The organism is Trichocoleus sp. DQ-A1, assembly GCF_039961955.1.
In the GTDB taxonomy this organism is placed as follows: domain Bacteria; phylum Cyanobacteriota; class Cyanobacteriia; order Cyanobacteriales; family FACHB-T130; genus FACHB-T130.
Map to the genome: position 1 here is coordinate 173,015 of NZ_JAMPKE010000008.1, position 44,293 is coordinate 217,307.

At 45.9% G+C, this 44,293-nt stretch carries 36 protein-coding genes and 7 pseudogenes (1 of these 43 only partly in view); 23 read left to right on the plus strand and 20 right to left on the minus strand.

Going from position 1 to position 44,293, the window contains the following annotated elements; translation table 11 throughout:
- The 7 genes and pseudogenes from NDI33_RS10745 to NDI33_RS10775 form a co-directional block, all read left to right on the plus strand.
- On the plus strand, nucleotides 1–294 hold the final stretch of the coding sequence (locus tag NDI33_RS10745) for a L,D-transpeptidase (RefSeq protein ID WP_190672333.1). It extends 411 nt beyond the left edge of the window; only the last 294 of its 705 coding nucleotides appear in the window; the start codon falls outside the window, past its left edge; the stop codon is at nucleotides 292–294.
- Between the two features lie 514 nt (nucleotides 295–808).
- Nucleotides 809–1,492 (plus strand): response regulator transcription factor, encoded by a 684-nt coding sequence (locus NDI33_RS10750; RefSeq protein WP_190672336.1) that lies wholly within the window; start codon nucleotides 809–811, stop codon nucleotides 1,490–1,492.
- A gap of 591 nt (nucleotides 1,493–2,083) precedes the next feature.
- Nucleotides 2,084–2,766 (plus strand): IS1 family transposase gene (locus tag NDI33_RS10755; RefSeq protein WP_190672428.1). Its coding sequence is split into 2 segments (ribosomal slippage): nucleotides 2,084–2,410 and nucleotides 2,413–2,766, totalling 681 coding nucleotides; the frame shifts between segments, so codons are not numbered across the junction.
- Nucleotides 2,767–2,821: 55 nt separating this feature from the next.
- Entirely contained in the window at nucleotides 2,822–3,406 is a 585-nt protein-coding gene (locus tag NDI33_RS10760) for a low molecular weight protein arginine phosphatase (protein ID WP_190672338.1), read from the plus strand.
- A 130-nt stretch (nucleotides 3,407–3,536) separates the two neighbouring features.
- Complete coding sequence (locus NDI33_RS10765; RefSeq protein WP_190672341.1) at nucleotides 3,537–4,520, plus strand: alpha/beta fold hydrolase; 984 nt, start codon at nucleotides 3,537–3,539, stop codon at nucleotides 4,518–4,520.
- Between the two features lie 147 nt (nucleotides 4,521–4,667).
- Entirely contained in the window at nucleotides 4,668–5,126 is a 459-nt protein-coding gene (locus NDI33_RS10770) for a transposase family protein (protein WP_190672343.1), read from the plus strand.
- A 358-nt stretch (nucleotides 5,127–5,484) separates the two neighbouring features.
- Nucleotides 5,485–5,601: pseudogene (locus tag NDI33_RS10775) on the plus strand (ISAs1 family transposase); the annotation flags it as partial.
- A gap of 320 nt (nucleotides 5,602–5,921) precedes the next feature.
- On the opposite strand, the pseudogene NDI33_RS10780 reads toward NDI33_RS10775, so the two are convergent.
- The 4 genes and pseudogenes from NDI33_RS10780 to NDI33_RS10795 form a co-directional block, all read right to left on the minus strand.
- Nucleotides 5,922–6,293, minus strand: a pseudogene (locus tag NDI33_RS10780) (hypothetical protein); the annotation flags it as partial.
- A 75-nt stretch (nucleotides 6,294–6,368) separates the two neighbouring features.
- A pseudogene (locus NDI33_RS10785) lies at nucleotides 6,369–6,770 on the minus strand (transposase); the annotation flags it as partial.
- 35 nt (nucleotides 6,771–6,805) lie between these two features.
- Nucleotides 6,806–8,140: an IS701 family transposase gene (locus NDI33_RS10790; protein ID WP_242032989.1), complete on the minus strand. Its 1,335-nt coding sequence runs from the start codon at nucleotides 8,138–8,140 to the stop codon at nucleotides 6,806–6,808.
- A gap of 229 nt (nucleotides 8,141–8,369) precedes the next feature.
- Nucleotides 8,370–8,699, minus strand: coding sequence for a hypothetical protein (locus NDI33_RS10795; RefSeq protein WP_199292374.1), 330 nt, complete (start codon nucleotides 8,697–8,699; stop codon nucleotides 8,370–8,372).
- Nucleotides 8,700–8,829: 130 nt separating this feature from the next.
- Here NDI33_RS10795 and NDI33_RS10800 point away from each other — a divergent pair, with 130 nt between their 5' ends.
- Together NDI33_RS10800 and NDI33_RS10805 are read left to right on the plus strand one after the other, a co-directional pair.
- Entirely contained in the window at nucleotides 8,830–9,006 is a 177-nt protein-coding gene (locus tag NDI33_RS10800; protein WP_348245640.1) for a hypothetical protein, read from the plus strand.
- A gap of 39 nt (nucleotides 9,007–9,045) precedes the next feature.
- Nucleotides 9,046–9,477, plus strand: coding sequence for a hypothetical protein (locus NDI33_RS10805; protein ID WP_190672354.1), 432 nt, complete (start codon nucleotides 9,046–9,048; stop codon nucleotides 9,475–9,477).
- A 429-nt stretch (nucleotides 9,478–9,906) separates the two neighbouring features.
- Here NDI33_RS10805 and ilvD read toward each other — a convergent pair whose 3' ends face one another.
- The 5 genes and pseudogenes from ilvD to NDI33_RS10830 form a co-directional block, all read right to left on the minus strand.
- Nucleotides 9,907–11,751, minus strand: a complete 1,845-nt coding sequence (gene ilvD, locus NDI33_RS10810; RefSeq protein ID WP_190672356.1) for a dihydroxy-acid dehydratase — start codon at nucleotides 11,749–11,751, stop codon at nucleotides 9,907–9,909.
- Nucleotides 11,752–12,268: 517 nt separating this feature from the next.
- A pseudogene (locus NDI33_RS10815) lies at nucleotides 12,269–12,712 on the minus strand (IS630 family transposase); the annotation flags it as partial.
- Nucleotides 12,713–12,881: 169 nt separating this feature from the next.
- Entirely contained in the window at nucleotides 12,882–13,061 is a 180-nt protein-coding gene (locus NDI33_RS10820; protein ID WP_190672361.1) for a hypothetical protein, read from the minus strand.
- Nucleotides 13,062–13,115: 54 nt separating this feature from the next.
- The gene (locus NDI33_RS10825) at nucleotides 13,116–13,454 is read right to left on the minus strand and encodes a helix-turn-helix domain-containing protein (protein WP_277878745.1); all 339 of its coding nucleotides are present in this window, start codon (nucleotides 13,452–13,454) and stop codon (nucleotides 13,116–13,118) included.
- Between the two features lie 58 nt (nucleotides 13,455–13,512).
- Entirely contained in the window at nucleotides 13,513–14,064 is a 552-nt protein-coding gene (locus tag NDI33_RS10830) for a transposase (RefSeq protein WP_190672367.1), read from the minus strand.
- Between the two features lie 117 nt (nucleotides 14,065–14,181).
- On the opposite strand from NDI33_RS10830, the pseudogene NDI33_RS10835 reads away from it, so the two are divergent.
- A pseudogene (locus tag NDI33_RS10835) lies at nucleotides 14,182–15,178 on the plus strand (transposase).
- Between the two features lie 466 nt (nucleotides 15,179–15,644).
- On the opposite strand, the pseudogene NDI33_RS10840 reads toward NDI33_RS10835, so the two are convergent.
- Both NDI33_RS10840 and NDI33_RS10845 read right to left on the minus strand, forming a co-directional pair.
- Nucleotides 15,645–16,217 (minus strand): annotated as a pseudogene (locus tag NDI33_RS10840) (transposase family protein); the annotation flags it as partial.
- Between the two features lie 274 nt (nucleotides 16,218–16,491).
- The gene (locus NDI33_RS10845) at nucleotides 16,492–17,199 is read right to left on the minus strand and encodes a PHP domain-containing protein (RefSeq protein ID WP_190672373.1); all 708 of its coding nucleotides are present in this window, start codon (nucleotides 17,197–17,199) and stop codon (nucleotides 16,492–16,494) included.
- A gap of 96 nt (nucleotides 17,200–17,295) precedes the next feature.
- Here NDI33_RS10845 and NDI33_RS10850 point away from each other — a divergent pair, with 96 nt between their 5' ends.
- Nucleotides 17,296–18,024, plus strand: a complete 729-nt coding sequence (locus tag NDI33_RS10850) for an ATP-binding cassette domain-containing protein (RefSeq protein ID WP_190672376.1) — start codon at nucleotides 17,296–17,298, stop codon at nucleotides 18,022–18,024.
- A gap of 68 nt (nucleotides 18,025–18,092) precedes the next feature.
- Here NDI33_RS10850 and NDI33_RS10855 read toward each other — a convergent pair whose 3' ends face one another.
- Nucleotides 18,093–19,289 carry a HetZ-related protein gene (locus NDI33_RS10855; RefSeq protein ID WP_190525060.1) on the minus strand — a complete coding sequence of 399 codons (1,197 nt, stop codon included), beginning with the start codon at nucleotides 19,287–19,289 and terminating at the stop codon, nucleotides 18,093–18,095.
- Nucleotides 19,290–19,769: 480 nt separating this feature from the next.
- Nucleotides 19,770–20,423: an L-threonylcarbamoyladenylate synthase gene (locus tag NDI33_RS10860; RefSeq protein WP_190414847.1), complete on the minus strand. Its 654-nt coding sequence runs from the start codon at nucleotides 20,421–20,423 to the stop codon at nucleotides 19,770–19,772.
- A gap of 70 nt (nucleotides 20,424–20,493) precedes the next feature.
- Between NDI33_RS10860 and larC the strand changes: the two genes are divergently transcribed.
- The 4 genes from larC (at nucleotide 20,494) to recJ (ending at nucleotide 26,886) form a co-directional block, all read left to right on the plus strand.
- Nucleotides 20,494–21,843: a nickel pincer cofactor biosynthesis protein LarC gene (gene larC, locus NDI33_RS10865; RefSeq protein ID WP_190672380.1), complete on the plus strand. Its 1,350-nt coding sequence runs from the start codon at nucleotides 20,494–20,496 to the stop codon at nucleotides 21,841–21,843.
- Nucleotides 21,844–21,944: 101 nt separating this feature from the next.
- Entirely contained in the window at nucleotides 21,945–22,805 is an 861-nt protein-coding gene (blaOXA, locus tag NDI33_RS10870; RefSeq protein WP_190672383.1) for a class D beta-lactamase, read from the plus strand.
- 238 nt (nucleotides 22,806–23,043) lie between these two features.
- Nucleotides 23,044–24,192 carry an alanine--glyoxylate aminotransferase family protein gene (locus NDI33_RS10875; RefSeq protein WP_190672386.1) on the plus strand — a complete coding sequence of 383 codons (1,149 nt, stop codon included), beginning with the start codon at nucleotides 23,044–23,046 and terminating at the stop codon, nucleotides 24,190–24,192.
- A gap of 321 nt (nucleotides 24,193–24,513) precedes the next feature.
- A complete protein-coding gene (gene recJ, locus NDI33_RS10880; protein WP_190672389.1) occupies nucleotides 24,514–26,886 on the plus strand; it encodes a single-stranded-DNA-specific exonuclease RecJ in 2,373 nt (790 codons plus the stop codon).
- A 58-nt stretch (nucleotides 26,887–26,944) separates the two neighbouring features.
- Here the strand turns inward: recJ and NDI33_RS10885 are convergent, their stop codons facing one another.
- The gene (locus tag NDI33_RS10885; protein ID WP_190672392.1) at nucleotides 26,945–27,658 is read right to left on the minus strand and encodes a YdcF family protein; all 714 of its coding nucleotides are present in this window, start codon (nucleotides 27,656–27,658) and stop codon (nucleotides 26,945–26,947) included.
- Between the two features lie 292 nt (nucleotides 27,659–27,950).
- Between NDI33_RS10885 and ctpB the strand changes: the two genes are divergently transcribed.
- Nucleotides 27,951–29,258 (plus strand): carboxyl-terminal processing protease CtpB, encoded by a 1,308-nt coding sequence (gene ctpB / locus NDI33_RS10890; RefSeq protein WP_190414839.1) that lies wholly within the window; start codon nucleotides 27,951–27,953, stop codon nucleotides 29,256–29,258.
- Nucleotides 29,259–29,305: 47 nt separating this feature from the next.
- Here ctpB and NDI33_RS10895 read toward each other — a convergent pair whose 3' ends face one another.
- Complete coding sequence (locus NDI33_RS10895) at nucleotides 29,306–29,818, minus strand: MogA/MoaB family molybdenum cofactor biosynthesis protein (protein ID WP_190536746.1); 513 nt, start codon at nucleotides 29,816–29,818, stop codon at nucleotides 29,306–29,308.
- A gap of 487 nt (nucleotides 29,819–30,305) precedes the next feature.
- On the minus strand, nucleotides 30,306–30,641 hold the full coding sequence (gene psb28, locus NDI33_RS10900; RefSeq protein WP_190414836.1) for a photosystem II reaction center protein Psb28: 336 nt from the start codon (nucleotides 30,639–30,641) through the stop codon (nucleotides 30,306–30,308).
- A gap of 299 nt (nucleotides 30,642–30,940) precedes the next feature.
- Here psb28 and NDI33_RS10905 point away from each other — a divergent pair, with 299 nt between their 5' ends.
- Complete coding sequence (locus NDI33_RS10905; RefSeq protein WP_190672395.1) at nucleotides 30,941–31,525, plus strand: DUF99 family protein; 585 nt, start codon at nucleotides 30,941–30,943, stop codon at nucleotides 31,523–31,525.
- 92 nt (nucleotides 31,526–31,617) lie between these two features.
- On the opposite strand, the gene cax is transcribed toward NDI33_RS10905, so the two are convergent.
- On the minus strand, nucleotides 31,618–32,715 hold the full coding sequence (gene cax, locus NDI33_RS10910; protein ID WP_190672431.1) for a calcium/proton exchanger: 1,098 nt from the start codon (nucleotides 32,713–32,715) through the stop codon (nucleotides 31,618–31,620).
- 221 nt (nucleotides 32,716–32,936) lie between these two features.
- On the opposite strand from cax, the gene NDI33_RS10915 reads away from it, so the two are divergent.
- From NDI33_RS10915 to NDI33_RS10930, 4 genes are all read left to right on the plus strand, one after another.
- Complete coding sequence (locus NDI33_RS10915) at nucleotides 32,937–33,839, plus strand: EamA family transporter (protein WP_190672397.1); 903 nt, start codon at nucleotides 32,937–32,939, stop codon at nucleotides 33,837–33,839.
- 529 nt (nucleotides 33,840–34,368) lie between these two features.
- The gene (aroF, locus tag NDI33_RS10920; RefSeq protein WP_190414833.1) at nucleotides 34,369–35,268 is read left to right on the plus strand and encodes a 3-deoxy-7-phosphoheptulonate synthase; all 900 of its coding nucleotides are present in this window, start codon (nucleotides 34,369–34,371) and stop codon (nucleotides 35,266–35,268) included.
- A 284-nt stretch (nucleotides 35,269–35,552) separates the two neighbouring features.
- Nucleotides 35,553–36,560 (plus strand): nucleotidyltransferase domain-containing protein, encoded by a 1,008-nt coding sequence (locus NDI33_RS10925; protein WP_190672400.1) that lies wholly within the window; start codon nucleotides 35,553–35,555, stop codon nucleotides 36,558–36,560.
- Nucleotides 36,561–36,625: 65 nt separating this feature from the next.
- The gene (locus NDI33_RS10930) at nucleotides 36,626–37,222 is read left to right on the plus strand and encodes a GNAT family N-acetyltransferase (RefSeq protein WP_190672403.1); all 597 of its coding nucleotides are present in this window, start codon (nucleotides 36,626–36,628) and stop codon (nucleotides 37,220–37,222) included.
- Between the two features lie 138 nt (nucleotides 37,223–37,360).
- On the opposite strand, the gene NDI33_RS10935 is transcribed toward NDI33_RS10930, so the two are convergent.
- Both NDI33_RS10935 and NDI33_RS10940 read right to left on the minus strand, forming a co-directional pair.
- Complete coding sequence (locus tag NDI33_RS10935) at nucleotides 37,361–38,200, minus strand: SWIM zinc finger family protein (protein ID WP_190672406.1); 840 nt, start codon at nucleotides 38,198–38,200, stop codon at nucleotides 37,361–37,363.
- A 2-nt stretch (nucleotides 38,201–38,202) separates the two neighbouring features.
- Nucleotides 38,203–41,385, minus strand: a complete 3,183-nt coding sequence (locus tag NDI33_RS10940) for a DEAD/DEAH box helicase (protein ID WP_190672409.1) — start codon at nucleotides 41,383–41,385, stop codon at nucleotides 38,203–38,205.
- Between the two features lie 393 nt (nucleotides 41,386–41,778).
- On the opposite strand from NDI33_RS10940, the gene NDI33_RS10945 reads away from it, so the two are divergent.
- On the plus strand, nucleotides 41,779–41,943 hold the full coding sequence (locus tag NDI33_RS10945; protein WP_190430771.1) for a hypothetical protein: 165 nt from the start codon (nucleotides 41,779–41,781) through the stop codon (nucleotides 41,941–41,943).
- A gap of 477 nt (nucleotides 41,944–42,420) precedes the next feature.
- Here NDI33_RS10945 and NDI33_RS10950 read toward each other — a convergent pair whose 3' ends face one another.
- Nucleotides 42,421–43,710: a cation:proton antiporter gene (locus NDI33_RS10950; RefSeq protein ID WP_190672412.1), complete on the minus strand. Its 1,290-nt coding sequence runs from the start codon at nucleotides 43,708–43,710 to the stop codon at nucleotides 42,421–42,423.
- Nucleotides 43,711–44,063: 353 nt separating this feature from the next.
- Between NDI33_RS10950 and NDI33_RS10955 the strand changes: the two are divergent.
- Nucleotides 44,064–44,293 (plus strand): annotated as a pseudogene (locus NDI33_RS10955) (Crp/Fnr family transcriptional regulator); the annotation flags it as partial.

Genomic DNA, 44,293 nt, shown 5'->3' on the forward strand with positions numbered 1-44,293 from the left:
ATATTCAAGATAAAAGACCTCTATACTCATCCTACGTGGTCAAAGTTTCTCTGGCTGGATTACCCAACTAAAGATTCTTGGAGAAAACATATCAAAGCCAGGGGAAACGGAAAAATAAATTGGCTTGATTCAATCGGGGGACAGGTAGGAATTCACGGCGTCCCTGATGAGCAAGACTTTTTGATAGAAAAGCGCTCAAATTGGACATTAGGCTGTATTTCTTTAAAAAATCGAGATATTGAAGAGTTATATCAAGTTGTGAAAAAAGGAACGGAAGTCGAAATTATTCAATAAAATGCCAAGTTTTAATTTTTAATCAAGGTCTGCGATCGCTTGTTTTACTAAACAGACGGAGTCGGTAGCGATCACACCCCCTCCATCCGTCCACCTGGAGGAAAATCAAACCCCCATCGCTAACGCATCTGGAAATTCTAGGCTTCGCAAATCCAGCGACGATCCTTTTCTCTCCTGCTAACCGAGTAGGTAAGGGAAAGCACATCTGTCAAACAAAAATAGACAATTTTAGTGCGTTCAATTATATTATTGATGGTTGCATTTGGATAGTCCAGAAGTCCGAACAAATAGAGGTTCAAAAAGTTCGTTACATTTAAAAAAACAGCAGCAAAGGAACACAGCTGTTAAGAAAATACTGTTACAGGACTTACGCACTGAAAGCTTGAAACCTAGAACCGACATAACCCCCCGATAAATTAGGGGAACCGGAAAAGTCCCCCAATTTATCGGGAGATACAAGGGGGATCTCTGCGTAAGTCCTATATTAAAAAAACGTAGCGGCAAGGAAAGATAAATGACAGGAAAATTGTTACTGGTAGACGACGAACCCGGACTGCGCGAAGCAGTCAAAGAATATCTGCAAGACAGTGGTTTTACCGTTCAGGTTGCCAGTAATGCTAGTGACGCATGGCAGATGTTGCAGAAGAACCAGCCGGATTTAGTGATTTCAGATGTGATGATGCCCAAGGTGGATGGGTATCAATTCCTCAAGCAGCTGCGGGAAGATCCTCGCTTCAAAAATTTACCTGTAGTATTTTTAACGGCTAGAGGCATGACAAGCGATCGCATCCAAGGCTATCAAGCGGGGTGCGATGCGTATCTTCCGAAACCCTTCGATCCGGAGGAATTGGAGGCAATTGTCAAAAACTTACTGGAACGTCGTACCGCCCCAACTAGCACCACCGGCGGTAACGATATTGAGGACATCAAGCAACAGATTGCTGCCATCCGGGGGATGTTAGAAGATACAAATCGAATCCCCCAGTCGCCTTCCCATATCCGCATAGACTTAACGCCACGAGAGCAGAGTGTTTTAGACTTGGTTGCGGAAGGATTGATGAATAAAGAAATTGCCCGACGCTTGGAAACCAGTGTCCGCAACGTTGAGAAGTATGTCAGCCGCTTGTTTAGCAAGACAGGGACAAATAGCCGCACTGAGTTAGTGCGCTATGCCCTTGAACACGGTTTGACTCGATAACTGTCCTCGCTTTCAAAACGTTTAGGGGAACGGGCTTAGCCCGTTCTCTTACGTGTTTTTTTATCTATATCTGTGCTTGTCTTTAAGAGCGATCGCACTGGGGATTCTTAAGAAATGTTGCGTTTATTAAAGAAACTTGTGCTTTTCTCATTGATCCCTTAAGGTTGCTGGTATTCTTCATTTAATACAATTCAGAAATTAAAAGAAAACCACATGAAAGTTTCACAAGCGCCACATCTGGGTCAATCAGTTTCTCTAGCAATTCTTTTAGTATTGATGAGCGTCAGTGTTACCGTCCTGATGGTTATTCAAAGTGGAATCTAACTTTAAAAATAGCTTAATTTTTGCTAATTTTACCTAAACAAAAGCCGCTCCGCAATGAGCGGCTTTTGTTTGGCTAAAAGTGACATTATATTCCTTTAGATAGAAGCGGAAAGTGATTCAATACGTAGCTATTTGTTAAATCAAAAGTTGTAGCTGCGGGTGCCACCCATTCGTTTGTAAAAATCAGCCGAATGGATTTTAAAAGGTGAAAGGGTTCACCATCGGTCGTAGCGTAGCAAAATAAAGGCGTTGCATAATAGGAGAATGATGCAATGTTCATACTGTCAATCGAATCAAATCGTCAAAAACGGACGTCGCAAGGGAACTCAAAGTTATCTGTGTCGCGATTGCGCTCGTCAATTTAGGGAAACTCATCAGCACCAAGGGTATTCTTTGGAAGTCAAAGAACACTGCTTGAAACTTTACCTCAATGGCATGGGGTTCCGAGCAATTGAACGTGTTACAGGTGTCAACCATAATACCGTTATCAACTGGGTAAAACAGGCAAATCAGGCGTTGCCGAATGAGGATTATGAGATTCCTGAAACCGCTCAAGTCGATGAACTACAAACGTTCGTTGGCTCAAAAAAGTCAAAGTCTGGGTTTGGATTGCCGTAAACTCCAAAGCCCCAGGAATTCTCAAGTGGGTGGTCGGCGATCCTTCTCTGGCGTCCTTTCAACGGTTGTGGTTGATGATTCGTGGGTGGTGCTGCTTTTTGTACGTTACCGATGGCTACCCCGTCTACCCGTGTTTAATTGAAGATGGCGACCATTTGATGAGCAAGACCGCCATGACTCGTGTAGAAGGAGAAAACAGTCGTTTACGGCATTATTTGGCACGCTTACATCGCAAGACGTTTTGCTATTCCAAGTCGATTGAGATGCTCAAAGCATCGATTCGATTATTGATCTATTACTTAAAGCATCGACAAGTGCCTGCGTTTCGCTAAATCATTCATTCTCTGTGCAACGCCAAAATAAATCATTGCTTCACTCACTTCTGGTATGCGAGTTCTATTTGTTTGTACTGGCAACACCTGTCGCAGCCCGATGGCACAAGCGCTATTTCAGAAAAAGATTCGGGAACTGAGGCAAAGGCAGGAAATCTTAGCCCAAACTGAGGTGCGTTCAGCTGGACTTTATAAATTTAAGGGGATACCTGTTTTGCCCCATGCTCTAACGGTATTGGCAGAGTACGGAATTCAATATGACTGCGAACCGCAAGGGTTAAAGCCAGAACTCGTCAAATGGGCAGATTTAGTGCTGACGATGACAAAGTTTCATAAATATATTGCGATCGCGATCTATCCGGAGGCGCTCGACAAGACTTTCACGCTCAAAGAATTTGTCGGGGAACAAAATTCCTTAGATATTCGCGATCCCGTTGGCAAATCTTTATCCAGATATCGCCACTGCGCCCAGGAAATCGACTTGGCACTCAATCTTTTACAGCAGAAGCTAGTCCACATCTTATCGGAAAGCAGCTTTGGTTCTTTTTCATTCCCCACGCCTCAACCCTTACCCCGCACCCTACCCCTGTTCAGGTGGCTGATTGGACTGACTCGGTTAACTCAGAAAACGCGCACTTGAGACATGACTTCATTTTTGAATATCCTTATGAAGGATTCACTGCGTTCTGGTGGCTGTTAATCTAAATAGATATAGATGTGCTGCGCCGCATTGAATTCGGGCTTCCCATGCAAAAACGATTTAGATAACAATGTTTAACTATTCCACCTTTACCGCAGCATTGGTGCGAGAGACAAAAGCCCGTGAAGATGCGCTACCGCTGATGGATGAAACTTGCGGCTCTCGGTTTTTTCTCTACTCTAATCCTACGGACAAGGTGTGTCTGTTCTTTCATGGGTTTACTGCTACTCCAGAACAGTTTGTGCCGATAGGAGAAGCTTTTTATAAGGCAGGCTACAACGTCTTGATTCCTTTGCTACCCGGGCATGGGATTGCAGGCAATTGGGATGCCAATAACCCTCCTCCGCTTCCCGAAGAACAAGAAGTTTATCAACAGTTTGGGATTTACTGGCTACAACAAGCTCAAGCTTTGGGAAGAAAAGTGGTGGTGGGAGGGCTTTCTGGTGGCAGCACTTTAGCAGCTTGGCTATCCCTAGAACGCGCCGTACAAATTTATCGGGCTTTGTTGTTTGCCCCTTATTTGAGTGGCAGCAATAAAGTAGTCGATTTGTTGGTGCGGGTATTTAATATCTACTTTGAGTGGAAGACTGACCCGGTAGTCGCACATTTTGGCTATGACGGCTTTCTGATGCCATCCTTGCGTCTGTTTTTAGACATGGGAAAAGATATCTTCGAGCGGGCGGAAACGAGTTACGCCGCACCCATGTTGATTGTGTCGAGTGAAAGCGATCGCGCAGTCGGCGACGAAGAACATAAAGCTCTATTTAAAACCTTACTCCCCCAACAACCCAAGTGCTGGTATCACCGTTTTGACCAAACTCTGAATATTCAGCACAATATGATGACCAAAGCAGAGGGCAATGAATACTCAGACTTAGTAATCGCAGTGGCTAAAGCCTATGTTGAGAGCGATTTAACCTGGGGTGAAGTAGAAGAGATGCGCGATCGCTTGCAGCAGGGTGACTCCTTCCATAGGGTAGTGAATCAACTCCATCTGAGTCAACGGGTTTCTCCCGATCTGTCTACCGTCATGCCATTGCTAGCCTTGGATTAAAAAAAGTCAGATAAAATCTGCCGGAGTGCGCTTTGCAAGCGGCTCCAGCTCCCTCTGGAGCTTGCCTAGAGCAGGGTGGTTTCATACAGCGGTAGAAAAATCAGAATACTTATTAAGAGTATCTAAACATCTACGGTTGAAAACAAGATGAATCTGATCGAGGAGTTGCAAAAAATCCCAGACTATCGACACATTCGCGGACGCAGACATGAATTGTGGTTGGTACTGCTACTGATGTTACTGGGAGCTATGAGTGGGTATTGGGGCTACCGACCACTTGAAGATTTTACCGTTGTACACAGACAAAGGTTGATACAACTGTTCAGCCTTGAAGACACAATCAAGTTTCCTTCCTACTCAACATTCCGACGTGTTCTCAAAACACTCGATTTTCATCCATTAACGAACCTATTTAACACCTGGACCGTAATTTTTGTACCGCCAAATTCTGGGGAAAGACTAGCAATTGATGGAAAAAGCATCCGTTGCACGCTTACAGATTATGCTGAGTTATACCAAAACTTTATCAGTGTTATGTCAGTTTACAGCCATCAACGTGGAATTGTACTGCGGACACAACCAATGTCCAACCAGCTAGAGACATAGATAGCTGTCGTTGAGCAATTGGTGTCGGAATTTATTGGTCAACAGGTGGTTTTCACTCTCGACGCTCTACACTGCCAAAAAAAACCGCCCAGCAAATCATTTCTGGTGGGAATGATTACTTAATTGGATTAAAAGCAAATCAGCCGACACTTTACAAAATGGCTCACGCCTCAATTACAGCAGGATATCCCCTTATCGTGCGCTACGAGTGTAGAAGAGATTCATTCTCAAGTCGTGCAGCGCGAGTGTAAGGTTTTCCCGGTTTCTGAAAAAATCTAAACAACCTGGTCTGGACTTAAAGCCTTTGTTGTTGTTGAACGTTCTGGTGTCCGCGAGCGCCAGCATGGCAGATCAGTGTCAGTTTTATATTTCTAGCCAGTGTCTGGAAGCCAAACAGTTGCTTGCCGATAGCCGAGGACATTGGGGAATAGAAAATCGGTTGCAATGGGTCAAAGATGTTACATTTGTCGAAGATTGCCCGTCCCGTCGTGGTGGGAATGCTCCAGTAAATTGGGTGATTTTGCACACCTTTTTCATTACTATCGCCAGATTTCTTGGTTTCCGAACTATCCCTCAAGCACAACGTGCTTTATCCAATCAACTCGATTGAGTTTTTTCTGTGTTTGTATGAAACCACCCTGCAGTCCTAATCCCCGCAAGGGGACTGAAACAGATTCCTTATTGCAATGTCTACGTGCCCCTCGTTTTGGGTTTCCTCGGTCATAATCCCTGCAAGGGGACTGAAACTTGGGATCGGAATAATCATGCTTCACTGCTTACTATCCCCCCGAAATCCTAATTTAGAGTTTTCTCACACACTTGAATTCGCTTGAGAAAGCACTTCACCATATCTGGACCAAAAAATGAACCAATCGTCCATTCATACCAGATATAACTATCGCGTCCAAGACCCATGTCAGATTGTGAATCTTCCCAGTGATGGCTCTTCCGAGTTCCCCCTCCTAAAGTAAATAGGGTTCGTAGATGCCCTGCCGGTGCGCTTAGAGTATAGGGAATATTATTCTGCCGCTTGATGGAAAAGCCCTGTTCTATCTCATTTTTTTCCATCTGCCACCCTACAGTATTGATGAATGCTCCCACACCAAATGCCTCTCCTACTTTCTGGACAATGTCTTTCCAGATTTGGTACTGAATGCCAAACCCAAATTGACCACTACTCTAATATGTCCACAATCGATCAATAGTTAGAAGGTCTTCAAGGAGCAACCTTTGGATATAGCACTACGCAAATAGATTAGGACAATTCCTGAATGCAGAATCAACACATTTTCTGACCGTATCAAATTCTGACAAGCTCTGTTTCATCCATGTCTTAAACACAGCCCACCAATTTTCAATTTTATTTAAGTCAGGTGAATAAGCGGGCAAATCCCAGATTTCGCATTCTGCTGCTTCCACTAGTTTTTTCAGGGTCTCACCTTTATGAAAAGTGGCATTATCAATTATAATGATGTCTCCTGGAATCAATTGAGGAATTAAACAGTTGGTTAGCCAAGCTTCAAATAAGTGACGATTAAATAACCCTTCAAAAGTCAGAGGAGCAAACAACTGTTTCTCTCTTATTGCACTAATCCAACTCACTCTTTCTGTTCTTTTTCCAGACTTAAGGGCATAATCCCTCTTTTGTTACTAGGGGGAGAGGATAATCAGGAAGAGATTCAACTAGCAATAGAGAAACTGACAGGAGAAGCGCGAAAATCATTCATGAAGTGAATTAATTTCAAAAAGCAATGTTTCATCCCAGGAATGTTAAATACTTGTAGCCAAGATTGAATCAAACAGTAGAAAATATAAGGTTGAATAATTAATCTCAGGTTATTCAATGCACTCTTCCAGGTCGTACCGGACTCCCAATCAGGATGTTGACTATGTTGAGAAATATTGGAGTCGCTTGAGTCTGGCACTAATGATGTAGATGTTGGGCTTGATTGGGGTGAAAATTGAAATGAAGCAGCTTGAATGCTGACTAAAAGATAGGCGCAAAAAATGATTTCCCACCACCGTTCAATACTTTTATAGTCAGTTAGACGAAAATCCGCCCAGCCCAGTTCATTTTTAACTTGCTTAAAACCATATTCAATCCAGTTTAGTAAACTATATAGCTCAGCTACATTCGGTGACAAATCAACTGATAAATTGGTCATAATGTACCAACTTTCCTCTCCGGTTGGGTCGGGATTATTCGTCTTACTAATTTGGTAATATCTCCGGCGGTGACGTTTGCCAAAAATAATTTCTCTCAGGTAACGAGTTTCGGTTGGGCGGTGCGAAAGCTTTTGCTGATAAGCTTTCCATCGGTTATCACGTTTTCGGCTTCCGGGCGGTATCAACACTCCATGATTAGAGCGAATTGCGACGATAAACATCATTTGTAACTTCTCTATGCAGCTAATTACATCTCCACTTTCTCCGTAAAGGCTATCTGCTAAAACTAACTTGATTTTAAATCCCCATTCTTTTAACTCTTGAATCATGTCTATTGCTATTTGGGGTTTGCTTTTATATTTATCTCCTGGTTTCAGGCGGTTTTTTGGTTTAAATATTTGAAAGAGCAATGGATAAGTAATTCCCTCTACTACCCCATAGGCGTTTACTGACACTATTCCATTTTCGGTTTTACCTAAATTCCCAATATATTGACGAGTTACATATTCTGTGGCTTTTCCCTTTTTCTTATCCCCGGTTTCGTCCACACATAAAATTATTTCTCTTTCCCCAATCAATATCTTTGTTAACCACAGCCTCATTTGTCTTAATTTTTTTGTATCCCACTGTGCATCTCTCAAAAAATGATGTAATGATTTACTAGATTTTATCCCTACTGTTTTCGCTATTTTTGGCAAGGATTTTTGGGGGATTTCTGATAGCATCCCTAAGTGTAAATACTTGAATGCTTCAAAATGCCTGACATCCTCAAATATTGAATAATAGTGTTGACAATAGTTATCGATGAAGCCAACTGTATTTACTGCTTCTCTACGTGGCGTAACCATTGCTGTTACTTACTGTTTCTGGTTTTCTTCCTGATTATCCTCTCCCCCTAGTAACAAAAGAGGGATTACTAGCTTGGCTTTTTCCCATCCCTCCATCTATTGCCTCTATTACTTTTATTCTCAAGTCATAACTGTAGGGAGCTGGCATTTATTTCTCCTGTTCACTCCTTTCTATTGTGTCCTAACCCTTGCTTCGCTTGCTATAATCAATTACCCAGAATTTCCCAATTCAATGGTTAAAATATAGACAACTTATTAATCCTATGCCTCGGATTACGCCATGTTCATTCCCCCTATATTGCCAACGAGTTAATTCAATTTCCTCTGAATATCTTTTATCAATAACCGTGTCATCAAAAATTAAATAAGCATCTTCGTCTATTTCAATTACATCTTTAACGTTATTCCAAAGTAACCGGGGTGTTAACTTTTCATACAGAAGATAGCGATTAATTTTATCATGGGTTATTGCTTCTAAATGCTCAGGTAAATTGGTAATTGTATAATTAATTTGACTGCTCAGTAAATACTGACAATATTTGAGTTTTGTAAACTTCATTCTGCCTCTCAACTGGCACTCAAACTTATTTCCTCATCAAGGTGCTTTCCCGCCTTGAAAAACATTCTATTAATTCTTCTTCTACTCTCTATGATTTGGTACAAATGTTATATTAGTAGTCGCATTTTCTGTGACTATGTGCCAGTTGCGTAAGTCCTGGGAAAGAGGAGACATCGCCGTTTACTACTTCATAAAGCAACCAGTTGCGATCGCCCGAACAGTACCGAAGGCGAAGGCGATCGCTGTCTCGACTTTCGATCCACTGCCGAACCGGAAGTTAAGCCTTATCATTAAGCCTTATCATTAGCTAAACTTGACATCAATTGATAGTTAACTTTGTATTAACATGGTTAATAGCTCCGAATTCCCTACTACTCGTAGTGGTTTGCTTGGACTTTGGGATCGGCTCATTGGACCGGGTGCTACTCCCGCCGAAAATATCTTGATTCTTACCAGTGCCTTGGTAGGTGCAGCTTTGGCAGCCTTTCGGCTTTGGCTGCTGGGGTTTGGGTTCTTACCAATTGCTGTTGGAGCCATCATCGGCTTCGATATTATTGGCGGTGCTGTTTGTAATGCAACCGATACAACAAAGCGTTGGTACCACCGACCCGAAGTGAATTCAGTTGAGCACATTACATTTATACTGCCGCACCTGCTCCACATTGCACTCGCGGCATGGCTTTTTCGCGTGGGTGTAGGATTTGACTGGAACTCCTTCACGTCAGTGAGTGCTTGTCTACTCTTGGCGACGGCGGTTGTGTTAGCTGTACCCGTTTAACCTCAAGCGACCCTTAGCTGTAGGGTTATATCTGATTGCTGTTGCAATAGGACTTTACAAAGTTGGTTTTACGCATGGGTTAGAGTGGTTCATCCCAGCATTATTCTTGAAGTTATTGATTGGTCATCTTGTGCCTGAGTGACTGTATCCTCTCTCCTCTGGTTAGCCTCTCATTGTAATCTGGAATTGGCAATGAGAGGTATCGTTCCACGCTCCTCGACTCATTAGACCTCTTGGAAAAGTCCCAGATACGTGGGACTAGCAGGTTAGAGTTGAGTAGCATGTATGACCTACGAGCAAGTAAAGAGCCTGAATTCAGAAGACTTTAAACGCTTGTATGGTGTAGGGGGGAGGTAAGATAAACTTTACCTCCCTTACCAGTGACCTATTGCAAGAGACACAACCCCGTTTTTGTGTCTGCGTATTTCTTTACTCCAGCATTTCCAGGTTTCGTACCGCGCCTTGATCCGCGCTAGTCGCCAGCAGTGCATAAGCCTTGAGCGCTGCACTTACCCGACGCTGCCTCTGCTGTGCAGGCTTCCAGGCATCTTTGCCCTTCGCTTCCATTGCCACACGACGGTTGGCTAATTCCTCCGCCGATAGCTCCACATTAATGCGGCGATTGGGGATGTCGATTTGGATCGGATCGCCGTCCTTGACCAGAGCAATGTTGCCGCCTGCTGCTGCCTCTGGAGAGGCATGACCAATTGAGAGGCCCGAAGTCCCGCCTGAGAATCGACCATCGGTCAGTAATGCACAAACCTTGCCCAGCCCCTTGGATTTAAGGTAACTGGTCGGATAGAGCATTTCCTGCATCCCAGGCCCACCGCGCGGTCCTTCATAGCGAATGATCAACACGTCGCCTGGTTCCACTTCATCACCTAGAATTCCTTTGACAGCAGCATCCTGGCTTTCATAAATGCGCGCCTTGCCTTCAAACACAAGAATGCTTTCGTCTACGCCTGCCGTCTTCACGATACAGCCGCGCTCGGCCAGGTTGCCATATAGCACAGCCAGTCCACCCTGAGTGCTGTAGGCATTGTTGAGGCTGCGGATACAGCCGTTTTCTCGGTCTAGGTCGAGTGAGGGCCAGCGGGTCGATTGACTGAACGCTTGCTGAGTGGGAATTCCCGCAGGGCCAGCTTTGAAGAAGGTATGAACCGTTTCGTCATCGGTACGCATGACATCCCAGCAATCGAGCGCTTCTTTGAGCGTCTTACTATGGACTGTCGGCAAGTCTGTGTGGAGAAGTCCGGCACGATCTAGTTCGCCAAGAATGCCAGGGATACCGCCAGCGCGGTGAACATCCTCAATATGATACTGGGGCGTGTTGGGTGCCACTTTGCACAGTTGGGGAACCTTACGCGAGAGGCGATCGATGTCAGCCAAGGTAAAATCGACATCAGCTTCATGGGCAGCAGCCAGCAAGTGCAGAATGGTGTTGGTGGAGCCGCCCATCGCGATATCCAGCATCATGGCATTCTCGAACGCTTTGAAACTAGCGATAGAGCGTGGTAGTACTGATTCATCGTCCTGCTCGTAGTAGCGGCGGGTAATGCTGACAATAGTGCGCGCGGCGTTGAGGAACAAATCCTTCCGGTCAAAATGGGTTGCAAGCACAGTGCCGTTACCCGGTAAGGAAAGCCCGATGGCTTCGGTGAGACAGTTCATGGAGTTGGCGGTGAACATGCCGGAGCAAGAGCCACAGGTCGGGCAGGCGGAACGCTCATATTCCTCGACCACCTCGTCCCTGACACTGTCGTTTGCAGCGACCACCATGGCGTCCACTAGGTCTAGTTTGTGCTCCGAGAGCTTGGTCTTGCCGGCTTCCATGGGGCCACCAGAGACAAATACGGCAGGAATGTTGAGACGCAGGGCTGCCATCAACATACCGGGGGTGATTTTGTCACAGTTGGAAATGCAGACCAGGGCATCGGCACAATGGGCGTTGACCATGTACTCGACTGAATCGGCAATGATCTCGCGCGAGGGCAGGCTGTAGAGCATCCCGTCATGACCCATGGCGATGCCATCGTCCACGGCGATGGTGTTGAATTCCTTGGCGACACCACCAGCAGCTTCAATCTCACGGCATACCAGTTGTCCCAGATCCTTCAAGTGAACGTGACCGGGTACGAATTGAGTAAAAGAGTTGGCAACTGCAATGATTGGCTTCTCAAAATCCTCAGTGTGCATTCCGGTGGCGCGCCAGAGCGCGCGGGCACCGGCCATATTGCGTCCCTGGGTGGAGGTTTTGGAGCGATAGGTCGGCATGGCGCATCCTATTGGTCTAAGGGTTCTTAATAGTTTAGACTTTATGGTTGTGTTGCAAAAACTTCTCAGTGACAAAGGCTCTGTGCAAATCTTGTTGCCTTAAGCGATAAGTCCAAAGTGCTGTTGTCCCAAGAGAACCTTTATCGCTACGACATAGGAGAGAAGAGAAGTATATCGATTTAAAAGTTTAACGACATTAATTTGATTCCACGCCAAATAATTTTTTATTCGACAGCAGTTTGAGAGCTTGTGAGACTGATAATGGTAATAAGACGGCTTAAAAGACACCAGCGTTAAAGATTCCGCTCGCTTGGGAAAGGTGCTTCAATCTGTCTCGCAAACAGTCAATATTGTGATATTGCAGCGCAGTTGTTATCTCTCTTTTGTTACTAGGGGGAGAGGATAATCAGGAAGAGATTCAACTAGCAATAGAGAAACTGACAGGAGAAGCGCAAAAATCATTCATGGGGTGAATTAATTTCAAAAAGCAACGTTCCATCCCAGGAATGTTAAGTGATTAAGCAAAATTAATTACATATTCGGTTCCGACTTTTTCTAGCACATTTTTGACATACTTTACTAAACTTTTCCAGTCCCGATAAGCCTCTATCTCTATCCATTCATATTTCATAAACTTCCATAAGATTTCAATTAAGTTGAGTTCGGGTGAATAAGGGGGGAGCCAAAATATCTCTAAGTTCTTTGAGGCCCATTCTTCCAGTTTCTTCATCACCGCATCACTTGTGTGAACCGGGGATTGGTCCATAACGACTACAGTTTTCTTTTCCAACCGCTCGCTGAATTTATCTAAATACCTAATCAAGCGCTCGCTCGTCATTTTTCCTAAATAAACTTCCCAGTATAATTCATTTTTTCGGTTGAGTATTCCCAAGACATTAATTCTTCGACTTTTCCCACTTTTTACCAAAATTGTTTCTCCTTTTTCCTGCCATCCATACGGGAGATAAGGCGTTAGTGGGACTTAGACAAAAACTAAGGCAAAAATGGCTTCAAACCTACACAGAGAAATATTTTCAGCTCGAATATGCATAAATCTAGTATTCACAAGGGTTTCAGGCGTTTTTAGGTCATCGACCTCTTTTCCTTGCTCAGAAAGCTTTTCAGCCCCTTTAGAGCCTTGAAATTTGTTTAAGTCCCGTTAGGCAAAATCCAGATTCATCTAAGTATCTCAAATCTATTTCTTGGCGCTTCTCTTGTTCTTTTAGGGACTCCAGTTTTTCCAACTTGATTTCATACTCCCAATCCCACGGGCTTCCACTTCCTCCCCGCTTCAGTCTTTTCCACGTCATTTGAAACTCTTTCAATACTCTTTTTAGAGTATCTTTGCTGATCCTAATATTCCATTATCGTTCTACCTGCCCTAAAATTTTCTTTAAGTTTTTAGGTTCGGCTTTGACCCACTCTCTTATTTGCTCTTTCTGTTCTTCTTTCAGTTTAGGCTTTCTACCTCTTCCTGCTCGCTCATATAATCCTACTAACTTTTCATCTTCCCAGGCTGTTAACCAGTTATACAGGGTTTTACGGCTGACTTTAAATATTGCTATTAATTCGTTCATCGTCAAGCCTTGAAAGCTTAAAAGTATACAGTGCGCCCTCTGTCTCACTTGATGATGTCTACTTTCTTTATAAATTATTTTGAGAATCCTTTGAGTTTCTCGGCTTAAATCTCTAACAAATCTCATAAGTCTCTTGTTTTCTTGACTTTTGTTTTAGCTTATTCTACTTTTTATTGTGTGTAATTTATTTTACATAAGCACTTAACTCTTGAATCATGTCTATTGCTATTTGGGGTTTGCTTTTATATTTATCTCCTGGTTTCAGGCGGTTTTTTGGTTTAAATATTTGAAAGAGCAATGGATAAGTAATTCCCTCTACTACCCCATAGGCGTTTACTGACACTATTCCATTTTCGGTTTTACCTAAATTCCCAATATATTGACGAGTTACATATTCTGTGGCTTTTCCCTTTTTCTTATCCCCGGTTTCGTCCACACATAAAATTATTTCTCTTTCCCCAATCAATATCTTTGTTAACCACAGCCTCATTTGTCTTAATTTTTTTGTATCCCACTGTGCATCTCTCAAAAAATGATGTAATGATTTACTAGATTTTATCCCTACTGTTTTCGCTATTTTTGGCAAGGATTTTTGGGGGATTTCTGATAGCATCCCTAAGTGTAAATACTTGAATGCTTCAAAATGCCTGACATCCTCAAATATTGAATAATAGTGTTGACAATAGTTATCGATGAAGCCAACTGTATTTACTGCTTCTCTACGTGGCGTAACCATTGCTGTTACTTACTGTTTCTGGTTTTCTTCCTGATTATCCTCTCCCCCTAGTAACGAAAGAGGGATTACAGGAGTTACGCAGTTGAGAAAAAAAGGTGGGTGAGGTAGAACAAAAGGATGAACCGACCCAAGTTCAACGAGTATGACTACATCAACTTCCTGATCGCGACGCAGAAAGCGTACAGTTGCCTGGAAGCCGAACGGGTACAACCGGAATCAACCGATGCTGCTGCCCATGACGCAATTACTCGGTTATTGCACCGAATAGAACCATCAACCGATGCCCTATGGCAAGAAGCCCACCTGCCCCTGGGCTTAGAGACGGGGATTCTAGTGATCGATGATTCAACCTTGGATAAGTTTTATGCCCAGAAGATAGAACTTGTGACACGGCACTGGTCAGGCAAGCATGGGCGAGTGGTGCAGGGCATCAACTTGATTACGCTGTTGTGGAGTGAGGGGGATCGTCACATCCCGTTAGACTATCGGTTTTACGAAAAGAGTGTTGATGGTGCGACCAAAAATGACCATTTTCGAGCGATGCTAGCAACAGCCAGGGAACGAGGCTTTGCTCCAAAATGTGTGGTATTTGATAGCTGGTACAGCAGTCTCGACAACAGCTTCAGTTGATTCGGGGATACGGTTGGCTTTGGTTAACTCGGCTCAAGCGAAATCGACATGTTAATGCTGATAACACAGGCAATCGCCCACTCTCTAACGTTGAGATTGCCTCAAGCGGAACCCGAGTACATCTCAAAGGATATGGTTTCGTCAAAGTCTTCAAGATTGTCACCCCAGACGGTGACATTGATTACTGGGCGACCAATCACCAAGGCTTGAGCGAACTTCAACGCTTGCAATGGGCTGAGTTTGGTTGGGCGATTGAGGAGTATCATCGGGACTCAAACAGTGCTGTGGAGCCGAACGAGCGCAAGTGCGTTCTTCTCTTGCTCAACGCAATCATGTCGGTTTAGCCATTCGTGCTTTCTTGCGATTGGAGTTGCATTGATTTGCTACAGGTATCAGTTGGTATGAGGCAAAATTGACGATTGTCCGTGATGCCATTCGTGCATATTTAGCTGACCCCCGTTTCGTTCTCATTCCAACTGCGTAACTCCTGAACTGATTCAGGAAGCTGGCTGTGAGTTGCTGTACTTACCTGCTTATTCACCAGACTTCAATAAGACAGGACTTACGCAAGTCCTGAAAAATTCATTACGAAAAAGGTGCAAAATTGATTTATTTGCCACCTTATTTCCCTACATTTTCACCGATTATAAACTGTTGAGCAAAGATTAAAAGCGTGTTGTGCTCAATTGGTGCTAGGAATTACTATAAAGTAGTTCAATCCATAGAAGAAGCAGTCAAATGGGTTTCTCTTAAGAAGATACAGAGTTAGTTTATCTTTAGCAACTAATAATTTGCGATCTGGCAACGTTTTTCACTCCCACCAGTCATCTACGAAGCTTTCTGTCAACTCATACTCTGATGTAATTTGAGCAGCATACTCATCACCCATTTGCCTTGAGTGTCCAACCAAAGTTCCGAATGCATTGGCAATATGTAATTTACCTGTTGGCATGCAACTTCTGGATGCCCGGATAGCCTTTGTTCGGCAAGCTCTCAACACTGGGATGAAAGTGAACCCCAGTTGCCGCAAACAATTTGAAATCATCCTGTCTTCCCAAAGCAAAGAACATGCAAATGATGCGTCCGCTCGTGCAGCTCAATCATCAGTTGACACTTGAGGGGATGCCGTTTCTTCTTATCTGACTAGAACTGTCCTTGCCGTTGTTGAGGTCGCTCCATCGGAGTTTCGTCACATTGAGCGCGACGACCTCAAGTTTGCCAAACCCACGTGCCAAGTGTTTCTTCCCCGGTAAACGAAACCGTCCCGATTGCATGAGTGCGTCTTCGATGGCGTGAACAATCCGGCAGACGGTTGACTTGCTAATACCGCAACTGTTGCCGATGTGGAAGTAGGTTCGATCCTCTCGCCAGTACTCCAGGGTGAGCACAATCCGGTCTTCAATTTCCAACTTTGGTTTGGCTCCAGACTGCGGGGTTGCTCTCTAGTTGGGCTTGAGCAAGTTCACCATTGCTTTGAAAGGATTGTGCTCCACTCCAAAGCGACGTTTGAAGTGGAGCGCAATCCTTGGATGGGCGCTATCTTATCGTTCATCATCAGGACACTTCACAATTCACACGTCCTGATTTTTCTGATTTTCAGGGAACTTAGCAATAGCGCTAGCGCCTAATTTGCAAGAGGTCTAATCAAAGAAAGTATCGAAAATTACGACATTTTGTAGGGGCATGGCAATCAAAAAGCCCTTATCGCCAACCAAAATCAACGTGACAGAATTTTCTTTGAATAAATGAAACCACCCTGCTCTGGAGCTTGCCTAGAGGGATTGGAGGTGAGGTGGTCTACAGGCGTTGAAGCAAATTTAAGCCGTGGGTATCGGTGCCGCAGGTGCTAAACAAACTATAGGTGGCAGCGAGCTGTTCCACCTCTTTCGTTTCCCTCGGACTGGATTGCCAAGGGCTAGGGTTGTTGTAGGCGTAGTAGGTTTCAACGCCGTCAATGCCTGCCTCAGCGGCAGCAGGGATAAGTTTTGCAGCAGGAAGGCGGTAGCGGGCTGGATGAGCCAAGACGGCAAAACCACCCGACTGATGGACGGCGGCAATCACATTGGCAGCGTCAGCATCGCTTCCCTTGGGTGCAGAGCCTTTCAGATATTGCTTCATCGCAGAGTGTTCTGGATCGAAAGCATAGCAAAGGATGTGGACTTCTGTGTTCAGCAGGCTAGAGGTGATTTCGGTGCCGATCCACAAGTGGGGTAAGTGGGCGGAATCAGGATTCGTGTAGGTGTTTTGCAGCCAGTATTGAGCCTCTTTGAAACCGCCAATCGTATGGTGATCGGTGATCGCCAGCCCTTTAAGACCTATCGCGATCGCCTGTTCCATCAACGCACTCGGTGACAAACGACCATCCGAGTAGACGGTGTGCATATGAAAGTTATAGGAGTGCGGACAACTATCAGCCTGAATCGTCTCAAAGACTTGCCTGAGTGCTGTTGTATTCTGGGCTGGTGGCTGGGGTGAAGCAGAAGATTGAGCAAGATTGATCGCCATAACCGCCGAGTAGCTGTGCGCGTTCGTTGACAATTGTTAACATATACCCTAACAAAACTAAAGAGGAATTGCGTTGGGACATTCGATGTGTATTCCATGCTGAAAGTCGCCTTTGGCAAAAATTTTCTGCCTAAGTCGGCGACCATTGGCGGGCAGTTTCATTTAAATATTCAGTTTGAAGTTTCTAGCGGCTTAACCGTTCTATTTGGGCCATCTGGCTGTGGCAAGAGTTCGACATTACAAGCGATCGCAGGGTTGTTGCGTCCGGACTGGGGCCGGATTGAAGTGACGGGAACAATCTTCCTGGATACTAAAGAGCGTTTGAACTTGCCAGCGCACCGGCGAAATGTCGGTTATGTCTTCCAAAACTGCGCCTTATTTGGGCATTTGAACGTAGCGGAAAATATTGGCTTTGCTCTCAACCGCTGGCAACGGCACCGGCGGCAGCAGCGCATTAATGAATTGGTAAATTTGTTAGAACTTGAGGATCTGGTACATCAACCCGTGCAGCGAATTTCTGGCGGACAAGCCCAACGGGTAGCGATCGCGCGGGCTTTAGCTCCCTACCCTAAAATTCTGCTTCTTGATGAACCTTTCAGCGCCCTCGATGATGATTTGAGAGCAACCCTCCGAACCGAGTTGAAAGCCATTCAACGTCAATTCAACTTGCCGGTTGTCCTGGTGACTCATTCACGAGCCGATGCCCTGGAACTCGCCGATCGTTTAGTAATCTTGGCAGCAGGACAAGTTGTTGCAGTGGGTCAGGCGGAGCATTTGCTCGATTCCCGTTCCTATTCCATTCCGGGGAAATTTCAGTGGGGGTAGAGAAAAGTGATGAGTGATGAGTGTTGAATTAAGAGAATTTTCTTAACTCAACACTCGAAACTCATTAGTCATAAATCTCCTTGGTTGCGGATTTTCCAAGCCATTTCCAGCACTTGAGTCCAGCGCTTTTGCAACTGTTTGGGCGTGCATCCGAGTGTTTGAGCAATTTCCCGCTCGCTAACTTGAGCTTGTTTTAACTGCAACAGCTGCTGCTGTTCCAGAGAAAGTTGATTCCAAAACGCTTCCCACTGCTGAGAAGAGAGTCCCAGTTTTTGGTCGAGATCGGCTCCCAACCATTGATGTACGAGCTTCCAGTTGTTTTGACGAGAGAATTTTTCCACATGGTACTTAAAGCGCTGTTGTAAGTAGTCGCGCTGACGTGCGGTTAAACCCAGGATTTCGTCAATCTCTGGTGCGGAGAGGTCTTGCAGTTTTAAAACCAGGTAATTGACACAGTCTTCTTGACCTTGGGCTTGCAGGTATTCCATCAGTTCAGCAACGACGCGATCCCGCAATACCGCTTCCGCCGGGTCAATCGTATCGGCAACCAATTGCGATCGCAGCTGGTGCATCGCCGCTGACCGACTTTGCGTGTCCGCATCTTCACCTCTGGGAAACTCAATCGCCTTCTCAATATCCATGCTCGTCTCAGCAGGCTGGCGGCGAGCAAACCCCTGTGCCCTCAACACAATTAGCTGCTGGCTGGTGCCATTCGGTAAATTGATGCGACGCTTGGCATACTGTTCGCTGAATGCCATATACTCCGCCAGTTCCAGTTGAGTGCGGGGAGTGTAGTCTATTGTCAGCTCGTTTTCCCGCCGGAAAGCTTTGATTGACTCGGCGTAGAACTCTTGCAAGAAGTCCTCAATCAGGTTGTAGCGGGCTTGAAAACCTAACTGAGAGTTGGGCGACACCACATAGCGATAAACCATCGCGCTGAGGTTGCTATGCAGTTCAACCCGACCCCGCTTAGAACCCAGCCGGTAGTATGACAGACACTTTTGCAACCGATGCCGTCCCAGATTTAACTGCCAAGAGCGAACCTCGCCAGAAGTCTGGATGCGCGGACTCTTGCTGCAAATCCGCTGTACCTCTAGAGCGATCCGGTTAGCGATCGCCTGAACGTGCAATGACGTCGTTTTGATTTCAGTCCGCAATTCCTCTAACAACAGGTCGGTCATCGTTTCCACGTCGATTCCCAACAGTTGCTCGGTCGAGTGGCATAGATTTTCAGAAGATTGGCTGAGAGAATTAATAGTTGTCATGGTGAAAGCCCCTGGTAGCGACAGTATTCAAAGTCAACAAGAGCCACTGAGAACGGTTCAAAAGTTTTGTCTCCCTTCAGGCAGCGCCTGCGATTGACCGTCTCAACTCTCTATATATAGACTGTAGGGGCTGATTGTTAGACACCGGACAGCGGGTGTGTTACTACTCTCAGCTCACTATGGGTCATCTCTACGCTCTCTCCCCATTCCATCTGACCTAAAAGAAGCACTAACCCTTGCTGTATCTGGGCTTGCGCCCCTCAAACTATCGACGCACAAGTGTTGTCGCAAAGCGGTAGGAGCTGGTGTTGAGTGGACAATCCAGGAAGTGGATTGCTGGTAGGGTTATCGTCCGAATTCCCTAGTGCCGAGGCTGTAGTTAATTGTCTTTAGTTCGCAAAGGGATTTTAGATTAGCGATTGGGGATTTTGGATGTAAAAGCTTTAACTCAATCTTTAATCTTTAATCTTTCATCTAAAATCAACTGACCGATGTCGCCCAAGCCGTTGCAGCCTCCCATCCCAGACCGCGCCGGACGATGACAGGTTCCTCATCTGTCAAATCTAAAATTGTGGAAACCCCATCTCCTGGTTCCGAGCCAATGTCCACAATCAGATCGACTAGCTTGTCTAGCTGGTCAAACAATTTTGCCTTCTCCAACCCTAGGGTTGGGGCGTTGCCATTCTCATCCACGAGGTGAGCTGAGGTGGAAATAATCGGATTGCCTAATGCCTGCAACAGCGACTGGCACACTGTATGCTCCGGAACCCGAATACCCGTCGTTTTGCGCTTAGGACTCATCACCAGTTTCGGCACTAATTTGGTGGCGGGTAGCAGAAACGTGTAAGTCCCAGGAATTAAATTCCTCATAATCCGATAAGCGACATCACTGACGATGGCATATTGGGCAATGTTGGACAGAGACGGACACAGGAACGTCAGGGGCTTATCATTAGATAGCTGCTTAAGGAGCCTCACACGCTCCACCGCTGACTTGACATTTAGGTCACAGCCAATCGCGTAGACAGTATCAGTGGGATATAGCATCACAGCGCCTGCTCTTAGGGCACCTACTATTTGTTCTATTCCACGAGTTTGCGGTGTATCAGGATGGATATTGTAGATTGTCGCCATAATGCAGAATCCAGAACTGAGACTACAGAATTCAGAATCCAGAATTTTTCCTGACTCCTGATTACTCCTTATGAACAAGCTAGCGTATCTAGAATGTCCAACAGGAATTGCCGGTGATATGTGCCTGGGGGCACTTGTAGATGCGGGAGTTCCCCTAGATTATTTGATAGAAAAGCTCAAGAGGCTGGGAATTTCCCAAGAATACCAGTTACGAGCCGAACACGTTCACCGGAACGGTCAGCAAGCTACTAAATTTCACGTAGATTTGAGCGATCGCGATCGCACCGATTCAAATCACCACCACGAACATCACCGGCAAAATGGTGGGCATCAGCATCAGCATCACGATGGCGATGGCGATCGGGTTCATTCTCATTCCCCGACGCGGCATTTGCCAGAAATTGTCCAGTTGATTGCAGCCGCAGAGTTTCCGTTACGAGTACAAGCGTCCAGTTTGGCAGTGTTTCAACGGCTGGCAGACGCAGAAGGAGCGGTTCACGGCATTCCCCCAGAAGAAGTTCATTTTCATGAAGTCGGGGCGACTGATGCCATTGTAGATATTGTCGGCACTTGTCTGGGCTTGGATTGGTTGGGGATTGGCGAACTATACTGTTCGGCACTCCCCACTGGTGGCGGGATGGTTAGAGCAGCTCACGGTCAGCTAGCGGTGCCGGTACCGGCTGTATTAAAGTTGTGGGAATCTCGCCAGGTGCCAGTTTATAGTAATGGGATCGATCGGGAACTGGTGACACCGACTGGAGCAGCGATCGCGTGTACGCTTGCCACCGGCTTTGGATCTCCACCCCCCATGACGATCCAGCGGGTTGGAAATGGTGCCGGTTCCCGTCAGTTACCGATTCCCAATATTCTGCGCCTCTGGATTGGTGAGGGTGTGGAGACGCGATTTGCTTCTCAACAAGAGTCGGGATTCCTTCAGCCTTCAGAAAGCCCCTGTTTAGAAATAATTTCGGTGCTGGAAACCCAAATTGATGACTTGAGTCCCCAAGCCATCGGCTATGTGTTTGAGGCACTGTTTAACGCCGGTGCGGTGGATGTCTTCACTCAACCGATAGGGATGAAAAAGTCTCGTCCTGGCATTTTGCTGACGGTTATTTGCCATCCCGAACAAATATCCGCTTGCGAAGCGATCTTATTCCGAGAAACGACGACACTCGGCATCCGGCGTCAGACACAGCAACGCTCGATTTTGCAGCGAGAAATTCAACAGGTTCTGACAGAATATGGCTTCGTTCGCGTCAAGGTTGCCTGGACGGGGCATCCTAACCAGAAAGCGATCGCGAATGTGCAGCCAGAATACGAAGATTGTGCCGAATTAGCGAAGGCAAATAACCTTCCCTGGCGCGAGGTGCATCAACTGGCGCTCAATACCTGGTATCTCCAGAACAGTCGCAATACTTGAATTTGCTGCCAGCAAGACCCAGATACCTAACTAGATTTCAGGAATTGCCAAACCCATTCCTGTATTACGACTGGTTTGAAAATCATGTAAGGAAAATCCTGATGTATCGAATTAAGCAAGTGCCCTTAGCGATCGCGATCGCCATTGCTAGCCTCGTGGCGCTATTGACCATTAGCGGTTTCCTCGGCACTGCTGCGAACTCTCAGCCACCTCAACCAACTTCGGAAATCACTACAACTCAAGGGATAGACCTAGGGCGTTCTTTCCGAGAACTGGGCATTGAAGGGTCAATTGTGGTTTATGACCAAAATAAAAACCAATTCTACGAACATAACGCGCCTCGAAACTCAACGGCATTCTTCCCCGCTTCAACCTTCAAGATTTTCAACGCGCTTGTGGCATTGGAAACAGGGGTGATTCGAGATGAGGTGACTGTTTTAACCTGGGACGGCATTCAACGGAACATCACAGCTTGGAACCGAGACACCAACTTGCGCCAAGGTTTTAAAGACTCAACGGTTTGGTTCTACCAAGTTTTGGCTCGGAAAATTGGGCACGAACGGATGCAGAAATTTATCAATCAAGTCGGCTATGGAAACCGTCAAATTGGGACATCTGAGCAAATCGATCGATTTTGGTTAGATGGCCCTTTAAAAATTACGCCCAAACAAGAGATTGAGTTCCTGCAACGTCTCTATCGCAACGACTTACCCTTTTCCCAACGCAGCTTAGATTTGGTTAAAGATATTATGGTGCGCGAACAAACTCCAGACTATGTGCTGCGCGGAAAGACGGGCTGGACGGACAGTACGACTCCTGGGAATGGCTGGTTTGTGGGATATCTGGAACAGAACAAAAATGTTTATTTCTTTGCCACAAATATGGATATGCGAAATGATAATGATGGCGTCAATCGCATTGAAATCACCCGGCGCAGTCTTCAAGCCTTAGGACTACTTTAAAAACACCAGCAAGTCCTTAAGTTTCTGCTTTCAGATTTTCTTCAAAAATAGTCTCTTAGATGATTTATCGCAATTCATTTGAGCTGTGAGGCAACCCTTCAGATCCCGGACTTCTTAAAGAAGTCCGGGATCTCGCCTTCACGAATTATTTAAGACTGCTATATCAGTAGCGTTACTTGCACTCAGCTAACCTTTAGACTCTAAAATAGTCCTCGCTTGATCGAGCCTAGAACCAATCATGACCCTAACCTCCTCAATTAACAACACAACTCGGTTGCAACTCGCCCCTCTAGAAATTCCGACTCGTTTGCTGCTGGGTCCAGGCCCATCCAATGCCCATCCCGCTGTCCTTCAGGCGATGAATACCCCTCCGGTGGGGCACCTCGATCCAGCATTTCTGGCACTGATGGACGAAATCCAGATGTTGCTGCGCTATGTTTGGCAGACAGAAAACCCCCTCACCATTGCAGTCAGCGGGACGGGAACGGCAGCAATGGAAGCAACCATTGCTAACGTCACCGAACCCGGTGATGTGGTTCTAGTCGGCGTTAGCGGGTACTTTGGCAACCGCCTCGTGGATATGGCAGGACGATATGGTGCGGATGTGCGAACGATTACCAAACCTTGGGGGCAAGTGTTCCCCATAGACGAACTCCGAACCGCCTTAGAAACTCATCGCCCAGCGATTCTGGCTTTAGTCCATGCCGAGACCTCCACGGGGGCACGCCAGCCGTTAGAAGGAGTCGGCGACCTCTGCCGTGAATTTGACTGTCTGCTATTAGTGGATAGTGTTACCAGTCTGGGGGGCGTCCCCTTGTTTCTGGATGAGTGGAAAGTTGACTTAGCTTATAGCTGTAGCCAAAAAGGGTTAGGTTGCCCTCCCGGTGCTTCGCCGTTTACGATGAGTCCCCGTGCAATTGAGAAATTGCAACAACGTGGCACGAAGGTGGCTAACTGGTATTTAGATATGACGTTGTTGAGTAAGTATTGGGGCAAGGAACGCACCTATCACCACACTGCCCCGATTAACTTGTACTATGCTCTGCGGGAAGCGTTGCGTTTGATTGCAGAAGAAGGAATCGAAAATAGCTGGACGCGCCATCAAAAGAACGTCGAGTATCTCTGGGAAGGGTTAGAAAACTTAGGACTGACGATGCACGTTAAACGAGAGTTTCGCCTACCAACCCTGACAACGGTTTGCATTCCACAAGGTGTGGATGGCAAAGCGATCGCGCGTCAGCTACTCAACGAACACAATATCGAAATTGGGGGCGGACTGGGCGAACTCGCAGGTAAAGTCTGGCGTGTGGGTCTTATGGGCTTCAACAGCCGTCCAGAGACCGTGGATCGCCTTGTAGAGGCATTAAAGCAGGTTTTACCTCATTAGTTGAGGATTTAGGGTGCGAAGGAACCTGGATTAAACAACTTACACTTATTGACGTTCTGTAAGGGCATGGCTGTACCATGCCCTTACGCAAGAAATCAGAGTCCCAGTTCAATTTGTCGTGATTAGGAACTTAGTACCCAGCGTCTAATCAGCACTATGGCAGCATTTTGATACCGGCTAAATTCTGGTGTCAGATTCATATTTCTCGATCAACACATCTGCAATCCTATTTTGTTTTTTAGTTGCAATCTATAGCATCCCTATCTCTTCGCGAGGCAATTATTGTGAGATAGGATGCCAGAAAGAGGGATAAAAAGAAAAATGTCACAGCAGCAACTTCAATGGCAAATCCAGTCAACGGTTGAACCACCGGCGGGATTTATTGACGAAGTCAGACGCCACGCCCCAGGATTACCCGGACATTATGCCGCACAGCTGTTGTGGCAACGGGGGATTCGCGATATTCAGCAATTGTCGGGGTTTTTAAATTCTCAGTTGTATCACCCGGCAAGTCCCTTTGAATTTGGGCAGGAAATGCAATGGGCTGTAGAACGATTAATAAAAGCCCGTAACACTGGGGAAAAAGTTTCCATTTGGGGGGATTTTGATGCTGATGGGATTACCGCAACATCGGTTCTCTGGGATGGACTGGGACAGTTTTTTACCCAGCAGCAGCTAGTTTATTACATTCCCAATCGTTTAACGGAGTCTCATGGACTCAATGAACGGGGAATTGACGCCCTTGCCCAGGATGGAACGAAGCTAATTGTAACTTGCGACACTGGCAGCACAAATCTGAAGGAAATTGAATATGCCCATCAACTAGGGATTGATGTAATTGTCACGGATCACCACACCCTGCCAGAGGAACGTCCAGCGTTGACAGCTATCATCAACCCCCGCTATTTATCCAAAGATCATCCGATGTTTCACCTTTCGGGTGTGGCAGTTGCCTATAAGTTAGTAGAAGCACTTTATGAAACTTTGCCGGATGTTCCCCAACAGCCGTTAGAAGATTTATTGGATTTAGTGGCAATTGGTTTAATTGCCGATTTAGTGCAGTTAAGCGGTGATTGTCGCTACCTGGCACAGCGAGGAATTTCAGTGCTGCAACAGCAAACTAAAAAGCGGAATCGTCCTGGGGTTGCTCGTCTATTAGAATTGTGTCAGAAAAGTGGCGATCGCCCAACGGACATTTCTTTCGGTCTTGGCCCTAGAATTAACGCTGTTAGCCGCATTCAAGGCGATGCTTCCTTCTGTGTGGAGTTACTTACCAGCCGCGATGAGAAGCGCTGTCAGCAGTTGGCATTAGAAACAGAATTAGCCAATGCCCGTCGCAAGTCGTTGCAAAAAGATGTCGCCGCTGAAGTTAATAAAAAATTAAGCCAGCTGGACTTATCAACGACTAGCGTGATTGTTCTTTGCGATACGCAATGGCCTGTCGGTGTCTTGGGTTTAGTGGCGGGGCAAGTGGCGCAGGAAACAGGGCGTCCTACGATTTTGTTGAGTACAGAGGGCGATTTGAGTGAAAACGCTTTAGCACGCGGTTCCGCCCGTTCTGTGAATCAAGTCGATCTTTACCAGTTGGTGAAAGCGCAAGAACACCTCTTACATCGATTTGGCGGTCATCCCTTCGCTGCTGGGTTGAGTCTCCCAGTTGATAAGATTCCCCTGTTTACAGAAGCTGTTAACCAGCAATTGCGAGCTTCTGTGGGCACGCCAGATGGGACACCTTTAGCGCCGATTGTGCAGGCAGATTTGGTGTGTACGGTCAGTGAATTAGGAAGAGATTTATTTTGGGAACTGAAACTATTAGAACCCTGCGGAATGGGCAATCCAGCACCAAAATTGCTCATTCAAAATTGCTGGTTTGAAAATAGTTGGAATAGTAATACTCAGGACTTAAAAGGCGCAAAAGTTCAATATATCAAAACTACTTTTAAAATTCGGGATGACTCTTGCGAAACTGGGTTTTCAGGAATCTGGTGGGGACATTATAAGGAAGAACTACCTCAAGGTAGATGCGATGCAATTGTCGAGCTTGATTTTAATAGCTACGAAAATCCTAATAAAGGGATTAGACCTCACTATGAAGTGCGGATAATTGCCGTGCGTTCTTTAGAACAGCCGCAGCAGTTAGGCACTCCGAACCAGATAGACTGGATTTTAGACTGTCGTGAGGAGTCCGCACTTGCTACTGCTGCGCTATCAGTTCTGCCAGTTCGAGAGTGCCCCAGTAGCTGGGATGAGCTGCAAGTGTGGTTCAGACGGGCGATTCAGGCAAATCAACAACTAGCGATCGCTTATCCTCCCCCAGAACCCGTTCCCCCCAGCCAAATCTGGCTGCAACTGTTAGGAATTGCCAAATATCTGAGTCGCACGGGTCAAGAGGCGACGTATACTCAACTGCACCAAAAGCTGGGAATTAGCGATCGCACTCTCCAACTCGGATTAGAAGCCATCTCTCATCTCGGCTTCCATGTTAAACAACTCGACTGGATGGTTCAAATTACTTGGCATTCCCAGGAAGATGCCGCTCATTCTGATTTAGGGAACGGACAATTACCGAAAGCAGAGACAGCCATCGAACAATTTATCGCAGCAGTTCAAGAAGAACAATTTCGCCAAAGGTACTTCTATGAAATTCCCTTGTCTACCATTCGAGCGATGGCTGCTCAAACTGCGGTTTATTAAAAAATGAGTCGGCGATCGCATTTGTTACTGCTGGGTAAGAGAGTGCGATCGCTACTCGCTATTGAATATTCCCCTGGTGTTCGCACTTAAAACCCCGCTGACGCCAATCTTTTATATCTACATCCTTCAGGGGAATTAATTTTGAACATTTAGGCTGATAAACCTGACTCACCATTGCCCACAACAAACTACGAAATACGTCCAATCCTGTCTTTAAAGAGGATTCTCGATTGCCAGGAATGCCTTGTTCGGGAACAATCTCTGGCTCTACCCAAATGCCTTGAGCGCCCATGAGAATCTGTGCTAGCCACTTAGCTCGTGGTAGATGGGTACCGGAAGTAATTAGTTTGACTTTTTTTACTCCCCATTTGCGTAGAATCGGCACACTATAGTAGAAGTTACCAAAGGTGGAGTCTGCACACTTTTCTAACCAAACTCGCTCTATGGGAGCATTTTCCCGTTGAAAAATTAGCAAAATGCACGGTTCGGGAGAACCTTGAGAAATTAATATGCGGCTTTGCGGGTATTCTTTTGCAAGCTGAGCTACGTATATTTCTCTACGAATACTACCTCCTAAAACCAAATAGGCATCTACCGGACCGGACGCCGCAGAGCGCAAAGTTAGCATAATGGTTAATAACCATGTCCCCAAGATGACGCTAAAGATAGCGATCCCTGGTGTTAGAAGTTGTCGCCATCTTCTGAAACCAGCCCGCCTAGATAAGTTGATGCGATCGCGCACAGTTGAACTACCTCTGCGTTTTCCGGGCATTTTGAGAATTTGAAGGGTATTTAGCCGATGCTTAACACTACTTTAGCTAGCCAAGCGATTTTGTTGTTCTTTTACTCTGGCGGCGATTACACTTAGGTAGACAAAAATTTGCAGGGGAGTCTAGCTAAATTAGACTGTTATCCTTGTTACAGAGACGAATAAGGAGGACACTGGGCGAACTGGCACAAAATTGATGCAGCCTGGTTAATTAACCTGAGTATCTTAGAAATAGTTCGTTTCAGGCGTCACGCGGTATCTACACATTAAACCCCACCCGTTCGAGCCACCGTTCATGAATCCATCCCCAAAAAACTTTTCCTTGCTCCATGTTGCTCTCTTTGGTGGAGCGATCGCTACGACAGCAGCTTTGTCTTTCTTTGGCTCCTCCGTTCGCGCTGCTCTACAGGAAAGTCCAAAATCAGTTGTCGATGAGGCATGGCAAATTGTCAACCGCGAGTATGTTGATGGCACCTTTAATCAGGTGGATTGGCAAGCAAAGCGGCAACAGCTGTTGAACAAAAACTATAATTCCCGTGAAGATGCCTACAAGGCGATTCGGGAAGCATTGGAAACCTTAGGCGATCCCTACACCCGCTTTTTAGATCCTAAACAGTACCAAGCCCTCACCAGTCAAACTTCCGGCGAACTCTCTGGCGTCGGTTTGCGCTTGGAACTGAACGAAAAGACTCAGGTTCTTACCGTCGTAGAACCCATTGAGAATTCCCCAGCAGTGAGAGCGGGACTTCAGACTGGGGACAAGATTTTGACAATTGATGGCAAAGCCACAAAAGGGATGAGTGTGGAAGCCGCCGCTAACCTGATTCGGGGTGAGGTGGGGACGAAAGTAAAGCTTAAGCTGTCACGAGACGGAAAAGGCGACTTTGATGTGACATTGACCAGAGCGCAGATTGAAATAGCAGCCGTCCGTCAGTCGGTCAAGCAGGAAGGCAAGTTGCGCGTTGGCTATATCCGTCTGAATGAATTTAGCGCTCACTCAGCAGAGCAGATGCGCCGCGCTATCCAATCCCTGAATAACGACAAAGTAGATGCTTTTGTATTGGATTTGCGGGGAAATCCGGGTGGATTATTGCACGCGAGTGTGGAAATTGCCCGGATGTGGATGGACAAAGGTGCTATCGTCCGTACCGTAGACCGCAAGGGAGACAACGAAGAATTTGCGACAAATCGCACGGCGCTGACACAGTTGCCTTTGGCTGTGCTGGTAGATGGCAACTCGGCAAGCGCCAGCGAGATTCTCTCAGGTGCGTTGAAGGATAATGGTCGAGCCACAATTATTGGCTCTCAAACCTTTGGCAAAGCGTTAGTGCAGTCGGTACATTCTCTCTCCGATGGTTCGGGTTTAGCGGTCACGATTGCCCACTACTACACGCCCCTAGGAACGGATATCAGCCACAAGGGGGTGACTCCGGATATCAAGATTGACCTGAACGACGATCAGCGAAAGCGTCTGGGGACGAATCCATCACTGGTGGGAACTCAGCAAGATCCCCAATATGCTCGCGCGATCGCAGCTTTGGAAAACACCCGCCTTGCCCAACCCAATAAACCTCAACGGACCCGACCGATTAGCGTCCGGTAAGAGCAAAGGAAGTGAGAGCTGAAGAGTGAGGAATGGAGGGCTATACCTCACTCTTCACTTTTCTGTAACTGGCTAACTAAGTGAACAAGTTCTGGCAAAATTAGCTGTTGGATGGCAAGTTTAACGGCATTGGTAGAACCGGGGATGGAAAATACCAATTTGGTTTGATAGACACCGGCAACGGCGCGAGATGCGATCGCCCGCGAGCCAATTTCTTGATAACTGAGAAACCGGAACAATTCGCCAAATCCAGGCAAGATTTTTGAGAGCAAGCTTTCTAGAGCGTCGTAGGTGGTATCTCTCGGCGCGATGCCAGTGCCTCCATTGAAGATCAAAGCATCCAGATCCGGGCGTTGGGCGAGTGCTTGCAGGTGCGCCCGAATCTGCTTCGGTTCATCTTTGAGAATGGCGTACTCTGAGACCGCATGACCGGCATCTCGGAGTAACTGTTTAATCAATTGACCGCTTTTGTCGGTTTCGGGCGATCGCGTATCGCTAACAGTGATAACAGCGCAAGTCACTGTCATCCTCTCCGGGTCTGGGTGAGGCAGATTGGTCATGGGTAAGCTATTCCCTCAAGAGTTTTGAGTTTTTAAAAACGGGCTTTTCTGGGATATCTTACTGCCACACGGCTGTCCGATTAACCGTTCCTACGAATCTTGACTCCTGATTTCGCTAGCTCTCGGTAAGGGCACGCGCATTCAAATACTGTTCGGTTAACTCAAATTTTGCACCAAGCCCTCAGAATGGAATTTTGCGGCGATTGCATTCCAAGTCCTAAAAGCGCGAACCAACCGAAAATCAAGGGTTCTGTAACCTGCTCCCGGCAGGTTTTCATGTGTGCTTGCTGTCGCTGTGCGGTTTCAACCGCTCAGTGGAGGGGTGTAGAGACGCATTAGCGAAATGGTGCATTCGTGCTGCGACACGTTAACGCAGTGCAGTGCCGCACCATTTCGCGTCTCTACCGGAGGTTACTGGTAGGCAAATGAGCTTATCCGAACCGGATTGCATGGGTATTGCCTGTGCCCCAAGCACTTAGCTCTTTATTTAGGACTGGCTAAGTTCCAAACCATGATCTTTTGCATACCGTTGCATGAAGCGCATGAAGCGATCCCATTCTTCAGGAGACTTCATCAGGTAAGTTGCTTGGAGGTCTTTTGCTTGACCGTTGACAAATACGCCCTTGACTTCTCTCGTCAACAGTTCTCCTTCCTCGTCAACCATGTACATCCCAGTGATTTCCCCTGAGGTTTCGGTGTTAAAGGCGTTGGGACTTTCAAAATAAAACGTAGCGGTGCCATGAGCGCCACTCTTAGAGCGGGTTAGCTTTACATCCGGTATGACTTCTTCGTTGATCCCTCTGGAAAATTGAATTTGAGCCATAATTCTGCCACCAAGTTTTTATGATAGATAACTTAACATTTTCTCATTATTTAGAGCGGACTGGTTCAGCTTTTACGGGTGCTTTTGGGCACTTTAGTACCTCGGATGCCACTAAGAGACCTGAGTTAGACGAGCGATCAAGTTAGAATTAAACATATTTTCCTGAAAATTGGCAGAAATAAGCTTTTTTAGGGCGATTAGTATGTCTTAGTTTCTTAAGCTCAAAAATGCTACTTTAAGCGCTTCTAAAAGGGAAAATTAGCTTAAAATCACGGATGCGATCGCTTTTTTGGTGTGAGATGAATCTTGAATCTTTACTCCGACTCAATCGCCTAATTCGCGTCATCGGCTTCGATGATGCGCCGTTCGCACGCCGTAGGGGTGGTAGTGCCTCCATCGCTGGGATCGTTTGTGCAGGCACCCGCTTTGAGGGCATGGTGTGGGGAAAGGTGCGGCAAGATGGCTGGAATGCAACTGATACCGTTTGTAACCTACTGCTCGGTAAAAAGTTCTTGCCGCAATTACACTTGGTGCTGCTCGACGGCATCGCTTTTGGCGGTTTTAATGTGATTGACTTTCCTAAGCTTGCCGAGCGATTGGAACTCCCCTGCGTTGCCGTGATGCGGCGTCAGCCTGATCTAGCCGCTGTCAAACAAGCCATTCACCACTTGCCACAGCCAGAGCGACGGCTCAAGCTTTTGCAGCGTGCTGGTGGAATTTATACCTTCCCGCCATTCTTTTTCCAAGTGTGCGGTGCTGAGCCAGACGTAACCGCTGCGGTGCTGCAACGTCTGACTGACTGCGGCAACGTTCCAGAGGCATTACGTCTGGCGCATTTAATTGGAGCAGCGGTGGTGAAGGGAGAAAGCGGACGTTCGGCGTAAGGATTTGGTAATGAGAGTTTTGAATTTTGAGTTTTGAGGCGAGCGAAAGTCCTTTAACTCAAAACTTTTTCCCAATTATCAAAAAACAACCATTAGGCGGGATGAAAGTAAAAAGCTGCTCCCAAAACGATGTAGGTTGCTAAGAGCAGTACGCCTTCTAACCAGTTAGAGCGTCCGTCTAGACTGATAAGATTGGCAACAGTGACAGCGATCGCTACCGCAATCACTTCAAAAGGATTGAAGTTGAGATCCATTGGTTGACCAATGACAACTCCTACCAAAACTAAAATTGGAGCCACCAGCAGGGCAACTAATAAGCTAGACCCCATCGCCACAGAAACAGATAAATCCATATTGTTTTTGAGAGCAACGTTGACCGCAGTTACATATTCGGCAGCACCGCCAACCAGAGGCAACAGAACAACACCTGTAAATAAGGGAGTCAAACCCAGACCCTTTGTTGCTTCCTCCACAACTCCCACAAAAATCTCTGACTCAAAGGCAACTGCAACCGTAGAGGCTACTAACACACCAATCCAGAGCCAAAGATTCGGTTTGTGGGCAGTTGATTCAGCTTCAGAACCCATTGAATTTGGTGAGTCTAAATCGACTAATCCCACCTCGTAAAGATAGCTATGAGTTTTTAAAGAAAACAGTAACGTCAGAGCATAAACTACGATTAACACAGTGGCAACTGTGAGGGAGAGATTGCGAATTGCATCGAGTGGAACACCATTTGAGGTATTGATGACCGTCGTAGGCAAAATAAGGGCGATCGCTGCCAGCGTCATCGACGAACCATTCACCCGCGCCACAATCGGCTTGAATTCCTGTTCTTTATAGCGCAGTCCTCCTAACAGCATGGAAAGTCCCATGACTAGGAGTAAATTACTGATAATTGTTCCAGTAATACTTGCTTTAACAATGTCAACTAAACCAGCATTTAGAGCTGCTAAAGCAATAATTAGCTCGGTTGCATTTCCAAAGACTGCATTTAACAATGCACCAATCGAAGGCCCCGTAACGACGGCAACTTCTTCAGTCGCAGTGCTTAACCAAATTGCTAGGGGGACGATCGCGATCCCTGATGTAATAAAAATGGCAAGCGAACCCCACCCTAAATATTCAGCAGCAATTGAAATGGGTACAAAAATTAGCAGGACGTAAGAAATAATTTTCTTGATTGACATAGCGAATTGTGGCTGAAATTGCAGAGCATGATGAATTTTCCCACCCGATGAGACGTAGGAAAGTAGCAACGAGTTCTCCCCTGGATGGTTGAGACGAGTCATACTTTCACTGCTTGATGTCATCGAAAATTGGGCATCTCTCACCTCTGTAAGAATATCTGGAAACTTGTCAATTGCACCCTGTCGTTTCTCGTATGCTGATGTAGAAGCAGGAGGACTCGATGCCAAACGACAAACGAGAGGAAGGAAGAACCGCGCCTCGCCCCAATCGAGTGGGAGTTGCTCTGATAGCCGTCTCCGCAACGGGTTTTGCGACGCTGGCGATCTTCGCCAAGCTTGCCTATGCGGAAGGGTTAGATTTGTCCAGCACCCTGGCTTGGCGGTTTACAGGCGCAGCGGCGATACTCTGGTCTTGGCTAGTGTGGCGAGACGAGTGGCGCTTAAAACCGCAAGATGCGATCGCTGCCACCCTTTTGGGAGGTGTGGGGTATGCGATTCAAGCAACTCTGTTCTTCGGCGCTCTCGCTTATACCAGCGCTGGCGTTGCTGCTTTGTTGCTTTACACCTATCCTGCCTTTGTCACTGTCTTGGCGTGGGTAATCGAAGGCGATCGCCCTGGCTCCTACCGGAAGATTGCCCTCGGTTTAGCCCTCACCGGCTGTTTGCTGACTGCCGATTTGGGCGGAACGACCGTGCAGCCTTTAGGGTTAGGGCTGGCGATCGCATCGGGAGTTTGGTACGCACTTTACTTGACTTTTGGGGCGAGATTAGTGCGATCGCTCTCTCCGGTGACAACCAGCGCCTATCTGTCTCTGGGAGCCGCCCTCTCTTTTATGGGAGCCGCTTGTTTGGGGCGGGGGCTGATTTTCCCCCAAACAACTGTCGCCCTAGGGACAATCGCCGGGTTGGCAGCGATCGCCACGGTGCTGCCCATCATTACCCTGTTCGCGGGTATTCAGCGGTTGGGAACCTCCAGAGCTGCCATTCTCTCCACCATCGAACCCGTGGTGACGGTGCTGCTGGGAATCATTTTCCTAGGAGAGCAACTCGTAGGCAGACAAATATTGGGAGGGTTACTGGTAGTCAGTTCGGTGGTGTTAATTCAGGCGTTTCCTCAAGATTAGTCGCTTGATTTACCCTCGCAGGGGTCTTGACGCAATTTGATCCCTTTGCTAAGTTCATGGATGAATAGACTTATTGCATAAAACTTAAATAAAAGAGTGATAAGTTCCATAGCGACCTAGAAAAAACTGGCTTTTGCCAAAATTCTCAGGTACGCAGTAAATTCTCAAAATTAAACCAAATTAGACGCTTCCCCCTATGCTCAGCAGCAGTTTTTACTTTTATTGGTTTAGGACGGTTCACCGGCAGTGAATCCAGTGCCCGCATTGGAACCGCCCGGTGAACCGCAGAGTAAAATCTGCGGTTTTTTTGTTTTAAGGAGCAACTTTTCATGGTGATGACCTATTTCAGTAGCTGGTTTTATGGCTTTTATTTTTGGCCCACAAGTTCCGGGTAAATAGCGTCATGCCAATGAATCGTCTATAGCCCGGAACTAGAAAAGGTTCCGGGCTTTTTTGTCAACTCCCTCGCCCTACTCCCTCCTGCAAGGAAGGGTCAGAAAAATCTTTTAGCTTCAAGGAGACTCAAACCATGATTAACGCCAAACTCGCCTCGCAATCCCACGCCAATCACCAAACTACTGTCAAACTTTCCGAACAAGTTTCCATCGGTGGGACGGAACTTGCGATCATCGGGGGGCCTTGTACAGTGGAAAGCTTGGAACAGATGGAAACTGTCGCTAGCCAACTCGCCGCAGCGCCCGTTCAGGCGCTGCGTGGCGGTGTCTACAAACCCCGTACCTCTCCTTATGCGTTCCAGGGAATGGGAGTGGAAGGACTCCAGATTTTGGCAGATGTGCGATCGCGTTATGGCATACCCGTCGTCACAGAAGTGATGTCAATTGGGCAAATAGAAGCTGTTGCGACTCACGCGGATATGCTGCAAATTGGGAGCCGTAATATGCAAAACTTCGATTTGCTGAAAGCTTTGGGTCAAGCTGGCAAGCCAATATTGCTCAAACGCGGTCTAGCTTCTACGATTGAAGAATTTGTCATGGCGGCGGAATATATTTTAAGCCACGGCAATCCCGATGTGGTGCTGTGCGAACGGGGTATTCGCAGCTTCGATAACTATACGCGCAATGTGCTGGATTTAGGCGCGGTAGCAGCTTTGAAGCAGATAACCCACTTGCCAGTCATTGTCGATCCGTCTCATGCCGTCGGTAAGCGGGAATTGGTAGCACCTTTGGCAAAGGCAGCGATCGCTTGTGGTGCAGATGGCTTAATTATTGAGTGTCATCCAGAACCCGAAAAATCTGTTTCCGATGCTCGTCAGGCGCTTTCCTTAGAAGATATGGTGGATCTCGTTCATAGCTTAAGACCTGTAGCAGCAGCTGTTGGGCGAAATATATCGGAAGTAGGGGTGGGTTTCAATTTAAAACCTGCCCCTATTCATTTCTCTGCCAAAAAACCATGTGGACTTACGGCTTAATCCTATTGATTGATTCTGTCGCTATTTGCGTTCCTTCTTAGCCCCCCCAATTCATGAGGTTGGGGGGATCTGTTGCCATGTGTTAGATTTCTCAAGGAATTTTAGAAGAGGTGCGATCGCTAATTTCTGCTAATACCAATTCTTTATGAGCATGATTTATTTTAGTAGAGACATAGCAATGCCATGTCCTTACAGAACAATCGAATGCATTGTTATAAAGAGTTGGTATAATTCAATCCCTTCACAATTACGACGGGAAGTTTACAAGCAGACTTTAACCGAAGATGATAAATACTACTCTTATTGCCTCAACAGGTGTCGAGAAAGTTGACGCGATCGCCTGCGAAATTATCGGCAAAATCGGGGAAAGTTTTCCAGGTCGCATTCGCGGCTATTATTTGGAAGGCAGTTATGCTAATGGTACTGCGGTAGCTACCAGCGATATCGATCTGCGCGTCGTTTTTAAGGGTAGCCTGACTTCTGACGAACGACAGGAATTCGCACAGGTAAGCGACGAGTGCCAGAAAATCACCTCGGTAGAACTGGGTATGACCGCAGACAGTGAAGAGGCGCTGTTTCGGATTGGTGCGGTTAGGTTCCAGAAAGGCACGCTTCTGATATATGGGGAAGACATTCGCCCTCTGGTTCCAATAAAGCCAATAGATAGCTATATCCTGGACAGTATGCACTTTCCATATCGGTTGTTGACGCGATCGCGTGGCAATCCGGAGGTGTTAACGTTTCCTCTCGACTATCCCGATCCGGACGGTGCGTTTTATGGTTGCGATCGCCGTCAGATGCGTGCGTCGGATGGAACGATTCACTACGGAACTAAAGATTTAGTGTTAAATTTCCTTTGTCCGGCGACAGCACTCATCGCTCTAGATGCCGGACAATATGTGGTAACGAAGCGCGAATGTGTTATCCAGTACCGCAAATGGATTAATGACGAGTGGACGGCGCTTGTAGAAGACATTTACGAGCAATGCCGCAATCATTGGAATTATCGGGTGCCGGAAGCAGAAGCAGATCGAAAGCAACTGAGGGAATTTTGTAAAAGCGCTTTGGCTTTCGAGAACTATTTTCTTTGGCGCTACAAAGCGTTTTTGCTTGCCGAGTTGCAGCATCCAGAGGAGTTTCGCCAGTTGTATGCTGTGAAACGGTTGGGACAAATTATCTATCCTGACCAAGCGGTGAAGTTGGCTTTAGAAAATCTAAAAAAGAGCAATTCTCCAGAAATTCAGCTGACAGTTGATGCCACCTTACAAAGATATCTCTCGATCTCAGGTTAAGCCAAAAACCAGAAAATCAACACTCAAGTTACATCTAAAAACTAGGTTGCGATAAGATACGTTTCATGACTGCTCAAGCTACGTTAAATACAAGTAGGTTAGTGTTGCGTCCGCTCACTTTTGAGGATGCTCTATCCATCCAGACATTTGCTAGCGTTCGTGAACTCGCTGATGCCATGATTTCCATTCCTCATCCCTACCCTAATGGTGAAGCTGAGCGATACATCTCTAAGCAACTTGCAGAGTTTGAAGCGGGTCATTCTGTCACATTGGCGATTGAGAGTAAATCTGAGAGTGTGTTTAGCGGAATTATCGAGGTTCGAGATATTGAACGGGAGCATTCTCAGGCTGAACTGAGTTTTTGGTTAGCAGTTGAAGCATGGGGACAAGGTTATATGAGTGAAGCATTGAAACCAGTGCTTCATTTCGGTTTTGAAGATTTATCTCTCAATAGGCTCTATGGCTATCACATGGTCAGAAATCCAGCTTCGGGAAAAGTATTTCAGAAAAACGGGTTTGTACAAGAAGGGGTGCTACGCCAGCGAGTGCGAAAGTCGGGAGTATTTGAGGATGTGGCGTTATGGGCAATTCTGCATAGAGATTGGCAAAATTCTCTAAAAATTATTGGTAAAGGATTTCACTCCACTTCACAAAAAGACTGATACAGATCCCCTTACAAAAGGGGCAAAGAGCAAATCCGGAGTGTATCGCTATTAAAGTGAATTTGTATGAGCCTATTTTAATTGACGTAGAGACGCGATTAATCGCGTCTCTACAATGCACGCGAGAAATAAGCCGTCTTACATGACTTCTTTATTTTTTGTTTTCACTCGCTCATACAACTCCTCCATCACTTCAATAAAAGAACTATCTTTCTTCCAAAAAGGCGGAAAGTCTCCCTGCTTTTTAATCAAAATTGCTGGCAAACTTGCCAGCGATGCCATTTCAACAGTTTGAGGCAGTCGCTTCGTCCCCAGCCAAAATTCTCTGGGATTTATCTTCTCAGTAACGGGGACTTTTTCCAGTGGGGTGTAGTAAGACGCGGAGGATTCTAAAGGGATTTCTTTTGCCGTAAGTTCAGTGGATAAAACCTCTCCTAAAGGAGATTTTGCCAGTTCCGCTTGCAGTGCCTCTTTAGATAAACCTCTGAGTTCAAACAAGAGAAACGGATTGTGGTCTAGTTGGGACGCTACCAAGTAGTAGACACCCGCGATGTGTTTGCAGGGATTGGCGTAATCTGGACAAGAACAATTGGTTTTAAAATCTTTGCGATTGTGGGGGAGAAGATGCAATCCTAGGTCAGAAAAAGCATCTTCAATATTATCGGGAACTTCATTCATCAATAGCTTGGAGACAAAGCTAGCTTTTGATGAAAGGTGTTTAATCGCCTTCGACCAACTGGATTTATCAATCGGTGTAATTTCAATATTGATAATATAGGTTGGCTCTTTATAAACTCCAAAATAGGGATTCACTGAACCTTTGACAACAGCATTAATTTCATTCTGGTCAATTTTGTAGTGGAGGACTTTCCCCCCATTCGCATAGGAACGTCCTCGTCCTAATCTCGCAGGATCGGTAAAAGCTTCTAAGGCTTGAATGAAGCGTTTTCCCCACCAGGTACGGCTAAATTGAGCCATGATTACTCCAAGATTGCAGCTTTGTTCAGTGAAATCAGTTGTTTAAAGGCTTCGTTATCAAGTTCTGTCAGCCAAGCTTCATCGGTACCGACAACAGCAGAAGACAGCTTTTTCTTATCTTCAATCATTTTATCGATGCGTTCTTCCAAAGTCCCAATTGCAATAAATTTGTGAACAAATACATTTTTATTCTGACCAATCCGAAAAGCTCTATCTGTCGCCTGATCTTCAACGGCGGGGTTCCACCAGCGGTCAAAGTGAAAGACGTGATTTGCTTTCGTTAGCGTAATGCCAACTCCGCCAGCTTTGAGAGAAAGAATAAACACCGATGGTTCAGTTTCTGGGTTTTGAAATTCGGTAATCATTTGTTCTCGCTTGTTGCGGTTGGTGCCTCCATGAAGGTAATAAGTGTTGTAGTGACAAGTATGCTTGAGGTATTTTTCTAAGGAGTCGCAGATTTCCTTGAATTGGCTAAAAATTAACAAACTTTCGCCTTCAGAAATGGCTTCCTCAACCATTTCTGCAAGACGGCTAAGTTTATGCGATCGCGCGGTTGAAAATTCGCTCCTATCTTGTAAAAATTGCGCTGGATGATTGCAGATTTGTTTCAGCCTCAGCAAGGTTGACAAAATTAACCCTTTGCGCTGAATGCCTTCGGAATCATTGATTTTTTCGCTCACATCTTTGACGACAGCCTCATAAAGAGAAGCTTGTTCTTTTGTCAAATTGCAATATAATTTTTGTTCGACTTTATCCGGTAGATCGTTAATAATTGATTGGTCGGTCTTGACTCGACGTAAAATAAAAGGTTCTACCAATTTCTTCAAAATCGTAGACTTCACCCGATTATTGTCTTTCTGAATCGGAATCTCAAAACCCTTACGAAATTGTGCTTCTTTACCTAAATAGCCAGGATTCAGAAAGTTAAAAATCGACCATAAATCCAGTAATCTATTTTCTACGGGTGTTCCGGTTAATGCTAGCCGATGGTTAGCGGTCAATTTTAAAATTGCCTTAGTTTGAGCAGCTTTAGGATTTTTGATATTTTGCGCTTCATCCACTACCACTCGATGCCATTTCAGACTATGCAAAAGTTTTTCATCTTTTCGAGCCAAAGTAAACGATGTAATCACGACATCATGCTTAAGGCAAGCTTCTTTAAAATCAGCGACTTGTTGAATGCGGCTAGTGCCATGATGCACCATTGCTTGTAGATGAGGCGCAAATTTTTCGATTTCTTTTTGCCAATTTCCGACAACTGATGTCGGTGCAATTAATAAAGTTGGTAAAACTGAATTTGTCGATTCTTTTTCATTCACCAGCCGAGCAATTACTTGAACCGACTTACCTAATCCCATATCATCAGCAAGACAACCATTTAGACCGAGCGTTTCTAAATATTGCAACCAGGACACGCCGCGTTTTTGGTATTCGCGTAAATTTCCCTGCAACTTCGGCGGATTTTGAACCGGCTCTAGTCTACTTTTATCCTCCAATTTCGCCATCATTTCTGACAATGTCTGGTCATGCTCGACTTCAATATCATCCTCCGCTGCTGCGGCTAATTTCATGAAATCTAACAAAGTCATTTCTGGCTGTTCTTTAGCCTGAGATTGCCAGAATTCCAACATCTGCTGCATCTTTTCTTGGTCTAGTTCTATCCACTGACCGCGAAATTGCACCAGCGGCGTTTTAGCTTTGACGAGTTGCTGCCATTCTTTTTGAGTAACCGGCTGACCGCCAATTGATAGCTCGTATTGATACTCAACAATCGCGTCTAAATTAAAGTATCCTTTGTTAGCAGCTTTGGATTTACCAACGCTTCGAGAAGACGTTTTCAGCCGAATTCTAGCTTTCCGACGACCATCCGGCGTCCACCAGGCGGGAACGATGACTTTGTAACCGGAATCTTCTAATACCCAGGCGCTTTCTTTGAGAAATTCAAAGGCTTCTTGCAGATTAAGTTGCAACCCGATTGGCTGGTCAGTTTCTAATCCCTGCCACAGTTTAGGATACATCCGCGCTGCATATCCCAAATTCAAAAGCAGATTATTTTCAAAATCTTTGCCAAAGTATTTTTGAATATCTTTTTTACTTTTCTGATTCAGCCGCCAATAATCCCCTAAAGAAAGTTTTAAGGATGGATCTTGTTTGGAGTTAGCCAAGAAAACAATTTGCCAGTTATCTGTTTCAGAGTTAGCTTCTTTTAACTGAAAGCAGAGGTCAAAATTCCCTGTATTTTGGCTGCGGGTTAGTTTAGCTTTCCAGGCATACCACTGCTTGTATTCTTCTAAAGCTTTTTCGGTAGTTTGCGGGTTTTTGCTGTCCGGATAGAAACAATCATAAAGGATGGTATCTGTAATCTGCTGATCGAATTTAGCAGTCGAGGGAGTATGGGTGACAATTTCATGCAACAGACATTCAGAAAAGTGACGGAGTAAGCTTTCTTTAGAAAAAAATTCTACTGTTGTCCTGGGTACGGAAGAACCGGCAACGCAGACTAGAGGCATATAGTCTGCATATCTTTGAATTAAGGTTTCGTATTTTTCAGAAACAATTTCCCATCCTGAATAAATTTCAAAGGAATTAGCGGTTTGCTTGCGTTTTCCCTTGGTTACAGCAGGAAGTTCTCGATATTTGAGGCTGGGAATATATTGGTCTTTGAATATAATTTGTTTAAATGCTTGGGTATAGTGATACCAAAATAGGAGGTCTGAACCGATAATAATTTCACCAAAGTTATGTAAAGCCAAGAAGTGAATATCGTTAAGCAGTTTAATAACATTATTGACCTTGGCATAGCTATAACTGCCGGTTTTTACCCTAGCGTTAACTTCATAGGTATCAATTTCCCAGTCCGTAAATTCTTCATAGTCTTCGTTAACTTCTTCTTCCAAATATTTAATTAATTCAGGAGAAGGAAGAGGCTGGTTGTTCGCGGTGGGAAGAGCAATGTATTGAGTAGAAATATTCTCGCTAATCTTATGATAGGGTGCTGTGGCGATTCCCAGTTCATTGCTTAGAAAAGCTTCCAAGTCGTCTTTGGCAAGATGGCTGGGATGGCTGTTTTTTTGCGAGTTGCGGCGTTTTTTTAAAATTGGGGTTTCTACCCACAGGTAAAATGCACCTGTTTGTAGGAAATTAGCTTCTGCCTTAGGAATCCAAGTACCGTGGAGGATTTTCATAGGTAGATGCCTCAAGGAGAGTTTTCTCAAATTGTAGCGGGTTAAGGATGCGAACCTTTCGCAGAAGTCGTCCCTTGGGGACATTGCTTCTTATCTGTTGCAATTATTTAGCTATTTGCGTTCCTAGTGTCAAGTTTTCTAACTGGCTTCTGGATTAAAAAATGTAACGGTAAAAGTTAAAATCCGAGTAAAACAGAGCTTTCTACAAAAAACAAAGATTGGTCTTAGAAAGGCAGCCAATATGCTAAACGGTTAATTTCAGTTGTGGCTGAGACTTTTGGAGGGATTCATCCTCTTGTGAATAGGCTTGTACAGATAGCCGTCGTGGTTGCTGTATACACAGTTACAGCCCGGAACTTTCCCACCAGAGATAGATGTTAGCCATGCTAGTAGTTGCACCTACAGACTGACAGCGGTTCTACCGCTAGCACGACAACATTTAAATTGGCGATTGTTATTCTGATTAAGGAAAAAAACACCGGATGGGCGTTATGCCGCAGTGGCCCAGAATCGGACATCAAAGAAGAGCGACGTCAGATGTCCGAACGGTTTAAATAACAAAAGGCCTAGAAGGTGTGGAGTTTTTGTCGCTTCCTCCACTTTGTTACTACCGAGGGGAGGCGCAACCCTCCATCAGAGCGGTCTTAGGTAGTAAACGCTTGTGCTGTAACAACTCATTGTCTATGCAAAAAAGCCTTGACTCCTTTTGGAGTCAAGGCTTTTCTGTCTGATTATCTTATCTGCATCCTAAATGATTTGTGAAGGCGAGATCCGCGATTTCCAGACAGAAGTTGGGGATCTCAAGGGCTGGCTCATTACTCAAATAAAATTGCTATATCTGCGATCGCTATTGGCAATTTTCTGTATTTCTTCAGCAATTTATTTTTGCTACCCTCAGCCCCTTTTTAAAATCTGTAGGCACAGCAGGCTCCCCAAACCTCTCTCCGACCCGGTAGAGGGGTTTTGAAGAGGAAGGGACTGGGTTAGATTTGCCAGGGCTTTGAGCGAATTAGAAAAACTTGCACCTGGCGTGGCTTATCTGGGAACAGGTTCATAATTGGTTCCTTGCAACAATAATGAAACCAGCGGGGATGCCATGAGGGTAGTGATAATTGCCATAACGACCATGATGGTAAATAAGGTTGGAGTAATTACACCTTCCTCTAAACCAATGTTGAGGATAATTAACTCCATCAATCCTCGTGCGTTCATTAGCGCCCCAATGGTTGCGGACTCGCGCCAACTTTCACCTGCGAGTTTTGCTGCCAACATACAAGCTAGCCCTTTCCCTGCGATCGCTATCAGGATAATCAGTAATGCGATCGCCCAGAGTTGCGGCGTGTTGACTAACCCGATTTGCGTGTTCAGTCCGGAGAAAACGAAGAAAATCGGGAGCAAAAACGAAGTCGTCAAAAACTCCGTGTGGTGGCGCACTTGGTCGGCAAATTCGCCCCGTGGCATCACTGTGCCCAGAATAAACGCCCCAAACACCGCATAGATGCCTACCAAATCGGTAAACCACGCGCATACCATCAAAACGACTAAAACTAATGTCAGGGTTTGCATCGTCACGCCCTTCTCTTGCCGAGTCCGACGTGCGAAAAAGGTAAATGCCGGTCGTCCGACGAAAATCATCAACAACACATAGCCAAAACCCCCGCCAATCGCAAAAGCGGCAATACTGGCGCTGCCTTTAATGCTGGCGAGTACAATCGCCAGCAAACACCATGCCGTCGCATCATCGATCGAACCAGCTGCCAGTGCCAGCGTCCCGAAGCGGGTTTTGGCGATGCCGCGTTCGTATAGCATCCGGGCGAGCATCGGAAATGCTGTAATCGACATGGATGCGCCCAGATATAAGGCTGCTGCCGGACGAGTAATTCCAGGTTTGAAGAGTTCGCCATTGCCGTACAACAACAAAGCTGCGATCGCGCCTAAGATAAAAGGAGCCAAAATTCCTGCCCCAGATACCAAACCGGCACTCTTGACTCGGCGCTTGATCAAATCGGTATTAAACTCTAAGCCGATCAAGAACATATAAATGACCAACCCAATCTGGCTGATGGCAAAGAGAATCGACATCGATGGGTTGGGAATTTTCGTCGCCGCATCAATCACAATCGGGGCTTTGGGGAACAGCCATTGCTGCACATCAGGAAGCAGCAGACCAAACAGAGATGGCCCTAACATCACCCCCGCGATCATCTCGCAGACAACATCGGTTTGACCAAAATAGCGCCGCCCAATCATCGACACAATGCGACAAGTAGCGAGAATAACGGTTAGTTGCAGCAATAACTTTAAAACGAGATCAAAATTCGACATCCTATGCCTCTGGGTCGGGAGTGTTGCGATGTATCTAGGAGTAAAGTGCTGAGAGTTTATATAGAATCAGCGCTTACATCCCGATTTCCGTACCCAAACTTTTTTCAGCAAGTTTTTGCAATATAACCTAGAAAGTTGCTCTAGGAATCTAGGGAATATTGTTAATGTGAGAAAATTTCACACCCCATTAGAATGAATACAGCATCAGTAAGCGGCTGTAAGACTTTAACCTGCTAAGCGTGCGGCTTTCTATTCAGAAAATACACCTTTTGGTATTAGGATTGGTTTACTGAGTTCTTCTCCTTCTGCCGTTAGATGCCTTTTCTAACACGGCTAAATTAAGGAAACTCCTCATGTCAGTCCCCAAAGATCCTCTTCAGCCAATAAAAAATCGACTTCTTGCCGCTTTGCCTGACGAGGAGTACGAACGTCTGGTTCCCCATCTAGAACCCGTCTCGCTCCCACTCAATCAAGTCCTCTACGAACTTGGCGTACCAATTGAATACGTTTATTTTCCCCAACAGGGAATTGTTTCTTTACTCAGCGTGCTGGAAGATGGCTCGACTGTGGAAGCTGGAATGGT

What these genes read in the sequence shown, in the direction of transcription:
- larC (WP_190672380.1), top strand. Translation starts at nt 20,494, where the DNA reads ATGAACAAGCTAGCGTATCTAGAATGTCCAACAGGAATTGCCGGTGAT.
- NDI33_RS10805 (WP_190672354.1), top strand. Translation starts at nt 9,046, where the DNA reads ATGGTTAATAGCTCCGAATTCCCTACTACTCGTAGTGGTTTGCTTGGA.
- NDI33_RS10855 (WP_190525060.1), bottom strand. Translation starts at nt 19,289, where the DNA reads ATGACAACTATTAATTCTCTCAGCCAATCTTCTGAAAATCTATGCCAC.
- NDI33_RS10750 (WP_190672336.1), top strand. Translation starts at nt 809, where the DNA reads ATGACAGGAAAATTGTTACTGGTAGACGACGAACCCGGACTGCGCGAA.
- NDI33_RS10790 (WP_242032989.1), bottom strand. Translation starts at nt 8,140, where the DNA reads ATGGTTACGCCACGTAGAGAAGCAGTAAATACAGTTGGCTTCATCGAT.
- NDI33_RS10770 (WP_190672343.1), top strand. Translation starts at nt 4,668, where the DNA reads ATGAATCTGATCGAGGAGTTGCAAAAAATCCCAGACTATCGACACATT.
- NDI33_RS10905 (WP_190672395.1), top strand. Translation starts at nt 30,941, where the DNA reads ATGAATCTTGAATCTTTACTCCGACTCAATCGCCTAATTCGCGTCATC.
- NDI33_RS10895 (WP_190536746.1), bottom strand. Translation starts at nt 29,818, where the DNA reads ATGACCAATCTGCCTCACCCAGACCCGGAGAGGATGACAGTGACTTGC.
- aroF (WP_190414833.1), top strand. Translation starts at nt 34,369, where the DNA reads ATGATTAACGCCAAACTCGCCTCGCAATCCCACGCCAATCACCAAACT.
- NDI33_RS10915 (WP_190672397.1), top strand. Translation starts at nt 32,937, where the DNA reads ATGCCAAACGACAAACGAGAGGAAGGAAGAACCGCGCCTCGCCCCAAT.
- cax (WP_190672431.1), bottom strand. Translation starts at nt 32,715, where the DNA reads ATGTCAATCAAGAAAATTATTTCTTACGTCCTGCTAATTTTTGTACCC.
- NDI33_RS10930 (WP_190672403.1), top strand. Translation starts at nt 36,626, where the DNA reads ATGACTGCTCAAGCTACGTTAAATACAAGTAGGTTAGTGTTGCGTCCG.
- NDI33_RS10820 (WP_190672361.1), bottom strand. Translation starts at nt 13,061, where the DNA reads ATGACGTGGAAAAGACTGAAGCGGGGAGGAAGTGGAAGCCCGTGGGAT.
- NDI33_RS10875 (WP_190672386.1), top strand. Translation starts at nt 23,044, where the DNA reads ATGACCCTAACCTCCTCAATTAACAACACAACTCGGTTGCAACTCGCC.
- psb28 (WP_190414836.1), bottom strand. Translation starts at nt 30,641, where the DNA reads ATGGCTCAAATTCAATTTTCCAGAGGGATCAACGAAGAAGTCATACCG.
- NDI33_RS10935 (WP_190672406.1), bottom strand. Translation starts at nt 38,200, where the DNA reads ATGGCTCAATTTAGCCGTACCTGGTGGGGAAAACGCTTCATTCAAGCC.
- NDI33_RS10825 (WP_277878745.1), bottom strand. Translation starts at nt 13,454, where the DNA reads ATGAGATTTGTTAGAGATTTAAGCCGAGAAACTCAAAGGATTCTCAAA.
- NDI33_RS10850 (WP_190672376.1), top strand. Translation starts at nt 17,296, where the DNA reads ATGCTGAAAGTCGCCTTTGGCAAAAATTTTCTGCCTAAGTCGGCGACC.
- NDI33_RS10885 (WP_190672392.1), bottom strand. Translation starts at nt 27,658, where the DNA reads ATGCCCGGAAAACGCAGAGGTAGTTCAACTGTGCGCGATCGCATCAAC.
- NDI33_RS10950 (WP_190672412.1), bottom strand. Translation starts at nt 43,710, where the DNA reads ATGTCGAATTTTGATCTCGTTTTAAAGTTATTGCTGCAACTAACCGTT.
- NDI33_RS10860 (WP_190414847.1), bottom strand. Translation starts at nt 20,423, where the DNA reads ATGGCGACAATCTACAATATCCATCCTGATACACCGCAAACTCGTGGA.
- blaOXA (WP_190672383.1), top strand. Translation starts at nt 21,945, where the DNA reads ATGTATCGAATTAAGCAAGTGCCCTTAGCGATCGCGATCGCCATTGCT.
- recJ (WP_190672389.1), top strand. Translation starts at nt 24,514, where the DNA reads ATGTCACAGCAGCAACTTCAATGGCAAATCCAGTCAACGGTTGAACCA.
- NDI33_RS10795 (WP_199292374.1), bottom strand. Translation starts at nt 8,699, where the DNA reads ATGAAGTTTACAAAACTCAAATATTGTCAGTATTTACTGAGCAGTCAA.
- NDI33_RS10940 (WP_190672409.1), bottom strand. Translation starts at nt 41,385, where the DNA reads ATGAAAATCCTCCACGGTACTTGGATTCCTAAGGCAGAAGCTAATTTC.
- NDI33_RS10765 (WP_190672341.1), top strand. Translation starts at nt 3,537, where the DNA reads ATGTTTAACTATTCCACCTTTACCGCAGCATTGGTGCGAGAGACAAAA.
- NDI33_RS10760 (WP_190672338.1), top strand. Translation starts at nt 2,822, where the DNA reads ATGCGAGTTCTATTTGTTTGTACTGGCAACACCTGTCGCAGCCCGATG.
- NDI33_RS10830 (WP_190672367.1), bottom strand. Translation starts at nt 14,064, where the DNA reads ATGGTTACGCCACGTAGAGAAGCAGTAAATACAGTTGGCTTCATCGAT.
- ilvD (WP_190672356.1), bottom strand. Translation starts at nt 11,751, where the DNA reads ATGCCGACCTATCGCTCCAAAACCTCCACCCAGGGACGCAATATGGCC.
- ctpB (WP_190414839.1), top strand. Translation starts at nt 27,951, where the DNA reads ATGAATCCATCCCCAAAAAACTTTTCCTTGCTCCATGTTGCTCTCTTT.
- NDI33_RS10925 (WP_190672400.1), top strand. Translation starts at nt 35,553, where the DNA reads ATGATAAATACTACTCTTATTGCCTCAACAGGTGTCGAGAAAGTTGAC.
- NDI33_RS10845 (WP_190672373.1), bottom strand. Translation starts at nt 17,199, where the DNA reads ATGGCGATCAATCTTGCTCAATCTTCTGCTTCACCCCAGCCACCAGCC.